Genomic DNA, 57,671 nt, shown 5'->3' on the forward strand with positions numbered 1-57,671 from the left:
CCCAGCAATCCTAACGCGAAGATGCATTTTCCTGAATTCAACCCCTAAAGCACTGACAGACAGACGCGAAATCTTCAAATATTTTTCTTTAGAGATAAAAACAGCCGAAATCATATCACCCAAAAACAAAACAACACCTATAGTATGGTACAATCACACATACATTTATAAGGAACACATGTTGGTCGAAAAAACACAAAAATAGATCTGTAAAATGACACCTCAACATGACTAACAACTAATACATAGGCTATTGCAACGACACAATACACTAACATCAGAATAGGTAATTCAAAAAACGAATATCCTTTTGAATCTATTTCATTTGTCAATAAATTTGTTGCGCTGCTATTCAAGCAGCTAAAGACACCAGAAAACCGACTTAAAACAATCTTTTACAATTAAAAACAGACCATGAATTTAAAGAATCTATTCATCGGAGCTATTTTACTGCTAATGACAACAAGCAGTTGGGCTCAAACAAATCCATTATGGATGCGATACCCAAGTATCTCTCCAAATGGAAAAACTATTGCTTTCAATTATATGGGCGATATATATAAAGTGGATGCTAAAGGTGGGGAAGCCACACGACTAACATCAAACACTGCTTACGATTATAAAGCGGTGTGGTCACCTGATGGAAGTAAAATTGCATTTGCATCGGACAGAAATGGCAATTTTGATATTTATTTGATGTCAGCTGAAGGTGGAAGATCTAAGCGAATGACAACAAATTCTGCCAAGGAAATACCATCATCCTTTACTCCTGACGGAAAGTCAATACTATTCTCAGCAACTTTGGCTGACAGTTATAAAAATGCGATGTTTCCAAAAGGGTACCTAACAGAACTGTATTCGGTGCCTGTGAATGGTGGACGTGAAACTCAAATACTAACAACACCGGCAGAAGATGCGCTTTATAATAAAGCAATGACTCAAATTATCTATACAGATAAGAAAGCTGGAGAAAATGCCTGGAGAAAACACCACACTTCTGCTGTTGCTCGAGATATTCGTTATTTTGATGTTTCAACAGGTAAACATGACTTTCTAAGCACATTCGAAGGAGAAGATCGCCAGCCTATATATAGTAATGACGAATCCTCTATATATTACTTAAGTGAAAAATCAGGTTCTTTCAATATATGGAAGATGGATACAAACAAGGGAACAAACAAAACTCAGCTTACAAAATACTCTGAGAATCCTGTTCGTTTTCTATCAGTAAGCAAAAACAACACTTTATGCTATGGTTTTAGAGGTGAAATTTACACACAAACAGAAGCTGGTAAGGCAGAAAAGCTAAATGTAAGTATCAGAATTGATCATACGGCTTACAAAAACACCTTCCTTAGTAAATCATCGGGAGCTAGCGAAATGTCAGTATCTCCGAATGGAAAAGAAATCGCATTTATTATGCGAGGTGAAGTTTTTGTTACTTCAGTAGACTACACGACAACTAAACGCATTACAAACACACCAGAACAAGAGCGAAGTGTTAGTTTTAGTCCTGATGGTAAAAATTTAGTTTATGCAGGTGAACGTGATGGAAGCTGGAACCTATATCGTACAAAAATTAAAAAAGAAACTGAAGTCGATTTCACACATTCTACATTATTAGTAGAAGATGAGATTTTAGCGAATACTGCCGAAACCTTTCGTCCCGTATATTCTCCAGATGGAAAAGAGATTGCATACTTGGCTAACAGATCCGAATTACAAGTTATTAACCTTAAAAGTAAAAAAATCAGAACAATACTTGAAGGGAAATGGAACTATTCATATACCGATGAAGACTTATATTTCGAATGGTCGCCTGATGGTAAATGGTTCTTGATGGACTATAATGCCAAAACACGATGGCCAAATTCTGATATCGGCTTAATTGATGCTCAAGGCAATGGAAACATCACAGACTTGACTAATTCAGGCTATATCGACGGAAGTGCAAAATGGGTAATGGGCGGAAAAGCTATGATTTGGGCCTCTGACCGTTTTGGTATGCGTAATCATGCAAGCTGGGGATCTCAAAATGATGTCTTTGCCATGTTTTTTACTCAAGAAGCTTTCGACAAATTCAATATGAGTAAGGAAGAAGCTGAACTTCAAGATACTCTTGATAAGGAAAAGAATAAAACTGACACTGATAAAGAGGACGAGAAGAAAAATAAAAAGGCAAAAAAAGATAAAACGACAGTTAAAGAGATTGAAATTGACTTAGACGATTATGAAGATCGTGTTTCTCGCCTGACAATCAATTCATCAAATCTTGCTGATGCTGTGATGACTCCCAAAGGAGATAAACTATATTATCTTAGTAAGTTTGAAGGTGGTCATGACCTTTGGATGCATGATTTCAAAAAGGATGAAACTAAGAAAGTTCTTAAACTATCAGGACACAGTTCGGACATGAGTATTACCAAAGATGGAAAATACATTTTTCTTCGTTCAGGTAGTCGATTTATACGCATTGCTACAGCAGGTAACAAACGTAAAAACATCAGCTATAAAGCTGAAATGAATTTGAATGAAGATGCTGAGAGAGAATATCTTTATGAGCATGCATGGAGACAAACCAAAGAAAAATTCTATAAAGTAGATATGCATGGTATCGATTGGGATGCTTATAAAATAGAATACAAGCGTTTCTTACCACACATTAACAATGCTTATGATTTTGCTGAACTTTTGAGTGAACTTCTTGGAGAACTTAACGCTTCACATACTGGATCAGGAGCTTGGGCAAGTCATCCTAATGGAGACAAAACCGCAAGCTTAGGTGTTTTCTTCGACACCAACTACAAAGGCAAAGGCTTAAGAATTGCTGAAGTTGTTGACAAATCGCCATTAAAAAAGGCAAAATCAAAAGCCACTGTAGCTTGTTTAATCGAAAAGATCGATGGTTTCGAAATTACTGAAGGAATGGACTACTACCCTCTTTTAAATCACAAAAAGGGTAAGAACACATTACTCAGCTTTTACAATCCTGCAAGCAAAAAACGTTGGGATGAAGTTATTAAACCCATTTCGAAAAGACATTTCGATGGCTTATTATATGAACGATGGATTAAACAACGCAGAGCTGAGACAGAAAGACTTTCAAACGGGCGAATTGGCTATGTTCACATTAAGGGAATGAATGATAATAGCTTTAGAACAGTCTACTCAGAAGTGATGGGCCGTTATAACAATATGGAAGCCATTGTGATTGATACTCGATATAATGGTGGTGGACATATGCACGAAGATATTGAAGTTCTATTTAGCGGGACGAAATATTTGACTCAGTTACCACGTGGACAAAAAATTGGTGAACAACCTCGTAAGAGATGGAAAAAACCTTCTATCATGCTTATGAGTGAAGGCAACTACTCCAATGCTCACGGAACACCTTGGGTTTATAAAACAATGGGACTTGGTAAGCTCGTTGGTACTGCCGTTGCGGGAACTATGACCTCAGTTTGGTGGGAAACATTAATGAGTGGTAATATGTACTTTGGTATTCCTCAAATTGGCTATGTTGATTCTGAAGGTGATTTCTTAGAGAATAAACAACTGGAGCCTGACTACAAAGTTCTTTACGATTATGATGTTGTTAGTCTAGGTAAAGATCAGCAACTTAAGAAAGCTGTAGAGGTGCTACTTGAAGAACTTGATCAAAAATAGGTCAATATAGATTTCTATTATAAAGTAAAAGCCGCAAACATTAGTTGTTTGCGGCTTTCTCCTTTCTATGAGTTACTACGAATAAATCAATTACTCAATTGAAAATTAATAGGAAAGGTATATGAAATTCTCACAAACTTCCCTTCATGCTTACCTGGTTTCCATTTAGGCATTCGCTCAACAACTCTTTTTGCCTCAGCATCAAGAAGTGGATGAACAGGTTTAACAACTTTCACATTCACAACCTTTCCTTCTTCATTTATTACAAAACCTACATACACTTTTCCTACAACACCTTCTTTTTGGGCCTTAATTGGATATCTCAAATGATGACATATCCATTTTTGACATTCCAAAACACCTCCTTTAAACTGAGGCATCTCATCTGCTACAGTAAGTACTTTAGTCGGTTTCATTTCTGTTTGATCTGAGAGATGTGCTTTATAAATTATTTCTTTTATATCGTATTCTTTTTTCTTAACATTAATAAGAAGATGCATTGTTTTACCCTCAAGAACATTTATTTTACATTTAAATCGACTATTATTTGATGTAAATATTAATTTATACTCCCCACTATAAATATCTTCCAGAACTATTGAATCCTGTTTTTTTTCACCATATAGTTTCAACTTCGGAATTCTGATTATAACATTTGATGGAATTGTTTGCACAATAAGGTTTCCCAAATGCAATTCACCCTTGTCAATATTTTCTATCAAATTTACATTTGATTGAGCAGATGATATATAGCATAAAAAATTTAAGACTAATACTAAGATCGTTTTATTCATAATTAAGATAGATGAGAATTTTGTTGATTTCAATACGCGAAATTATCATATTATCAATATGATTCAACAAGGAAGTGTGATTTAATAAATAGAAAAAGCGAGAGGTTCCCCATCTCGCTATGAATATTTTTTATTGATGATACTTAACTTCCCGTTAACAAATTCAATTTACGTTACCTATGAAGAAAAAAGTTGATCGGAAATGTGTAGGACACATTCACGGATTGTCCTCTCTGCTTTCCCGGTCTCCAAAGAGGCATCTTACTGACTACCCTAAGAGCTTCGCGATCAAGAGCAGGATCGATCGATCTTAATACTTTACATTCTTCAACTTTACCTTCTCTATTAATTACGAACCCAATATAAACTCTTCCAGTAATCCCTTTTTTTCGTGAACTCTCAGGATACTTCACATTTGATTTTATCCATTTTCTAAGTTCTAAAACCCCACCTGGAAATTCAGGCATTTCCTCTACCATCACATAAACTTGCTCTAAATCAACAGGGTCAGGTTCCGACAAGGGAGGATTGTAATCAATTATATTAGTCTCAAAGGTTTTCTCTTCTACATCAACCAATATGTGTACTGTTTTCTGATCAAGAACCTCAACAAAACACTTAAATTTGGTGTTCTTAAAACTAAAAGAAAGATCGTAAAGGCCTGTGTAAATCTCCTCCAGGATCAAAGAATCTTGATTTTTCACTTCATTCATTACCAACTTTGGAATTTCAACCATCACAGTAGAAGGAATGGTTTGAATAATCAAATTCCCATAATTAATCGTAGCTGGAATAAGAGCATCATCTTTCGCGATAGTATCAACGATAATATTTTGTGCGAAAGATTGAAACACCATAAGATTTAAAATAAATATGAAGCTAATTCTGCTCATCTACTCGTAGGATTAAGTATTCATTCACTTCTAATTAACTAGAATGAATCAAAAAATGGACTCACTTACTAAAATTATTAAAACATTCTATAAGGTAAAATACTCATTATAATTAAAGTAAAAAACTAATGAAGCTCAGAAATCCTTCTTGAGTGAAATCTCACTAACTAAATTATAAAATATTGAAGTTATATTCCCCAATATCTAGAGTAAGAGAGATATTCATAAAAAGAACAAAAAAAAAGCGAAACAGTTTCCCATCTCGCTTTAAATATATTTAAGCTCGTTTAGCTTAAGCCTTCTTCACATATTGAGTCAAAATTACAATCATCTGGTCACTTACACGACCTTCGATATGTTGAGCATTGTCGTAATCCAATGAAATATTTCGAACATGTGTACCACGTTTGGCTGTGAACCCACCACCTTTTACGTTTAGATCTTTAATCAAAACGACAGAATCACCTGATTGAAGAACCACGCCATTACTATCCTTGTGTATAACTTTATCTTCATCATCCTCACCTTCACCAGTAGCCTGAGCCCAAGCCATAGTGTCTTCATCTAAATATAGCATATCCAATAGATCCTGTGGCCATCCTTCGGCTTTTAATCTATTCAACATACGCCATGCCATTACCTGCACAGCTGGGACTTCACTCCACATGCTATCATTCAAACATCTCCAGTGGTTAGCATCTACTTTATCAGGATTCTCCAATTGCTCAGAACAAGTTGAACAAAGCAATAAGCACTTGTCACTTCCCTCTTTTGCTACTGGTGGTACTTCGTATACATTTAAATTATCAGTAGCACTACAAAGTTCGCAAACTGAACCACTTCTTGCTTGTAATTCTTTTAAAACACTCATATTCTAATTGTCTATTTAATTTTATTATTCTAATTTGCTATCTCTAACCGAAACAACACTCTTTCCTAAACTTATTCAGATTTTAGCTGCTGATCAATTGGTTTTGTAATCTCTGACACAACATCTCCAGTATGTGCAGTCACTTTATTTTCAATCAGCATTATCTGACATTCATCTGTTGAAGAAACACGATGATTGATACCTCTTTTAATAATATAGATATCACCTACGTTCATATCAAAACTATCTTCACCTTCAACTTCCATCAAAAGTGTTCCTGAAATGATATAAAAAAGCTCATCTTCATTGGTATGATTATGCCAAGGCACTTTATCGCCTTTAATCTTAGCCACTTTCACATATACATCATTTACTTCACCTATTACCTCAGGAGAGAAATAATCGCTTACGTTACTTAAATACGCTTGTAAATTCATAAGTATGTCATTTTATTAAAATGGGATAGTGATGAAAGTAATTTGCTTGAATACAAGCTCTAAATCAAGGTAAAAGTAACAAATCTATCGGAATTATTATTCTCACATATTATACCTTTAATAACATATTCCAAAGAACAAAAAAAGCGAGATAGTTTCCCATCTCGCTCTTATATTATCTAAACATAAGGGTTAAAGCCCAAATATCATTTTATCTACTAATAGAATTTGTAACGCTTATCATCAATATTTGCATTCTCTCTAAGAACTTGCATTGCTTGATAGTTTGTACGATACTGGTAGTTCTGATTCATACGAGACTTGAATACACCAATAGCATCTTCGGTAAGTGCATCTTCTTTCACGTCATTTACAAGAATCATATAAACACCTTGGTTTCCTTTAATAGGAACCGAAATCTTGCCTTTTTCAGTATTACTTGCATTTGCAATTACATTTGGCTCGATACCTGCACCAGGAATCTGGAATGACTGGAATGAAACATCTGCTGCATTCTTTACTTCTAAATTTTCTTTTTGAGCGACAGACAATAAAGACTGAGCACCTTTAGAATTTTTAGCCATAGAAGCGATCATCATTTCAGCTTTCTTATTCTTTCTAACTTCTCTTTCAACAGTTGCTTGAACATCATTTACAGAAGCAAATCCTTCTTCTTTGATATCTGAAAGGATAGCAACAACAAATTTTTCACCAAACTCGAATACTGCAGAGTTATCGTTGTTCAAAAGAACAGTTTCCGTATCATCAGTATTGTAAGCTACACGAACTAACTCTCTTGAACTCTCAAGTCCAGGAATCAATTTCGTATCCTTCTTAAGATTTGCTACACGACGAGTTAATTTTTGCTCTGAAATAGCTTTGAAGAAAGAAGCTCTATCTTGATTCTCACCAGCAAATTTACGAGCTGCAGCATAAGCTGCCTGGAATGTTTTCTGACTTGCTTCAACTTTACGGTCAAGAACAGCAACCTGTACTTTCTTAACTGCTTTACTCAATCCTACTACTTGAATAAGATGAGCTCCGAATTGAGTTTTAACAATTTTCACTTCATTTTTCTTAGAAGAAAAAGCAGCATCATTAAACTCTGGAACCATACGTCCTTGAGTAAACCAACCTAGATCACCACCATTAACAGCAGAACCTTGATCATCAGAATTAGTCTTAGCCAATTCAGCAAACTTAGCACCCTTATTTAATAGTTGCTTCAAGCTGTCAGCTTTAGCTTCAGCAGCTTTAAAATCACCATTAACTGGACGAATTAAAATATGACGAGCCTTAACAGAGTCTGACATCATCTTAACATCAGAAATCTTAGCTAATTTATAAGCATCTTTTTCATCGTAAGGTCCGAAAACATCACCTTTATTACCTGCAAACATGAAAGCATCAAGCGCTTTGTTTGAATTTTCATCCTTAGCAAAGTAGTAAGTATTAAGTTTTGTATCAGAATTTAACTCTAAGAATTGAGCTACGTTTGCTTCAGCAGTAAAATCTGCTTTCATATCAGCAATCCATTTCTCAGTATATTTGAAATCATCAGTTGATGGCTCAATATTGAAAGGAACGTATTCAATTTTTCTTGACTCACCTTGCTTGAAAAGCTCGTTGTTTTCGTTATAATAAGCCTTAATCTCTTCTGCAGTTACATTAATAGTTGAATCAGAAATAGAATTATAACTTTTCACTACATAGTCAAAGCTTACTTTCTTAGAACCATTAGCCGCCATATTTTTAGCGTATGCAGTAGGTATATAAAGACCTTTAGCAATTAAAGCATTGTACTTAGCCAATGTTCTTTGTGAGATAAGTTGCTCTTCGATATTCAACCAGTAAGCTTTTTGAGGCGTTCCTTCAGGAGCAGCGACCAATTGCTTAAGCGTTCTAACAACATTATCCTTATCAAACTGTCCATCTTCACCTGTAAACAACTGACGAATAGTTGGATCAATATTATTACCACTAACCATATCCCATAATTCCTGAGAAGTTAAGCTAATTCCTAACTCATCGTATTCACGATTCATTACGATTTCTTGAACCATTTGTTGCCAAACCTGCTCTCTAATCTTGTCCATTTGGTCAGAAGGAATTGAGTTCTGACCACTCATTAGTTTAGTCACTTCAAGATTGTGGTTGAATCTGTTTTGGAAATCACGAATATTTACAGATTCCCCTGCAATTTCAGCCATTTCATTTCGTGAGTTCGTCAAAAGAGAACCTCCAGATTTTAAGGCATCACCGGCTATAAATGCCAACAAGGCTCCACCAATGATAATTCCTATAAAAACTCCGCGGTTTCTTATTTTCTGTAATGTTGCCATCGAAAAAGATTTAATTATTCCTAAAATAGGCTACGAATATACAAAAAAATGAAGAAGAACAAGGCTTTTGCCTTAAGAGCTTTTAGGCTTTTTATAGATAAATATCGAACCAATTAACTATTAGTAAATAAGGAGAGGATTTGAAGGGTATTATTCTAATAATGAATACGAAAATTAGAACTTAAAGGAGATATTATGACAAGGTGTAAAGTCGAATTTGTGTCAATAAAATCAATTTTAGACAGAAAAAAAAGATCAATTATGAAATAAGGGTAAGTTTTACTTTATCAATACGTGTATTGGATACTTCAATTATTTGAATTTTGAATCCATCGATTCGGATCATTTCATTGATACTGGGAATACTTTCATGATTGAAAATAACAAAGCCATTCAAGGTTTCAAAGTCATCTGATTCTGGAATTTCTAGTTTATACTTATCATTCAGATAATCAATCTCGATTCTTCCAGAAAAAATAAATTCTGTTTCACTCAACTGTTCTTCAACCAAATCAATATTATCGTGTTCATCTTCAATTTCACCAAAAATCTCTTCCATAATATCCTCAATAGTCACCATACCTGAAGTGCCACCAAATTCATCTACCACAACTGCTACACTCTTTTGTTCACGAGTAAAAAGATTCAATAGCTTATGCGCTGCCATGGTTTCAGGCACAATAATCACCCTGCTCAATGCCGCCTTTATACTTTGAGGATTCCTAAAAAGGACAGAGGAATGCACATAACCAATAATATTATCTATTGACTCTTTATAAATCATGATACGAGAATAACCTGTCTCTATAAAACGCTGAGTCAATTTTTCAATCTCACCACCAATTTCCATTGCTTCAATTTCGGTTCGAGGCACAAAACACTCCCGTAACTTCACGTTAGAAAAATCCAAAGCATTTCTAAAAAGTTTCATATTGTGTTCATCCTCTTCAACAGCCTGTCCGTCCTGCCCTTCCTGAACCAAATGATCTAAATCAACTTTACCAAAAGCACGTGATTCTGCTTCTTCTGTAATATCAGTATTCAATAATCGACTAATTATGTTCTTCGAAAACATCATGGTCACCACTGTAATTGGATAGAAAATGACATAAAAAAACATGACTGGTACAGCAAAAAAATTCAGAGAGAAGTTTGGGTTTAATCTGAAAAGTGTTTTGGGTAAAAATTCAGCTGTAAAAAGAATCAAAAGCGTAGAGAAAAGAGTCTGAATCGTCATAATTAACAATTCAGAATCGACCCAAAGAGCTATCGTTGGCTCAAGAATTTTTGCCATCATGATACCATAAACAACCAAGGCAATATTATTCCCAACCAACATGGTAGAGATATAATGACTCGGATGATTCGTGAAAATATTTATGATTCGAGAGGTCGCCGTATTCTTACTCTTATCAAGTTCCATTCTCAACTTATTGGCAGCAACAAAAGCAATTTCCATACCCGAGAAAAAAGCCGAAAGAGCCAACATGGCTATAATGATAAGGAGGTTGTTCATTATTTTTTATCTTGATTTATGCCTTCTCTCGATTTTCGTAAATATCGGCGAGATCCGTACATTAAACATGCAATCATTGCAACAACATACAACATGATATTTTCTTTAAAACCAAAATTATAAGTTCTAACAATAGCAAATAGTATACTAAAAATAGCAACAAGTAACCAGATAATTTCTAAAAGGAAAGGTAATTTCTGTTTCATCGTTTTGTTTAAGCATTAAGATACTCTTTAATCAACCTTACGAAGGTACATTTAAAGATGCAGATTTTGATCTAAAATAAAAACCTCTGAACAAAAAAAAATTACTTACATCATCTGTAAGTAATTTCCTAAAGCTCATTTAAAGCTTCTATTTTTTTAAGCTCTTGTCTTCGAGAAAAACTTCTCCACTAACTCGACTCAGTAGTATTCGATTTAATTTATCATCTGCAGTAAAGCTATTTCCTTCGAGCATCTGTCCATCTTTCTTAGTAATTCGAACATATTGGTCAGAATAAATTTTTTGCTTCTTCTGATCCCAATACATGAGTTCTGTGTTTATAGTTTTGCCATCATCGCTAACAGCAACAACATCGTTTCTTAGCTCCCAAAGCTGTTCATCATCTAAGAATTTCGCATAATTAGATTTAATATTCCAAGCTTGAGATCCATCTTCGTTATAGGAAATCACACGACCACCTTTAGGAAATTCTTTATAAACTTCTTCTTCGGTTTTGATCTCCACAAATTCAATTGCATAAGCCTTATACTGAATTCGAGTTGAATCGGAAAAAATAAATTCTACATTTTCACCGTAAATTTCTGGTCGAGTTTCCTCAGCTGTAAGACTTTCAACTTCTTTGATATTGTTTTCACAAGACAAAAGCATTGTCGCCCCTATTAGGGCAACAATGCTTTTATATATGAAATCTTTTTGAATCGTATTTTTCATGTGTCTATAATTTCATGCCTTTTGCCACATGGAAGGCGCCAATTGTAATTAGATTTCATTTTACTGAAATGTATGACATGGCTCGTTTCAACTAATTAATCGTTTAGTCTAATTTTAGTTGTCTCATTGATCCAAGAACCAACTTTATAAGTTTCACCTTCTTTAAGACCTTGCATAAATGCTTCTTCTTTAGCTGGGAAATACTTCGAATAAGTATGGATCAACTTATTAGCTTCAACAGCACACTCAGGATCTACACTCTTTGCTTTCATAAATTTATCAATAGCAACCCAGTATACAGCTTGCTTCTCGTGAGCCTTTCCAGGGAAAGTTTTGATTGCTGCAACATAAGCTCTACCAATTACAATATATGGTTGTCCCCAGTTAGGCTTATTCTTGATAGCAGCATATGCATGCTTTCTTGAAGCAATTAAATCATTTTCACTGATTAAAATTATCGCCATCTTATAGTGAAGTTCTGCTTTAACTTCAGCATCTTCTTCTAGAGCAATTGATTTCTTGAAATAATCTTTACTCTTAGAATATTGCTTTTTCGTAAAGAACATTTTAGCAAGATTGTGAGCTGCATCAGCACTAGGCTCTAGCTTGTATTTTTGCTCAGCTACTTTTGCATATAAAGCACCATCTTCACACTCCTGACGGTTCAACATCTTCATGATCTTGTTGATCAAAACCATATCCGTAGGATTAGCTTCGAACTTAGGAGTAAAAATGTTACTTAAAGTTGTACAGTCAGCAACACCTGCAGCAAAGAAATCATTCTCTACATTAGCAATTGCACCTTTGATGTTTGCTGCTTTCTTAGGATACTTCTCCATTTGAGCTTTCAAAAGATCCATGAATGCTAAGTAATCGTCGATTACAAATTCAGGAGCTAATTCTCCAGCCATAACAAGCATTTTACCAGCTTCCATCGTTTTATTAACAACAGCAGCTTCACAAGCTACACCACGCAATTCGATAGACTTCTTTAAGATAGTATATGCTTCTTTAACTTTAGGCATATTTTTCTTATTGAAAGCAAATAAGTCACCACCTTTACGACCTAGAATCCATCCTGTAGGATATTTTCTATTGGTTCCAAAATATTTAACTCTTTGATCGTAAACCATCATCAAAGTATCAATATACTTCTTATCCTTGGTAGCATAATACATACCACGCATAATTTTCACTCCATTAGAATAAGTAGATTTCTGGTACTTAGGTGCATTAGTAAAAACATATCTCCAACTTGGAAGAGCTTCTGTATAATTCTTTTGCTTTACCATCTCAACATAAAGAGAAGCACTCAAAATTGTTTTCACACTATCTACTCCATGCTTTGACTCTTTGGTCTGAGCGTTTGCCCCGAACATGGTCGCAAGCATTAAGACTGCTGTAAGGATTGTAAGTCTAGTTTTCATGATACTATATTTTATAATCAAGTTAGTTATTTGTGTCAACGAAATACCTTAATATTTTTAAATATAATTAATCTCATGGCAAAGCATATACCAATTTCAATATCTAATAGTTAAAAAAGCTTAACAGAAGATAATACAACTGGAAGCCTAGAGATCTCCAAATTCTGACAAGTGCAAAACTATAAATAAATTAACAAGCTGCAAAGTCTTATGGGATAATCTCAATATTAGGAATTATTATAATTAAGAATTGCATTTAATCCACTCAATAAAAGCCCCTTACTTAAAGAAACCTCATTTTTCAAATTCGAATGAATAAATTCAGAATCCCCCCCAGTCAAGATAACTTTAGCTTTAGGATATTTTTCCTTGAGCTGACGAATATAGCTTTCAATTTCAAAAAGGAGACTATTCTGAACTCCCGAAGTAATCGCCTGAGTCGTATTCTTCCCAAATAAATCAAACGTATCTGACTTTTCAAGCAAGGGTAATTTCTTTGTAAATGTATTCAAGGCCTTAAACCTCATATTCAAGCCCGGCGAAATGGTTCCTCCAAGATATTGGTTTTCATTATTGACAAAATCGAAGGTGATAGCCGTTCCGGCATCAATCACCAAAAGGTTTACATTAGGATAAAGTGTATTAGCTCCCACACAAGCAGCTAATCGATCGTAACCAAGTGTTTCCTTCGACTCATAAAGATTCTCCAAAGGTGTTGGAGTATTCTGATCAAAAAAAATCAATTGGGGAATTTTTAAACCCAATACTTTAAGAAAATCATCGGGTTTCCCTTGAACTGAGGATACAATAGCAGCACTCAAGCTTGTATATTTCTTTTGCCATTTCTCAACCAAAGCAATATCCTGAGCTTGAGACACACAAAATTCAAGCATTTCTTCATTATGAAAGAGTGCATACTTCGTTTGTGTATTTCCTATGTCGATAATTAAATTCATATCTATCTTACAAATTTACAGGTTCTGAAAATTTTGACAAAACATCAGTTGCATGTTTAATACTTGTCACATTCTCAAAACTCAAGCTTAATCGATGTTTCGATTCCTTCATTTTACATGGCAAGGCTTGTGACTGCACAAAAGCAAGAACTTTTAAAAACTGTGGCGACTGATAATAGGCCGATTGATGATCGTTCACGAAATATAAAACCATTTTTCTCGATTTAAGAATCAATTTCTCAATACCCAAATCTAAAGCAAACCATCTTAATCGAACAACATTAAGCAATTCAATTGATGCCTCTGGAATGTCACCAAATCTATCTTTCAGCTGGGTTGTAAATATTTCAATCTCTTCATCGGTTTGAATATTATCTAACTCCCGATACAAACGAATACGTTCCGATATACTCTCTATATAGGATTCTGGGAATAGAACTTCCAAATCTGTATCAATCTGACAATCGGTAATGAATCGTTTAAATTCAGTTTCTTCCTGTACTTTCTCTTCCGCAAAAACATCCTTAAACTCCGTTTCTTTCAATTCAAGTATAGCCTCGTTCAAAATTCTCTGATAGGTTTCATATCCAATATCGGAAATAAAACCACTCTGTTCTCCTCCTAATAAATTACCAGCACCTCGGATATCTAAATCTTGCATGGCAATATTAAAACCACTTCCAAGTTCCGAAAAGCTCTCTATGGCGTTCAATCTCTGTCGAGCTTCTTGTGTCATAGATTCCATTGGTGGAGTCAGAAGATAACAGAATGCTTTTTTATTTGATCGACCAACCCGACCACGTAGCTGATGTAATTCACTCAATCCGAAATTTTGTCCATTATTGATTAAAATGGTATTCGCATTTGGAATATCAAGACCTGATTCGATGATTGTCGTTGCAATTAAGACATCGTAATCACCTCGAATAAATTCAAGCATAATTTTCTCAAGCTTAGGCCCATCCATTTGCCCATGAGCCACAATGGTTGAAATACCCGGAACAACACGATGCAACATGGCTTCCACCTCATGAATATTCTGAACTCTATTATGGATAAAAAAGACTTGACCATTTCGCTCGACCTCGTAAGTAATCGCTTCGCGAATAATATCTTCGTTGAAATTATGAATTTCAGTAGCAATAGGGTATCGATTTGGAGGAGGCGTATTTATAATGGATAAATCACGAGCTCCCATCAATGAAAACTGAAGCGTACGAGGAATAGGTGTAGCTGTTAATGTCAAAGTATCGACATTAACTTTCATTTGCTTCAACTTCTCTTTTACTGACACACCAAACTTTTGCTCTTCATCAACAATTAATAAACCCAAATCTTTAAACTGGATATCCTTTCCAATTATTCGGTGCGTTCCTATTAATATATCAATTTTACCAGCCTTTAAATCCTTAAGAGTTTCTTTCTGATCCTTCGGCTTTCTCATTCGAGAGATATAATCGATAGTACATGGAAAATCCTTTAGTCTATCACTGAAAGTTTTAAAGTGTTGAAATGCCAAAATGGTTGTTGGCACAAGAATAGCAACCTGCTTATTATCTGCTACAGCTTTAAATGCAGCCCGAATAGCAATCTCTGTTTTACCAAAGCCAACATCACCGCAAACCAATCTATCCATAGGGAAAGGGGATTCCATTCCTTCTTTCACCGATTTGGTTGCCTTTACCTGATCTGGCGTATCTTCATATATGAAAGAAGCCTCGAGCTCATCTTGCATAAAACTATCGGGACTAAATTGGAAGCCTTTTTCTGCTTTTCGTTTTGAGTAAAGCAAAATCAAATCTTTAGCAATATCCTTGATCTTGGTCTTGGTCTTGTCTTTTAGCTTTTGCCAAGCACCAGTCCCAAGTTTATATATTTTCGGCGTACTGCCATCTTTACCTTTATACTTTGATATTTTATGCAGAGAATGCAAACTCACGAAAAGAATATCATCATCCTTATACACTAAACGAATAACCTCCTGCGATTTCCCATTTGTTTCTATACGTTGCAAACCTCCAAAACGACCAATACCATGATCAGAATGCACAATAAAATCACCTGGATGAAGTCTGTTTATTTCTTTTAGGGTAACTGTTTCTTTAGCCTTATGAACCGTTGCGTTCTTTAATTTAAACTTATGATGTCTATCAAAAATCTGATGATCGGTATAACAAGCTATTCTAAGGTCAGAATCTGAGAAGCCTTGATGTAGGGTGCGGTTCACATCAGTAAAAAGAACCTCAATGCCTTTATCATCAAATATATTGTGAATACGTTCTATTTGCTTAGGGTTATCCGAAAAGATATAATTTTCAAATGCTTTGGCATTATTATTCAATAATTCTTGACCTAATAAATCAAAATTCTTATTGAAAGCTGGCTGTGGGCTTTGGTTAAATTGAATAATATTTTCAGCAGGGAAATAGAATTTCTGTCCAAACTCCAAACCAGCAAAAGCATTAATTTGATCGATAAAATCAGGACCTTGAATTAAATAATCTTGTGCCGCTATCCTATCCTCACCAAACTCGATATAAGCTTTCTTCTCTATTGTCTTTTCAAAAATAGAATTGATTCTATCTGCAATAAAAGCGACATTCTTTATCCAACAGATCGAATTCTCTGGTAAAAACTTGAAAAAAGGGATTCGTGCTTCATCATTCAAATTCTCCTGTATATTAGGAATGATATCAACTGTGTTCTTCTTCTCTTTCGACAATTGATTCTCAATATCGAATGAACGGATTGAATCGACTTCTTCTCCAAAAAAATCAATACGATAAGGGTATTCATCTGAAAAAGAGAAAATATCGATAATGGAACCACGAATGGAATATTGACCAGGTCCAACTACAAAATCAGCTCTCTCAAATTTATAATCGACCAAAACTTCTTCGATAAATTCCGGCGATAACTTCTCACCGACTTTTATCTTAAGGGTATTTTCTTCCAGCTGTGCCTGACTAATAACTTTTTCGGCTATAGCCTCTGGAAAAGTGACAATATAACTTGGATTCTGATTCGTAAGTAAGCGATTTAAGACCTCAGCACGCAGTATAATATTGGATTTATCAGTCGTTTCGTATTGGGCAGATCGCTTAAAAGATGAAGGAAAATACAGGACTTGTTTGTCATCCATCAAAGTGCAAAGGTCATTATAGAAATAAGCAGCCTCTTCTTTATCATTCAAAACAAAAACTTGAGCTTTCTTCTCATTCGGCAGAGAAGCAGCCAAGACAGCCAAAGCTGAACCTTGCAAGCCTTTAATATGAACCTTAGTTTGAGATTCTTGTTCTATAAATTTCTGGATGCTATAACGAGCGGGATGCTCATTAAATAAGTTGACAATCTGATCTAATTCCAATTTCTCTCCTTTTTTGTAATGCTCACAAATTTAGGGAAATTGTTTGGGAATAGATAATTGTATCAGATTATTGAATTCTAATTGATATTTTAATGGTTCGTTCAACAAAAAAAGCAGGACTAATTAGTCCTGCTTTAAAATATTTTATTTTCTAAAACCGGTTTAGATCTTATTGAAAAAGTCCAAAAAATCTTCAGCTTTCTTTACCATTGCTGATGAACCTGTGTAAAAAGGTACACGCTGATGAATTGATTCTGGCTTGATTTTTAAGATACGCTCAATTCCATTTGTAGCTTTACCGCCCGCTTGCTCTGCTATAAAAGCAATTGGATTACATTCGTAAAGCAAACGTAACTTACCATTACTATTTTTACTTGTATTAGGGTAAATAAAGATTCCGCCCTTGAGTAAGTTTCTATGAAAATCGGCTACCAATGATCCAATATATCGAGATGTATAAGGTCGATTGGTCTTCGTGTCTTTTTCCTGACAGTACTTAATATACTTCTTTACACCTGCAGGAAGATTAATATAATTTCCTTCGTTAATGGAATAAATATTTCCATTCTTTGGTGTCTTGATATTAGGATGTGACAAACAGAATTCTCCAATTGAAGGATCTAGCGTGAATCCATTTACACCATTACCTGTTGAATAAACAAGCATGGTTGAAGAACCATAAATCACATAGCCTGCAGCAACTTGTTTCGTTCCTTCTTGTAGGAAGTCTTCTTTGGTTGGCAACTCACCTTTTTTACTTACTCGCTGATAAATCGAAAAGATTGTTCCGATTGAAACATTCACATCAATATTTGAAGAACCATCTAATGGATCCATGCAAAAAACATATTTCCCATTACGTCCCATTTCATCATCAAAAATGATCATGTCTTCCTGCTCTTCCGAAGCAATTGCAGCACATTCGCCACTTGCTCGCATTGCACTTATGAAATGGTTATCTGCGAAAACATCTAACTTTTGTTGATCTTCACCTTGTACATTTTGATCACCATGAGCTCCTAAAACATCAACTAATCCTGCTTTATTTACAGCACGGTTAACAATTTTAGATGCAATTCCAAGGTGATGTAGTAAACGTGATAATTCTCCTGAAGCGTTTGGATATTCAGCCTGACGCTGAATAATGAATTGATTCAGAGTTTGAACGTTATTGTGTTCAGTCATTTTTTTTTGGCTTTTGGTTTGGTCTTGTTTGGTGCCATAAAGTTAATGTATTTTATTAAACCTCCTAAAGCTTATTTCAAACGTGTGCGAGCTTGTTTTCTGTTAAAAAAATACAACAAGACTTTCAGCATGAAGTTTATTTACTACTTTCATATATCGGTAGTTTTTATGATTATCGTTTTTTTTATTTTCAGATTTTAATCAGATAAAAATGGATGTTTTTAAATTTGGTGGAGCCTCGGTGAACTCAGCATTAGGTGTTCAAAACTTCTTAAAGATTGTACAATCTTATAAGAACGAGAGCCTAATTGTCGTTTCAGCTATGGGGAAAACCACTAATGCCCTCGAACAAATAGTCGATGATTTCTTTCATAAGAAAATTGATTTGGTTCAAAAGCAATTCGAAGAAGTAAAGGCATATCATTTTGAAATAATTGAGACCTTGTTTTCAAAAAAGGACACAGCTTCTTTTGAGAAAATTGAAACTTTAATTAATGAGCTAAACACTTATCTTCAAAAGCCAGCATCGCTTAATTACGAATTTGAATACGATCAGATTGTAGCCTATGGCGAGCTTTTATCAACCACTATCATTTCTGAATACCTTCGTCAAAAAGGTGTGAAAAATAAATGGCTTGATATTAGAAGATACTTAAAGACCAATGATACGTTTGGTGAAGCTAAAGTCGACTGGGAGCTCTCAAGACAATTAATCCCAAATGCTTTTACTTTCAATGATACCTTTATATACATTACTCAAGGTTTTATAGGTGGAACCACCTCCAATTTAACAACAACGCTTGGTAGAGAAGGTTCAGATTATACAGCTGCCATACTTGCTAATATTTTAGATGCTGAAGAAGTTTCAATTCTTAAGGATGTACCTGGCGTGATGAATGCTGATCCAAAATGGTTACCTGATGCTAAGCAATTAAAACGAATTTCGTACCAAGAGGCCATTGAGCTTGCCTATTTTGGTGCAAAGGTTATTCACCCTAAAACCATTCAACCACTTCGCGAGAAGAAGATTCCCATGTTTGTTCGTTCATTCATCAATTTTCATGAACAAGGTACGATGGTTAGTACGGCTCCAATTGAAAAGAATGTGAAAATCCCAATCTTTATTCAGAAAAAGGATCAAATATTGATCTCTATTCGTCCGAAAAACTATTCGTTCGTAATAGAAGAAAATCTAGGTTCAATTTTTGCGATGATAGCTAAGTATAGGCTTAAAGTAAACTTAACTCAGAATTCTGCAATCAGCTTTTCGCTATGTGTTGATAATAGCAAAAACATAGATAAGTTAATTAAAGCTCTTAAAGCAGATTACGAAGTGAGATACAATGACAGCCTTGAATTAATTACCATTCGCCATTACAATACCGATTCTATTAAGCAAATGACAGAAGGTAGAAGCATACTCTTGGAGCAGAAAAGTAGAGATACGGCTCAGTACGTTTTGGAATGCGAATCATAAAAAAAGGATAATCTCATAAATTAGAGAATATTATATTAAGGTGTTGCTACCCCTCCTATTTGGCGGTGTTACAGCACTTTTTTCTTAAGAGATATTAGAAACAACAGACATATGCTTGTTATAAACAAGTTATTAACGAGCAAAAAAGAAATTCTATACCAATCAATATGAACGAAACAGTTAGGCAAAGAATTTTAGAAATCTGTAATAGTAAGATTGAGAAAAAGGGAGAGAATGTTGGACTTTCATTTTATGCTTTCTTTGCTAATAAAAACGATAAGCCTCAATTATTAATGGAAGTAGCTGAATGGTGGATTAAGACACATAAACTTGATCACTTTGAGAAAGCTATTAAAATCAAGGAGATGATTAAAGGCGGATTATAATAATTGATGAGAATATTATTAAAAATCAGATGATTGAAAGAGCTGCGCTTATTCTACCAATTAAGGTATGTATAGCGCACTTTTCAGTTCTATATTTTTAAAATATATGCACAATTGCACCTATCAACAAGTTGTGCGTCGTGCGAAAAAGCCAATGGAAAAAGAATCGAATGATAATATTAAACTACATTTGACTCATTATTTAATATAGATAACAAAGACCATGGCAAAATTAACATCAAAACCATCACCAGAAGCGAAAGCACTTTCACTTTTTTTAATGGCTTTTAAAACGACAAACCCAATTTACAAGGAAAAATCTAAGCGTATTAATAAACGATGGGATTTAGTGTTGAAAGATGAAATAACAAGAGCTGAGTACAATGCAGAGGTGCAAGAAATGCTAACAGCCGATGGTGGTTATGACGAAGTTGTAGAGAAAACAGTTAAGTTTTATATCGAAAAAACTGGCGAGTGGACTCTAAAGGGTAATGACAAATATTGCCAAGATGCTCAAGTAGTTGCTGATAAAATCTTAAAAAAGTAGACACACTAAGGGCATATTTTGCCTTCTAGAATATAAAGCCCAATCTCCCACAAGAGTTTGGGCTTTTTTTATGCCCTGCCCTACTTCAAGATTGTAGGTGTTGAAAAAGACTTTTCGTATGAGATTGAGGGAATTGCCTACCTAAAGATTCAAGAAATTTTCAATCTTTGTCCTGTTCAAAAAATATGAATTGAAAATTGACAGAATAAACGAGTCAATCCAAAACCAAATAGAATGAAATTAAGCACAGTTCTTGGTCAGCTACGTATCCTTGCTATTATAGAAGGAATCTCTTACCTCTTATTGATCCCAACCATTATTCTTAAGTATGGGTTTGAGATGGGGCTACCCAATAAGATCGTTGGCAGCATTCACGGTATATTATTCATCTTATATTGCGTTTGGGTGGTCTATTATGCCATAAAAAAGAAGTGGAATCTCATGAAAACACTCATTTGTTTGGCTGCATCTTTATTTCCCATTGCTACATTCATAGTAGATCAAAGAATTCTTAAAATGGAAACTGAGGATGAATTATTAACCGCTACGAACAAAGAGTCATATTAAAGGTAATAGAGCAACAATACGTTAACACTCATTTCAAAATACCTCACTAAACTAAAGCGGCAAGTTTTGCCTTTTAGAATATACAGCTCATACTAGAAGCATGCGATTGTACAACCTACCTTTCTTTTAAATCAAAATCTTGCGGTAGCAGAGGCAAAACATATTTATTAAAAAAACACCCTCTTGCTTAGCTAGCAAGATGGCGTTTATTTTAATTAATGTCTATTTATGATTCTAGCTTTAGTTTTTCTGATGACTCGAAACTACATCTGCCCCAACCATAGCTTCCATCACCTGTCCTTTTATGCCAATATCAGAGGTCATGAAAATGACATTCTTATTCTTCTCACCCATGCTGATTAAGGTATCCTGATCAATAAGTTTCATTACTAAATCAGTAGCATCTTTAACCTCCATATTGGTTCCAACCGTTAAATCTTTAATCGCTTTTTCACGACCTTTCAAAACAGCCATTTGTTGTAAAGCGACACCTTCACCTTGTAATTTCTTACTTTCTTTTTCAGCTTCAGCCGCTTTAATAATTAAGATTTTATCAGCTTCTCCTTTTTCTTCGGCAGCTTGTCTAAGTCTTTTCTGCTCGTTAATGGCATTCATGGCACCTACAACTTTAGCGTCAGGTAAAATATCTACGACTAAAGTTTTCTTAATATCAAATCCGTAATTGGATAATAAAGAGTTAAGACCTTCCATTACGGTGTTGGCAATATGATCTTTGTTTTCGTAAACCATATCCAATTCCATCTTAGGCACTTCAGCTCTAACGGCATCAAAAACAAAGGATTCAATCTGAGCAGTAGAGTCTGCAAGCTCGTAAAAAGAGTTCTGAATACTATCCACATCTGCCTTAATAAGGTACTGAATAGCCACTTCAATTTTCAAAGTCACTTTATCTTTCGTAATGGTTTCTACTGGAACACGTAATTCTTGAATTTGTAAATTCTGAATCCCTGCGACTTGATCGATAAGTGGAATTCTAAAGCTGACACCCGCTCTACGTACAGAATGAAACTTACCTAAGCGTTGCATAATTTTGGCTTCCTTCTGATTGACGATGATCATCGAAAAGACGAAAAATAATATCGCGATTACGAGAAAGATAATAATTGTTACAATTTCCATTTTAAAGTTTTATTAAGTGATTAATACTTTGGTTAAATTTTACTATTAAACTATGTTGGGTTAATTATTACTCATATTTTCAATACTTAATTGTCATGTTAAAAATCCATATCCATAGAGAAGGCGTTATAGTTGTCCTTATCATCTGAATTATCTGAGTAGCCTAAAAAGTTGGCAGTAATGGTCCAGGATGCATGTCCTAGTATTTTTGATATCCACTTTTTGGCATCGGTCGAAAAGTCTTTCGATTCTAAATATTTAATACAAAAGGTCTTTAAAAAACTGTCAGACGAAAGGTTCTGATAAGGTATTTCGTACTTAGTAAATAGCAATTTAACTTGCTTATTGACATATTGTGAGGACAAAACCTGCTTGCCACTGTTGTTTAAAAATATGTATTGATCCAGTTCTGCTGATCCCAATTTTATATGAATTCTATTGATCAGGTTTCGAATGTCGTCTATAATAAAGATGGTCCTTAGTTTGTTCTTATCTTCAATTTCGAAAGACTCTTTATTTAGAACATCCTCCCAACGAATGGTTAATATGCTCTTTAATCTGAGGCCGAAAAAACATCCAAAAGCTACAATCAGAGCTATTTTATATTTCTTATCGAGTTCTAATTTCTGAATCGTAATTGGTATATATTTCCAATCGATATGTTCAGATTTTGATATGTCTCCCTTTAGTGTCATTTTTTTTTCTTAGTTGTAAGCATTCTTGCCATAATTAGTGGGCGATTTAAAACCGTTGCCTCATCGGACCACCAAAGATGCAAGTCAATCAAATTTAGCTTTTGTTATCGACATTAATTCCATTTTCTTCTATGGCAATCAATTTTTGATTCACTCCCCTCTTTAAAGCTATAATCAATACAAGCCCAATAGAAAGCATTATTGCAAATACAGTAAAAGCCATTGAGTTGTTTTTTTCATAAAGTAAAGCCCCCAAAAACAATAGACTATTTGTTATTCCCATTACAAAATACGTGACGCCTTGAAAAAGTCCTTTGTATTTTACGGGTGAGCTTCGGTAAATCGAATACATTATTGCTGGAGAAATAAGCGTCTCGGCTATTATTAGGAATATATATGACTGAACGAATAAACTCTTTCCATCAATCATTTGAGATAAGGATGTAAAACTTGCAATTAAAACGAATGCTACAATTGAAAAACCTAGACCAATCATTATTAGATTAAAAATCTTTCCCCAATTTAACTTCTTCATTCGAATCACAATTACTGAAAATACAAGTAAGAAAATTATCGAAATATACACTTCGATACTGTTTAGAGTTTGACTTAAGTCCACACTACTCCCTAAATAATCCCTTACTGCAAAGGTGAAAGTCAAGCCCTTTTGATTCAATGCAAACCTAATTAATACGGCAATTGAAAACATTGAAACCAATATTAATGTATTTAGTTTCTTAGTTGTAACACTTCCTAAATTAGTTTTCTGTTCAGCAATTAAGTTGAGCTTATTATATTGATTTTTGAATTTTAGAAAAAGAATTAGTGATATCAAGGCAAAAACAAATGCAACAAAAAATATTGAATTATAGCCAAAATTATCTTTTAGAAAAACGGAAAGGAGTGGTGCTATAAATGCACCTATATTTATAGCAATTGAAAGAAAAATAAACCCCGGCAAACCGATTACTTCATTTTCTTTCTCATTATAAATATTACCAAGAAAGACCGTAATATTGGGTGATATGAGCCCTACTCCAAGTCCTAATAGAATGATTGAAATGACAGTTACAATACTTACACTTGGCAGAAAAATAAATGCTAGATACATTACGGACAAAAGAATAAAGCCGATCTTAACAATCTTAGTTCTGTCTCGTAGGTCGCCTAATAGTCCAGAAAATAGTGATGTAAATCCTATCACTCCATAAAAAATAGCATAATAAATTCCTGCTTTATCTAATTCCAGATTTAAAGAATCCGTCATATATTGAATAAGTATTGCCATAATTAAATAGAAGGCCAACCTTTCAAGTGCCTTTGATGATAGCAATAATAGAATACCTGATTTCTGCTCTTTATTCAATACGTTTCTCATTTTCTATGTTTAATTATCAATTAGTGTATTGTAAATCTATATAAAATAGTTTCAATAAACAATTATTTATATTAAAAGTGAAACCTTTTTATTTATACATAGATCAAAAAATACTAATTTAAGCCTGGGATATCATGCTCTGACTATAGGCGTGATGTGCATGTCAGGGTATGATTATTGAGAGCCTCACCAAACAGTGAGACCCTCAAAAAGCTTGTTAGGAGGTTAGATTTTGCGTTAAGGGGTGTAGCGGATAGCCCACAGCTTATTGAGCTTGATCGGGAAATGAGTTTCGTATTCGGGAAGGGATATTAGTTGCATGTGGCTTGCTTGCGAGTTCTATGAGCGGAAAACCTGCCTTTCAACGCGACTCTAGGAGCGAAAGAACGCCCTCTTGCTTAGCTAGCAAGAGGGCGTTAGTTTTATTTACGGTACGAAGTTTTTTATCAATTCAGTTTTGAAACCAACTGAAATTTAAGATTGAATTTATCGTGAATCATTTTATCACCCAATCCATCGAAAAAGGATCCTGATCCATACTTGATATCCCATTTCGTTCTATCTACCGATAGGGTAGCATCGATTTGGAGTATATCATTCTTGATCTCTAGTTTAGCAGGAAAACTAATCTCATGGCTAACACCTTTAATACTCAACATACCTTTAACGGTATAATTTGCTTCGCCAGATTTCGCTCCTGAGATAGCATCAAACTGTGTTGCCTGAAAATTTGATTCTGGGAACTTAGCTACAGAGAAAAAATCATCTGATTTTAAATGCCCAACAAGTTTCTGATTATAATCTGCATTTGTAATATCAGTACAAATAATAGATGACATATCGATGTTAATTTTTGCACCTACAAACTTGTCGCCATCTAAAACGATTTCTCCATTATTAAGAGAAATAACACCTACGTGCTCACCTGAAAGTTTTTTTCCAGTCCAGAATACTTTACTTTCTGATACTTGAACTTTAAATTCTTTTACATTTTTTGCTGGTCCCTCAGCATCTACATTATTAATGAATAATAAACCCATCAATATAAATAATCCTATTTTTTTCATATCTCTATATTTTTATTGTTTTGACATGACAAACATACGAGAGGTGACTATCGAAAAAAATAAACTAGTTTAATAAAAAAAGACACACTTATCTTTTTCTTGCTCGCTTCGCCATTATCTGACTAAGAAAAACAGGAGTAACACCCAAATAAGATGAAATATGATACTGTGGCAAACGCTTTACCAAATCGGGGTATTCGGTAATTAGATCTTCATAATTTTCTTCAGCTGTTTTCGATAGAATTGAAATGTAACGCTTTTGAAGAAAAATATAAGAGCGCTTTATAGTTGCTACTATTTTTGAAAAATCACTCGTTAAATCTCGCAACTGATCATCCTCAATAGAGAATGCACTACTTTCTTCTATCGTTTCTAAAAAAAATGAAGTCGGGAGCGGTGTAGCCAAATCACCAATCATTTGGCCTTCCTTGGCAAATAAAACATTAAATTCTTTACCTGACGGATCAATTATATATAAACGTAGAAGGCCTTTTGTAACGAAGTAATGTTTGGTATTGGCTTCTCCATTTGAAAAAACAAGTTGCTTTTTCTTAAAGGTCTCAAGTTTGAACGAATTCAAAATAGATGCTTCCTCATCTATTGTAAGATTACGCTCATATATTCTTTCGAAATATTTCGTCAGGATGCTTTCCATCATTAAATCATTTCAGTTCAAAATAAATTATTCCATCTCCTTAAGTGCCGAACAAGCAAATACCAATGGATACATATCTTCGTAATACCAGAGAGATGCGAAATATAAGCCAATTGGTGTCGCTTTTATATCGTCCAAATTCTCAGGAATAATTTCAAGCAAACACTCTACTGCTCTTTGAGCTAAACTGTCCTTACCACAAGCTGCCATTGCACGAAGAGCCAAAGAGGTCTCCTCTATACTTGGTGGCAAATCTTTATCGCCTCCCCAGCCTCCACGATGGTGTTGCGTCATAGACAAAAAACGAATCGCTTTCGCCATCATCGCATCGAGTCCTAAATAGCCTGCTTTTTTAAGTTCGGAAAGACCATATAGAACAATTGACGTTCCGTAAACCGGATTTTGATGATGTTCTGCCAACTCATTCCCAAACCAGAGTGGCATAAATGAACCATTTTGATATTGCGATTTCTCTAAATACTGAATAGCACGCTTAATTCTCTTATCTATTTTCTTCTGAAATTTCTTATCGTATTTTTCTTTCCAGACTACGAATGATTTTATGGCATGAGCAGTAATATCAGGACAAGAACAATCAAAAGGTAACTTTCCCCATCCCTTACAAAAAGTCGGGAATCCACCATCACTATTCTGCATGTGCATCAGCCATAGAATACCATTCTTCACACTGTCTAAAGATATCGTCTCATCCTTATTAAGATGATGTAAAGCAATTAATGCGCCAGATGTATCATCGGTATCAGGAACGCCTCCTTGCAGATTAGTCCAAGCCCAACCTCCAGGTTTAGTCTGAGTAAAAGGATGAACTACCTTATATTGTTGCTCCAACAAGTTGGATTTAACTTCAGATTGCTTATCGAGTTTTGATAGGGACTCAGGACTCAAGGCATTTAATGACAAACTACTTACCCAAGTGGATAAGTTCGTATCAATAGGCCAACTTCCATCTTCTCGAATAGACTTAGCCAGAAATTGACTGGCTTTATCACAAACTTCAAGCTCTTTATAATTGGCCTTAACCATACTCATCAAAACGAAAGCCGTTAAGGGGGTTGCCTCCAAAAAGCCACCATTATCAGGCTGCTTAGCTTTAAGTACATTCAAAACTCTTTTACGGCAGATAGCTCGAATCATTCGCCTTAATATTCCTTTTCGCGAATTTTGACTTTTCACAAGGCCAATAGCAATAAGAGCTGGTATAGCGTAACTCACTACCGATAGTTTAAGCCAGCGGAACATCCAATTCGGGAATATCGCTAAATGATAAGGTAGTTGCGGTACTAATTTCCATCCTTTCTCACCTAATCGGCCCGAAATGGCACACATGGCTAATATTGGAACTGAAAAGGTTTGATCACTATTATAATGATCCAATATGGCTTCACTGATTCTTTCTGGTTCAAGATTGCCAAGCTTTTTTTTCAACCATGCCTCAGCATCCTGAATCGGTTCTTGATATGTCTCTTCTCCCTCGACTATAGAAAAAGCAGCCCAAGTTAATAGTGTTGTACTTAAATTACTTTGGCTTCTAATTGTATCGCCCCAGCCGCCATCAACATTTCTATTAGCTATAAGCCACGATAAGCCTTGACTTATTTCATTGCGATACTTTTCTTTATCGAATTGACACAAAGCAAAAATAGCAAGAGCTGTTGACAAAGCACTGCTGGACAATCGTCCAGTCCATAATCCATCCTCATTTCTTAATGAAATAATTTTTTGCTCTAAGCTTTGAAAAAGTTGTTTCCTCTTTTCGTCCATAAATTCAGTAGAATTATAATAAGATCCCAATTCCTAAAAGGGCATAATAAGTATACTCAACATCACAGGTCATATCAGCAATACTGCCAAAGAAACCTCCCGACTCATCCCAATGCAAATTAATAAAATCAATAGACTTATCGGACAGGCTTTGTAAATTTTCACCAGCCATATAAATTGCTAGTAGTGCCGTACTTGTGGAAAGTGTATCGGCAATAGGTAGATTTTGCGCAGCCTTAAAGCCACCTCTCGGCGTATAACTATGCATCAGGTAGTCAATAACTCCTTGCTTAGTGGCATTATGGTCGAGTGTCATAATTAGGCCTGCAGCAGTTGCAGAAGTCACCCCTGTTGATGAAGAACTATCATTGGCAAATGAATGATCGGAACATTTTAAATTGGAAATTGGATGACTTATCTCATTCAAACAGTTTTTATCCTCATCCAAATCTTGAAAGAGTGTCCAAACTAAAAAAGATGCATACACAGTTGCCTGATCAGCAGCTTGCCTATTGTGATTGTATCCACCATCTTTTGATTTATAGGTATTGATCTGTTCAAACTGAACTTGACATTTTTTCTTGGCTTTTTTTATCAGGTTTTTCATTGCCATCTTAGCAAGGAATCCTTCTGAATCGAGCACATCAAGCTTAAGACCAAACTTCTGCTTTTGCTGAATAACTTGAAGTAATAAATAACATCGGATATAACAGACTGCATGCACCAAATCAAAATCGTGCTCATTATTCCATGTCTTAAGGAATTCTTGCTCTTGTTCAATATCCAGGTTAATATCGTAAGCTAATGCTAATGTGTAAGCAAACACCGAATAGTAAATATCAGGCTTTCCAGCTCTATCTTTAAAACCACCTGTTCCAAAATGTTGGGAACGTACAAAAGATCTGATTTCATGCAAAGCCTCATCGCTCAACAAATCCTTTGTCTTAAAAAGAGCCTTTAATATCTCCTGATTGCAATTTCTCATCCATTCAGAATTTTATTCAAAAGACGGGTCAGTAATATTTTCAAAGCAGGATTTTTCAGATCTTTAATGCTAGTTAAAGCCATCAGCTTGTAATCTTCTAACATCTTCTCTGCTTCTTTTATGCCTTCGCGAATTTCGGTTTGCTTCCAAATCTCTTTTTTACTTAGGTCGTCTCCATTTTGAAAGTCTTTAAACCACACTCCCATCTTATGAGGATGATCGCGATTAATAATAGCAGTTACCAAAGAAGGTTGAATGGTATTAAACGTATTGTCGATATTCTCTAGGTTGAAATCTTCCAAATCATCTTTAATCTGATAAGCTATCCCTAAAGAAGAGCTGTATGCAGATAAAACATTTATCACCTCATCGCTAGCATCCGATATAATAGCCCCAAACTGAAGCGCAGTTTCAAAAGCAGGTGAGGTTTTCAAACTAAATATCTTAATGATTTTCTCAACAGACAAAAGTTCCTTATTTCGTCGCCAAAGCAATTCTTCACCTTGCCCAATAGCCAAATCTCTATGCCCATGAGCAGCAACTTTCAAAAGTTTCCGTATATGTTTTGCGCCCGACTCCGAGATGAGTTGATAGCCGTAGCCTAAAATTAGATCGCCAATATTAATGGCAACTGAAGTATCGTATTGCTTATGTAGTGTAGGCTTTCCGTAACGTTCATCATCATCATCAACTATATCGTCGTGAACCAATGATGCCTTATGAAAACTCTCAATTGAAACGGCTAATTTCTGAATACATTCATCCAAGTTGACTTCTGTTCCCATCAGAGCTTTATAAACGGCCACCATAATTAATGGACGCCAACGCTTCCCTCCTTCAGCCAACCAATCTCTGGAAATCTGTGAACTTTTATCATCACCATCCAGTATATTCTCTAATTGCTCTTTCTCAAACCATGAATCAACTTCCGACCTTAGAGCATCAATATTAATCCATCCTCGCCAATTGCTTTCTTTTCGGATAGGCAAAACTTCATTCAACCAAATTTCATCAACTTTAGAATCCTTACAGTTGTTATTGTACAAGGGGATGGCAATTGATGGAACCGCTTCCTTTATAGCAAGAGGGAATGATCGTTCGAAAGAATGTAAACAACCGACTCCTATTACACATTCAACCTTTCCAGAGGTTAGTAAAGTTGTAACTGTTGTTGTTCCCTCACTCACTAGTGTGTGATAACCTAATTCATCAGCTTGAGTCAGTATATCTGAAATATCGCATTTCCCACACTGCTCACAAAGTAGACCCAGTTCGTCGAATTGAGCTGGACATTCAGTAGAATGAGCAATACACTTAGGTAGAAGTAAAATTCGTCTGTTAAAAGGAATACCTGATACAATATCGCGCCATGAATGGTTGTTAATCATGACAGCCAATAGCTTTTGATACAAGAAAAGCTCAGGATGTTTCTTAATCAATTCTCCAGAATGAAAAATAACCTCTTCCTCCTGCAAAGGGGGAACTAATTCTCTTTCCGCTGCATAATCGCGAATAAGGTCTCGAATTTGCTTCAGTTTTTCAGGCGTCTGAGGCAAGCTATTACCTAAATTCCCTGAAGGCTTATCTTTTCTTAATATCATTTTACAAATAGCTAAATTGTACGATTCTTAAACATTTCCTCTCATTAACACATTTCGGTTCCACTTCGGCTCCGCTCAGTGAACACAATCAATGTGCGTTTATCCGTATGCTCCAAATCCAAAAAAGGAATATTTCTTGGCAAATCGGTAAACGAAACTCTTCTCAGGAATTTCTTTCCCAGGCATATGATGCCCTGCACATGGTCGCATTTTACTCAACTCCTTAAAACCTGCATTTCTATTCGATGAATCATAGGCTCCAGAGTCCTGCAATATTGAATTTAGATATTCTGGATCGTCAAGTAGAATACAGCCTTGAGTCTTATCATTAATTCGAGTTCGCATGCTCTTTAGGAAATCAGAATTCTCAATCACAGAATCTAAATCTTTTCCATTGCCAATATTCTCTTTAGCAAATTGTATAGGAGGACAAAATTCAATATCTCCAAATGGGTTAATATGATGACTCAAACCAATAGCACCTGGACAGATCGCTTTACCTTCTCCATCCCAATAGGTATCAATAATCATCAGTGGTGCTTTAACACGAATATCAACCATAAACTGTCTCAGTTCAAGAATCTCTTCTTCAGACAAAGCCAATTCTGTTGTTGGGCGTGCTCCCACTGGTCTATAAATATAGTACCACAGGTAATGAACACCCTTTTCGATGCAAGCATTTATAAAGTCTTCGCTAACCAATTCCTTAAAGTTCGATTTGCAAACCGAAGTGGCAACACCCGTAAAAAGTTTACTATTTACAGATGCTTCAATTCCCTTCATGGTTCTACCATAAACATCATTCGCTCCACGGCGAACATCACTCACATCCTTTAAGCCTTCAACACTTATCAATGGTGATACATTTCCCAACTGACGCATACGCTGAGCATATTCGTCGGATAAAAGTGTGCCATTCGTAAAGAGTTGAAAATAACAGTCAGAATGCTTCTCCATCACTTCAAATAAGTGAGGATACATTAGTGGTTCTCCTCCTAAGAGTCCAAAGAAATACGATCCTTTCTTCTTTCCGGATTCAATCACGTTATTAAGTGTATCAACATCCATACCCTTGGATTTATTGTCAATACTCACCCAACAACCCTGACAATTCAGGTTGCAGTTATCCGTTAATGAAATCATTAAAAAAGCAGGGAATAACTCACCCTTCTTCAATCGTTTCTTATGCTTTGCCACGGTGCGCATACCTTTCCAACCGAGGTTGTAAGCTATCTTCCAAAGTAATCGGAAGTCGACCTGACGCATTATTCTATTCCCTAACTTAAAAATCATATTCAAATTTCTTATTAGCAGCCACAATTCTTTTCCGATCCCTCATCCTTGCAATCACAATCTGGCTCAATTTCCTTTTTGCAATTACATTCGCAGGCCTTTACTTCAGGTTCTTCTTTCGTACTACAATGTATTCTTTCTTCCTCAGCCCTTTTAATTTGCTCCTTTTTCAAAAGAGAAACCTTAAAGTTACTTCTACGTGCACTTAATACAGAATACACATCATCGTTCTGAATTTGTTCCAATACATTATCTCCCGAGAAGATTTCACCCTCTCCACCATCGATAGGACTCTCGGCATGTTTAGGGAAAATAATAGCATTTTGCGGACAAACACGGGCACAAGCAGGACACATATCCTTGCAATTGGCCGAAGCAGAAACTACAACAGTTCCATCATCTTCAACTGAATAAACACTAAACAAGCAAAAGTTAAGGCATTTTCTACAACCGTTACAACGCTCGTAATCGATAACTGGATACCAAGGTTTCCATTCATCGGCATATTTTATTTTAAGAGCTTTTGTATTATCAGTTTTTACTGATTCTACAAGCTTATTGCCATCCTCATCATCTATATGATAATACTCTGTTTTATTCTCTTGTGATTTTTTTCCGCTATTGTCTATTAGGTTCTGCATGGCGCGAGACTGACATCCAAAAACAAGAGCATCCTCTGCAGTAAATAAGCTATCCAAAGCTTCAGGCGTTTTAAGCACACTTCCACAAAGATCTTCGATATACGTATAACCGATATTCTTTTCCTCCAGACTATGAATCAATCTTTCTACAGATTTCTTCTCAATCTTCCCATCTTTCTCACAACCACAAATAAATATTTTCTTCGTCATCTTCAATAATTTGAATAATTAGAAATGAGATGTGAGACCAAAATCTCACACCTTATAACTTAGATTTATCCTTGAGCTTTTATATCGTATGCCAATAGAACATTGCCATGACGGATGTACAAGATACCATTATTAATCACGGGTTGAGCAAAATGCTCCTTCGTTCCTTTCTTAACTCTAAACTGGCTTATGATCTCCATCTTAGGCTCAGTTTTAACCAAGGCTACTTTTCCTTGCTCATTATAACAATACAAAAGACCATTAGCTGCAATTGTTGCTCCACGACCAAATTTTAAACTATCAACCATCTCGCCTGAAGTGGCGTCAATAGCTTTCCATTTCTTTTTACGGTGTCCCGATGCAAAAATCTTACCATTCACTTTTACAGCTCCACCCATAATATTATCGAGCTTCTTATTTCTCCAAACCTCTGTAATCTCACTTCCATCCTTAGAGATTTCAAGTTTAACCGTTCCATTTCCACATCCCGCCACATAATAAAGGTGACCATTTTCGTAGATAGGCGTATTACCATGAATATCGCAAAGTGTGTCTTGCATATGAGACCAAAGCAATTTACCTGTTGTCGATTCTAAGCCAAAAAGTGCGTTATCAGAGAAAGTAACCAAAACATTACGAGTAGGAAACTCTAATATAGTAGGCGAACAGTATGCAGGAACCTCACCAAAAGCTTTATTAGTCCATTTTGTTTCACCTGTAAATCGATCAAGGGCAACAATATTAACATCCTCGCCACCTGGAGCGCAATACACCAAGTCACCATCAATTTCAAGAGATTGTGAATAGCCAAAACGAGTATTCTTACCCTTAAATTTCTCTATCATATTTAAACTCCATTTTTTCTCACCTGTTTCCGTATCAATACAAGCCACATCACCCATACTCGATGCAACATATACCAAGCCATCAACAATGGTTGGAGCAGAACGACTACCAATAAAATTCTTCATCCAATCTTTACCGAACTCAGTTTTCCAAAGCATTGTACCCTTTAGGTCGAAAGCAATAAGATAAGCCAAACTGTCGATTTCTCCATTGATAAAAAGCTTCTCATCAGTAATCACAGGCGAGCCATATCCATTACCAACTCCTTCGTTCTCCCATAATAAGGCAGGACCATCTGCTGGCCATTCTGTCAAAAGGTTAGCTTCATCGTAAATTCCAGTTCGGTTTTCACCGCGCCATTGACTGACTTCTTTCTTTTTTGAGGTACATGAGAAAAATAGTACCAAACAGATTAATAAGCTTAAATTTTTCATTGTTCTTTCAGTTAGTTATTGATTCGGGTCGGTTATTCTTTGATTGCTATGCTATATATATTTGGTGTATTATATTCTTAATCATTTTTCAAACTCTCTATCAAATTCTGTTTCATAGCCAGTTTTGCTGGAATGTAAATCGATATCAAAGCAAAAACTAGAATAGCAATTGTTACTTGTAATACAAAACCTACAGGTATTGAAAAAGCATCGGAAAATAAGGATGGTAACATACCTACCAAAGCAGCTAAAGCTCCACTTAATAAGCCTACGATCAATAAAAATAGATTTTCAATCATGACTAATCTAAAGATGCTTTTCTGCTCAAAGCCCAATGCCTTTAAAAGAGCCAGCTCTTTTTTGCGCTCAAGCATGTTTCTAAGCAAAACGATACCTAAACCTAAGGTTCCAATCATAACACCTAGCGCTCCCAGTAGCATAAACATATTCAGGTAAGTATTCTCAACAGAATAGAAAGCCGCCAATCGTTCATTGGCTTTTTGAATCTGTGGTCCATAATCTTGTAACTGGTCTTCAATCGTATTGATGAAAACTTCATTTTTACTATCAGCTAAAATAAGTTTAGAACCGCTTACCGATGGATAATGCGCTTGGAAATTTTGATCCGAAATCAGGATATTCCCCTGAAAGATAGAATTGTTCAAACCTCCTATCAGAAGCAACTTGATCGTCTTTCCAAATTCGTTTTTATATTGTAGCGTATCGCCAACCGCTTTTTTAAGTCCCCAAACAATCACTGTTTGGTCAGCATAGGCAGGAATTACATCAGTTCCAAAGTCTTGATTTAGGGCTAACCAAGGATGATCTTGATCAACAGCTTGGTGTAATTTTGCAAATGAGAAAGCTTTTCGCTCGTCAAACTTATCAGCTTGAAAGCCTAATACCCTAGGTCGATTTACTTGATTAAGATTTAAACAAGATGCATCGTCACCAGCCAGACTTCGGAATTGCACAAAATCAACAGCATCAATAATTGAATCTCCAGCCAGACCAAGTTTTTCTTTTCCCTCATCCGTATTAATATCATTCAAGACAGGCAAAGTGGTTTCTATCCAATATTTATAGGCTCCAGTTCCCGATTGAGCAGAATTTTCAGCATCAACAAATGTTTTACGATTGGCTCCGGTAATCATGACAGAAAAACATCCAAGAGCCAAAAGCACAATAGTCGTCAAACTTCGCCCCCTATTTCTCGCAGCATTTTTAATTGCCAATTCCATTATGGATGGCACATGTTTACCGTTTGTTTCGTCCTTGACAATCAGAAAGTAATAAAAGGCCGCAAAACAAGCTATCATCAACAAACCACCAGACGACATCAGTAATTCAGCATTAAGAATCTCTGAACTTGCAAAAGCATAGGCTGTAATTAGAAGTGAGATCACGAATGTAAATCCTGCAATTAAAAGTGAAAGACGCTTCTTCTTAGCTGTATTAGAAATCGCTTGAGTATTCTGAATCAAGCCTATTACTGATTTCTTCAAATTCTTTTTACTCACCCAATAAACCGATAGCAAAGCGATAATCATTCCAATGAAAGCGCCTGTTATTAAAGTTTGCAATTGTACATCTAGCTGAATCATATTGGTACGAACCACATCCTGCCAAACAGAATTCAATCCCCAAATTATGGCTTGATTGTATGCTATTCCAATTAAACTACCTAGAATTCCACCGAGAATTACTGTAGGTAAAGACTCAAGGAAACGAATTTTCAATATTTTTCTATCATTAAAACCTAGCCCTTTTAGTATTCCAGTTTCCTGATTTCTACTTTCAAGGTTTAAGGCATAAATCAATAAAGTAAGTAGAATACCAGCAGCAATAATAAAGAAACTTAAACTCAGAAATAGCTCACCAAAGTCAACCATATTATTGGCAGCATTCTCTCCCTGATTTCGAACCGATATAAAACTGAGGTTAAGCATTGAAGGGTGTAACCTCTCCAAAATATCCTTTTCTAAACTTATAAGGGTGTTGTCTTCTTTATAGAATCGGAAAGCCGTGTATTGTCCGTATTTATTGCTCCACATATTCAAAGCACTGGACATACCTATCATTGCCTTAGGCGTTCCCTTGTATTTTTTCCAATAAGCCTCATCCTTATCTCGGATCTTTGTAAAATCGATAGGAATACCTGCATCCCAATCGTTACAAGAACCTGCATTTGATAATCCCGGGAATGAAGGCATCATAGCCTTATCTAATTTCTTAGTCTTTTCAGAGAATATGCCCGAAACGAGAAATTTCCTACTCTCTTCTTCCAGTGAACGTAAAGCGCCAATCACAAAATAATTCATGCTAAGACTATCACCAATCTTCAATTTTAAATCCTTTGCCAACCACGAACTAATATGAATTCGATCCGTTCGGATATCAGAAAACATATCTTCCTTCTCTATGGCTGTGACAAATGAATAGGGCGTTTTACCTGTTTTCGATTCCAAGCCATTCACAAAATAAGTAAGCAAGGCATCCTTTGGCAAACACATCTTCTGAATTTCGTTGGCAATTGGTTCATCAATAAAAATACGATCAGAACTCAACTCAAAAACCGACTGCTCTTTAAGCTCTTTTAGATTTAAACCCGCATCAGCAACTTGCCATTTCTTAGCTAGAATCTCATTTAAGTTTAAGACGGAAATTTGTTCTTTACCCTTACTACTAGCCAATAAAAGGTTAGCCTTTCCCATCAATTCCATTTCTTCAGCAAGAAATTCTCTTGAGATGAATATATTATAAGGAGCCACCTGATTACTTCTCAAACTAAAACGTCCAAGTTGTTTATCATCAAGTATCGCTTTCACGCTTAATCGTAGGGCTAAAGATTGATCTTCATCGGAAACAAAAGGTGCATTTACAGGCACTAAATTTGCTTTTTCGACCCTTAGTAAGAATTCATCCTCTTTAACCAAACCTAGCTTTTCTGCAAGATTTCGGCTTATAGCCACTTCATCCTTTTTCAATTCAGGCATACCTTCTTCCGACAATTCTGAGAAGGAATTATCGATACCATAAACCTGTACGCCATTTAGTCGAGTTTGAGTTTCTGACTCAATAGCCAAACCTTTCACACTTAAAACAGCTTGAACCTTAATGTCGAGTTCCTGAGATAAATCTTTTGCCAAATCAGAACGCACAAATCGATCGCCAGTTGGCATAGCATATTCAATTTCACCCAATCGCATATTTAGCAACTGATGCAAACTATACTTTACGGAATCGCCAATGATTAAAGCCCCTGTCAAAACAGCCGTACTTATTAAAGTTCCCAACAAGACTGCTAAATGCTGCTTCCTGAAAAACCAAAGACTTCGTGATATGTATTGATATAAATTCATCTTCTAAATTCGCTATTCTTTAATTTTACCATCTTCAATACGGCAAATACGATTCATATGTTGAGCCAAATCCTGTGAGTGAGTTACGACCACCATGGTGACAGCTTGCTCTTCGTTGATTCTCACAAATAGTTTTGCTAGTTGATCAGCACTTTCCTTATCAAGAGAGCCAGTTGGCTCATCGGCTAAGATTAGCTTAGGCTCGTGAATTAAAGCTCTAACAACTGCTGCACGCTGACACTCGCCACCAGACATTTGCCCTGGTCGTTGATGAATTTGATTAGACAATCCCACAAATTCCAATAGTTCCAATGCTCTTTGCTCTGCTTCTTTTTTAACAGTCTTATCTTTTTCTGGTAGGTAAGGCAACAAAACATTCTCAAGCAAACTCAATTGAGGCAATAAATGATGTGATTGAAAAACAAAACCAATTTTCTTATTTCGAAACTGAGCTAGTTGATCTGAATTTAAAGATGAAATTTCATCTCCATCAATTCGCACAGTTCCAGAATTAGGAACATCTAGAGAACTCATCACATTTAGCAAAGTACTTTTTCCAGAACCAGATGGTCCTAAAATCGCAATTCGATCTCCTTTGTTAATTTCAAGAGAAAGCTCATCTAAAACCGTTCTTCGAATAGTGGTTTCAGGAACTTCGTAATATTTTGTGATTTTATCGAGTTTAAGCATCTCTTCTTTTTTATTATTCTATTTCTTTCCAAAAGCATAAATTCTACCATCCATGGCAGTCACAACAATTAAATTATTGACTACGGCTGGCGTAGAAACAATGGCCCTTCCTATTTCATAAGACCAAATCTTCATACCCGTTTCCAAGTTTAACTGATAGATTCGTCCATCGCCCGAGGCTATTAATACAGCCTTTTTTGTAATCACGGGCGAACCCTCAATTTTACCTTTGGTTTTATATTTCCAAATGAGTTCTCCTGTATTCTTGTTATAACAATACACGACTCGGTTCTCAGCGCCAATTATCACCTTGTCTTTATTTACTGCTGGAGAACCTAAGAAAGAAATCCCACCTTCCTTTTGCCAAAGGATTCTTTTAGCCTTCAGATCGGCACAATAAAATAGCCCATCGTAATTTCCAAAATAAGCTTTACCCTCATCAAGAGCTGTGGATGATGCAATATAGGAACCTGCATTCAAGGTATCTTTTACTCGTCCAGTCTTTACATCAACTTGATGGATAAAACCATCACAACCACCAAAAACGGCGACCTTTCCGTCACAGGCAGGAGCACCGTTGATATAATTATTGGACTCATATTTCCAAAGGCCTTTCCCTGATTTAGCATCAACACAATGCAGGAAGTAATCGTAGCTACCAAAAATCAATCGTTTCTTTTTTTCTTCCGAAGAATAAAACCATGAAGCTGAACCGGATATTTGCCCCTCAGTAATGTACTCCCATTTCAACTCGCCTGAACTAGCATTCAAGCAAAAGAATTTTCCCTCAAGGGAACCGAAGTAAATGTTTCCATCCAAATATAAAGGCGCTGCTTCCACGGAAGTTTTAGCATCAAAAGTCCATTTAAGCTCACCATCTTTAGAAATGGCATACAGCTTCCCATCATTTGATCCTACGAAAATAGTCCCATTGCTAATAATGGGCGATGACTTAATAGCATCTCCAGTTTTATAAGTCCACAGCAATTTGGGTGCTTTAGGAACTTCAGCATTCGTACAGCCACTCAATTTCGAGTTACCCCGAAAAGATAACCAGTTAGACTGATTTTGAGCCTTTCCAGATAAAGCAAAAACTAAAAGTAAAACTGATGCTAAAAACAATCTCATATATAAATATCCCTTTAATTTTATTCGAAACTCTCTTTTAGGGATTATAAATCCCTAGCTCTAGACCTGCTGATTACAAATCAGCAGGAGCCGTTTTTCACTTCAAAGCCAAGGCACCCGTTGGGCAAGCTTCTACACATTTTTGCGCAGTCTGTGTTAGAGCCTTATTTATATTCTGATTAAAAGGAACGGCCATCTCCATATCGAAACCTCGACCAATAAATGTCACTCCTGTTAATTCATTATTCTTCTCAGCAATTTCAACACACAAGCCACATTTTATGCACTTTTCAGGTTCATAAACGATACTTTCGTGTTTAAAATGCTTCTTCAGAGACTCTCTATCTCCCAATAAAAACTTTCTTCGATCAACCTGATAGGTTTCTGCGCAATCACGAAGCTTACAATTATCCATCTTCCTACAATCACAATGCAAACATCTTGCTGCCTCTGCAATTGCATCGTCAGTAGTCTTTATATCTTTGCGATTACCCTCAACAGCTTCTTTAAGGTATTCCAAGGCTTCAGTTTGGCGAAGCACACCAAAGCGAGAATTGAACTTTCGTTTAGTTAGTTCAAGCTCTTTTCCCACTAAAAATAAATTAACTGCCTGAGCAGTCTCTTTTCCTTGAGCCAAGGCTTTTACAGCCATCTTTTGAATTCGCAGTAGGCTTCCACAAGCAAATACATCTGGCAAGTTGGTGCTGAATGCTTCCTTTTCTCCCTTAAAATCGAGATTCAAGTTAGCTATTTCATCAGAATTCTGTCCACTTGCAATAATCACAGCATCATAATCCTTGCGAATAGATTCAAAATTATCAGTATTTATAAGTGAATTTAATTTTATCTCTAAACCTAGTTTTTGCAGAATTGCAATCTCCGAGTCCAACACATTCTGAGGCATCTCTCCTTTGTTGATTGCTGTTTGCAAAGTTCCTCCTACAACAGACTCCCTTTCGAAAAGACTACAAGCGTGTCCTTCCTTTAATATATGAAAGCTCGCTGCTAAACCTGCAGTTCCAGAGCCTATAACAGCAACTTTTTTCCCACTTAAAGGTTTCATCTTAGGCAAAAAGCTATTTTCGGCTTTTTCAGCTACGGTTCGCTTCAAAACGCAAATTGAAACCGCTTCATCCACATCTTTACGACGACAAACTTTCTCGCAAGGAGCAGAACAGATGTAACCCAAAATATGTGGCAAGGCAATCTCTTCCTTAACAACTTCAATCGCCTCATCGAATTTACCTTGTACAATAAAACGATTCATTTTGGGGATATCCATGAAAGCAGGACAAGCCACTCGACATGGCGCTTCACAATCACCTACATGATCACTTAATAGAAGTTCTACTGCCGCTTTCCTAGCATCAAAAACTTCAACATCCTCACTGGCTAAATTCATACCATCAACAACCTTAGTCGCACAAGATGGCATCATTTTACCCGAATTATTATCCTTCACCATACAAACCATACAAGTTGGATGATTTGAACAACCATCCAAATAACACATGGAAGGAATGTGAATACCTACAGATTCCGCGGCTTTTAAAACCGTAGTCCCTACAGATACTTCTATATCTTTATTGTCAATTTTTAGTTTTACCATAATCTACTTCTATCAGATTACTGATTTTAAATTGAACATCTATTATCTTATAACAACCGCATCTACAGGACAAATTTGTCTGCAAATGTCACATTTAATGCAAAGCTCATTATCCACTTTATGCAACTCGTAAGGTTTAGCCTGAATTGCATCAACTGGGCAACGCTGAGCACACTTAGTACAACCCGTACAGTCTTCCTCTATCTCATAAGAAATCAATTCTTCACATTTTCCTGAAGGACAAGTTCCGTTTATATGAGCTTCGTATTCGTGTCTAAAATATTTTAAAGTTGACAGAACTGGATTTGGAGCTGTTTGTCCCAAACCACAAATACTACCTTTTTTCGTATTGATAGCCAATTTCTCAAGTAAATCGAGATCTTCAAGCTTTCCTTTTCCCGATTTAATCTTATCTAGAATTTCGAGCATGCGTCGCGTTCCAATTCTACAGAAAGTGCAGCGCCCACAAGATTCGTCCTGAGTAAATGATAAGAAGTAACGAGCAATATCCACCATACAATCCGATTCGTCAAGAACAATTAGTCCTCCCGAACCCATCATGGCTCCTACTTCTTTTAAAGAATCAAAATCAATTGTAGTATCTGCCATCGAAGCAGGAATACATCCTCCTGAAGGCCCACCAATTTGAACGGCTTTAAATTCTTTTCCATCAGCAATACCGCCACCAATTTCTTCAACAATTTGACGAATCGAAATACCCATAGGAACCTCTATCAGTCCACCACGCTTAATTTTACCTGCTAAGGCAAAAACCTTAGTTCCTTTACTTTTCTCAGTTCCTATCTCACTAAACTTATCTGAGCCATTCCTCATAATCCAAGGAACAAGTGAGAAGGTCTCCGTATTATTTATAAGTGTAGGTTGATTCCAAAGTCCTTTTTCTGCTGGATATGGAGGACGCAATTGCGGAATTCCTCTTTTTCCTTCGATGGAAGCAATTAATGCTGTCTCTTCACCACAAACAAAAGCACCTGCTCCCTCAAAAATTTCCATATCGAAAGAGAAATCTGATCCCAATATATTTTCACCTAGAATGCCTTTCTCTCTACAGATCTTTATGCCTTCACGAATTCGCTCTACTGCTAAAGGGTACTCTGCACGTATGTATAAACGTCCTTCGGTCGCACCAACGGCATAAGCTCCAATAATAATCCCTTCGATGACGCGGAATGGATAGGATTCTAAAAGCATTCTATCCATAAATGCTCCTGGATCACCTTCGTCGCCATTGCAAATAATATATTTTTTATCTGATTGTGCTTGCTGAACCATTCGCCATTTAATGAAAGATGGGAATCCTGCTCCACCTCTCCCTTTCAAGCCACTCGCTTCAATTTCTTCAATAATTTGATCAGGACTGAGTTCTTTCAAGCATTTTTCCAGTGCCGAAAACCCGTCTTTACTTTTATATTCTTCAAAATCTGAAGGTCGAATTTCACCTCTGTATTCAGTAGCAATATTGATTTGTCCTTTAAGGAATTCTGCAATTGGTGTATTTTCCTCGCTAACATTATAATGTGCCGATGAATGAGGCATATCGGTAAAGGTTAAATTTTCAGCATAGTTATAGAATTTGCTTTTGAAGCGATTCATAAAACTATCTGCCTTAAAATGTTTTTGAATGATATCACCAACATCTTCCGACTTCAGCTTGGTATAATAAACGGCATCCTCTCCTAACTTATGGATTTCCATCATGGGCACTTGATTACAAACACCAACACAACCAACTTGTTTCACATCCACATTTATACCACTACTATCCAAAGTCTCTTCTAAGGCTTCTTTTACTCCTGAGCTACCACTAGCAATACAACACGATCCTAATCCAATACGAATTTCACCTTGAGGCAAACCCTTTTCTGAAAGCGTTCTCACCTTTTCCTTACTTCCTGTTCCCTCTTTTAAGAGAAAATCTTCCATAACGTCTTTAACTGTTCCCGTCTCGACATGACCGTAGGTTACATCGTCGATCTGAACAACTGGTGCCAAGGTGCAACAACCCAAACAAGCTACTTCTTCAAGAGTAAACTTCTTTTCTTCATCAGTAGAAGCACCATCAGCCAATTTCAATTCTCTTCGAAAAGCATCGTAAACCTGGCCAGCCCCTTTTACATGACAAGCTGTTCCAACACACACGCGAACAATATGCTCACCTACTGGTTGATGACGGAATTGAGAATAAAAAGTTGAAATACCTGAAATCTGTGCCTGCGTAATATCTGTGATTTCACAAACACGCTTCAAGGCCTCTTCGGGTAAATAATTCAGCTCTCCTTGAATCGCTTGAAGAATTGGAATAACCTTTTCGGTTGTCTTCCCTTTTTCCAAAACAATTCTATCGACGATATCCTTTATATTATTCATTATTTCTTTTCAAGTATCAAGTTTTAATAAAGCTTCAAGCATTAGGATAACAAATTTTTCATCATCACATTAACACATCTTCACATCAACTTACTTTCCTATACAATATAGATTCTTACCCGCACGGATATAAATATGTCCATCTGCAAATGCAGGTGTTGAGTCTGATTTTTCACCTAGGCTTGAAGTCGCAACAGAAACAAACTCCTTATCAGCTTTAAAAATGTGCATACTTCCAGCTCTGTCTAGCAGATATATCTTTTCATCAACCAAAATTGGTGAAGCATAAAAACCGTTATCAAACTCATGCTCCCAATACAATTCTCCCGATTGAGCATCGTAACAAGCCACAAGTCCGTATGATGTCACGACGAATAAATATTTATCCGTTGCTATTGGACTTGGTACATCTGATAAATAATCATAGGCTTCCCAAAGAACTTCAGGATTAGCACCTGTTTTAATCGCAACTAAGCTGGCATATTCGTTAAGAGCAAACACAATTCCATTGGCATAAGCCACAGATGGTCCAACTTCACCAGTAATACAATCAAGTTTCCACAATTCTTCACCAGTTAATGCATCGTAAGAAGCCACGCAAGGATCAGCAGCTAATATCACTTCTGCCCTGTCGCCGTTCTGAACAACTACTGGAGATGCCCACGATACTTTTACCTTTCTATCTGTACTCCATACCTCATCACCTGTTTTAGTTGAAAGAGCCATTACTTTGCCAGATTTTTTATGATCGTATTGTACAATCAGCTTATCTTCAAAAACAACTAAGGAAGATGAATGTCCATAATGATTATCAGGTACACCTAAATTCTTAGACCAAACAGGTTTTCCATTCATATCTAAAGCGACTAGATCACCATTAGAGAAAATGGAAAAAACAAAAGTTCCATCAGTACTTACAGTTGCTGCAGCATGTCCAGTATCAGGAGTCACCTCAGGAGAAGCTAAAGATCCAGCAACATTATTAATATCAGCTGTCCAGAGTAACTTCCCAGAAGTTCGATTGTAGCAATAAACCTGTTTTTTATTTGCATCTGCTCCTGACAAGAATAGTTTATCACCCCAAATTACTGGCGAATTATAGGCATGTAGTTCTGGCGTAACTTTCCACTTTATATTCTTACCAGTAGCCCCATCCCATTCTGTAGGTACATTTTTGTGATAAGCAATTCCATTACCACCCGGCCCTCTGAAAGAAGGAAAGTTTGACATCATTGCCTTACTTGGGTATTGCCCTGTATATTTTTTAGCAGCAGGTTTCTTCTTAGCTTCTACTATTTTTTCAACTGATTTAGGTTTTGATATCTCCTCTACAGTTGTCTCGACAGCTTTTTTAGCTTCAACTTTTTCAGCACTTGCTTCCTCAACGATAGCTTTTTTCTCAATGTCTATTGGTTTCTCAGTAGCAGTAACAACTGGTGCTTCATTAGCCTTAGTTTCAGCTTTAGCAATTTTTGCAGCATCAGTAAATCGTGTACCTATATCTTTATGCGTAACAAAAGCTAATATCAGAGTTACAACAACTAAAACAGATCCTCCAATACTAAGCCATTTTCTAGCATTTTGCTGATAGCTGATTATATTTTGACTGTACGCCTCATCGACTGAAGGCAATATTTTTTTGCCCATTCTCATAATCTGCATTGCAATTATCATCACAATAAGTGAAAGCAATAAAAGATAAGCTCCTGTTCTTACTTCCCACTGATTGGTGAAAAAAGCTTTACGAACCAACAAGTCCATTTCTCTGATTTGCTCTCGAAGTTGCACATCATTTGGATTATCGTTCAATCGTTCCACCAAAGAATTAATCACTTCGGTATTGACAGGATCAACCTTATTAATTTGCATATAGTTGACAATAACCATAGCACAAATTAAGATTGCAAAAATGCCCGATACAATAGCAACACCTCGCCAAAGGGGAAGATTGATTGTTTTATTTGAAAATTTTGTGTTCATATATTTTTAAAATATTAGTACCATAATATTTTGTTCACCCCTTTCGGAGATGATATTATTTTTTCATCATACGACCCTCTTCAAGGGTCGTTATTCATCGTTTAGCCACTTCGTGGCATCTCTATTTCCATTAAACATGTGACAGAATCAAACCAAAAGTTTCTTTAATGTCTACGATATTGCAAAATCTATCATTAATTCTTCAAAAAGGAGGGTTTCAATTATCATTCTCCTGAATACATTCAGGACTCCCTTTCTTTATTCTTTCATTTCCCCGATCTATTTCGGGGTTCCCTTGGACGATTTCGCTGCTCCCTCGGTTAATTTCAGCGTTCCCTTTATCGTTTTTCTGATTCCCCTGATCGTTTTCCACATTCCCTTTGGGTATTTCAGCTTTCCCCCAAACGTTTTCCACATTCCCTTAGCTTATAACTCAATCAATCAAAACTACAAAATAAGTCACAAGACATTCCTTTTTTAAACTACTCACTAACACTTCGGCTCCGCTCAGTGTCCTTCTTAGAAGACACACATGATCACTTCATTACATCAATAAATTTTCATATCATCCTTTCATTTCTCAACAGGACAATATTTTAAACAGCGAGCACAGCTCACACATTCACCTTTATCAGGCGTATAATCCTCTCGGTATTTGAATACGGACAAGCTTGACAAAGTCAATCCGAAAACTAAACCTAAAAAGCCTCCCAAAATCCAAGCTCCTATATAAAACTGCTCTACAATAACTGCTGCCTCGGAATACAATTCTTCAAGCGGGGTTCCTGCTGTTTTAAAAGCTTCTATTTCTACAGATGGTAACATCATCGCATCTGGTTTGAATAACATCAGTTCATTTGCCAAGCTGACTTTAGTATTTACTTTAGCAAGATTTTCATGAAAGTTAGAAAGTGTCCATCCTCCCAAAATCATTAATAAAGGTATGATCAAGCTTAATCGAATAAATCGTTTGGTTGCTGATGGTCTACCTTCCATGACCTTAACAGGAACAGGCTTATTAATGGCTCCTAATGGGCATGAATCTTCACACAAACGACATTGAATACATTTGTTTGGCGTAATGGTAAGATGATGCTTAGAGAAGCGACTCATCCAATTTAGAAGAACACCATAAGGGCAAAAGAAACGACAATAAGGTCGAGCCACAAATGCACTCAGCAACAAGAAAATTGCACCTATAGCAAACATGAAAAAAGTTGCATCGAATCGATAAATGCCTATAAAAGGATCGTATCTACATATAATAAAATCGGTAGCCGTAGCTGCGTATAGAACTGATAAACCCAAATAGATATAGGGAATTAAACCCAGAACTTTCTGCAACCATGTTTTCATCGTAACTGGACGCAATAATAAGACATCTTGAATGGCTCCTAAGGGGCAAACGCCTGCACAAAATGTTCGTCCAAAAAATAAGGTGTACACAAGAGGAATGACAAAAAATGCCAATGCTGATATCGGAATGCTATACTCAGGTTGGAAAAGCGCTAAAGTCACATTCTGTAATGATCCCACGGAACAAACACAGCCTTCTCGAAAAAAACCGAAATAAAGAATAGAGAATACTGACACAGCCAGCACACCTCGCCTTGAACGCTTCTTTAAAATCAGCCAAGTGATTAATGAAAGAGCCAAAATAAGAATAAAGACATCGAAAAGAGCAAAGAAATCTGAGCGGGCGTCAGGCATTGAAGTCACAGGTTGTGTATAACCTGACTCAAACTCTGGTTTCGGGAATCGCTGCTGTTGTGCAAAAAGAGGAACACCTGAAGTCATTAATAAAATGAACATAGATAGCATGGTGACAAGCTTCTTTATATTCCAGGTTTGTGTTAAGTATTTTAAAATTTCTGACATTAAGAAATCTGTTTAAGGTATTGAAATAGGTTAGCCTTTCTTTTCTTTTTTATAGCCTGAAAACTTATACGGCTCATCAGCTGGCACACGAGAAAATGCGTCGGAAGGACAATCACGAGCAATGGCACATTGATTGCAATTCACACATACATCGTGACTTACCTGCAACTGAAGTGATCCATTTCCAAAAGCTCCACAACCTTTCACACATTTGCCACAGCCAATACACAAATCTTCAATTATTTCGTATTCAAAGAATGGATCTTCGATATACTTTCTTTTAATTGCGCCAGTTGGGCAAAGTTGATTTTCAGCACCCGTTGTAATATTCTTCACATTAGGACGAAGGTAGCCACCACATAAATCGCAATAGCCACACATATCGTAAACGTGAATACATTTCACTGCAGATGGAGTCACCACGCAAGAGGTTGCACATCGTCCACATTGCGTACACTTTGTGGTATCAATTTGCCAAAGCGTATTTCCCGATACGGTTTTATGTGCCAAAACACCAGTCACCCCAACTAAGCTTGCTCCTGCCGCAAAGCGAAAACACGTGTTGATAAAATCTCTTCTATTTTTTTCTTTCTCAGCCATTCTACTACAAATTATTGTATCGAATTTTTCTTTCTATAATCAATCCCATCAGGCAAAGTACAGCCTTTATTTTTTTTACAATTACGACATACAAAATCGAAATCACAGCTTTCTCCATCTGAGTTTAGATTTCTATAAATCATCGTTCCTGAAAAAACTGCCAATGCACTTAAAATTGTTCCTCGTCCTATATGGTGTAAAAATGCTCTTCTATCCATCTTATTATATTCTGTCTCATTAAATCCGAGATAGTTTAAATTCGTTTTGTTTATTCTTTCAACTCAAAAATTCGAACCATTTTTCTTGATGGATCTAAAACAATGATTCTATCATTAGAATCTACTGCTAAATCCAAACCTGCGGTTCCAGCATCGAATTGATTGGGAGCTGCAACAACCGATTTAAAATCGCCTGATGGTAAATGAATCTTTATTCTTTCTAATCCTTTTTCACTTGTCACAAATGAACCATCAGATAACATGGCCACATGACTAGGGTTGCAACAACCTCCAAAACCATCGATTTGCATTGATGTTCGTTCCCAGGTCGATATCAAATCTCCATTTTCATTATAAGCCTCCAGAGCATGTCGCCCTGGGTTAACAACCCAAAGCTCACCTTGACGACCAAACATGAGATCAAAATAGGGGCTCGGAATCACAAAACCTCTAATCCCTTTTTCAAGATTCTTGGCTCCAATAAGATTCATCTTCTTTCCATCTATTGTATACTGATGAACGATTTTCTGTCCCGCATCGGCTATATAAACAACACCATCCTTTTCAGCTATACTGCTGATATAGGCTTTTGCTCCTTTAATTTGAAAACTGTTATTTAATCCACCCTTTGGCTTACGAACATCGACCCGATTTCCAACACCTAAGAGAATATTTCCTGATTCAGAAATACTGACAGCATGAGCATCTCCCCGCACCTTCATACTTGATTGCTCTTGCCCTTTTGAATCAAAGATCCAAAGCTTATCAGTTCCACTCACATAGATTCTATCTTCTGCATCTAATGCAAGTCCAAAAACAGATTCTGAATTAATTTTAAAAGATGAAACTTCCTTATAAGCAATCAATGAAGAATCGACCTTCCTCAATTCTTTAAGATCGTATTCATAGATATTTTGTTGAGATTTTGGTTTCTCAAAAAACAAGTCACTTGCAATTAAACCTACCAATAAAAGAAGGAGTACAATCGAAAATATTAATGTTAGCTTGTTCTTCATATTGTCGTTTTTTCAAATTCTAATTTGCACGCAGATCGATACAAAGCATGTGCTTTGAATCTCGCATCAGCAATCGACCATCTGTAATAACCATAGGTCCCCAAGCATCATGACCATCTATAAGCTTCACTTTATCCAGCAATTCAAATTTCTCAGTCGAAGCTCGGGCAATGGTTAATTCACCATTATCTTTTAGGATAAAGAATTTACCATCGGCTACTAAATAAGGGCCTAAACCGAAACGATCAGTCTTACCACTTGTCCATAATATTTTGGTACAATCGTTAGGATCGCAACATACAAATTGATTACGCATTGCTCCAGCATCCTTCGGTAGAATAGTAAACATGCGCCCTTTATATAAAAGTGGCGTCTGTTGTTCTGATGCCATCCCATCTTTAGGTTTATATTTCTGTAAGGTTTCAACCTGATATGTTTCACCCGCTTTCTTCACTTGAAAAAGAGCGCCACCGGCACCATATCCTGCAGTCATATATACTTTACCATCACCATAAATCAACGGAGATGGAGCAACTACTGAAGGAGAAAAATCTTTTGTCTTCCATAGAATTTGCCCAAGATCGTCGCCTTCGGCTGATACACCACAAATTCCACCTACCGCAGCATAAACCCACATTTTCTTTCCATCAAGAACCATTGGCATTATAGAAGAGTGCGACATTTTCCATCCGTCAGGATTAGGTGTTTCCCACAAAACCTTACCTGTAGCACAATCAACACCAATAAGCAGAGCTTTACCTCCAGGTGCAATTATGGCAACATTGTTATCGATAATTGGACATTGCCCGGTATACCAAAAAGGAATTTCGGATTGATATTCTTTGACCAAATCCAATCCCCACAAGAAATCTCCTGATTCAGGATTCACACACATCACATGGCAACGTGGCCCCATACTTACAATATACTTATCGTTTATTGCAGGAATGGTTCTCGACATACCATGATTTCTCTTCACATGAACCTTATAAGATCGTTTCCAAATTTCTTCACCACTCTCCAAAGAGAAGCATCGAAGCGCATCTGCCTTTTTCACCTCATCATAGTCAAGCAAATAAACCTTACCATTATAAACGACAGGAGCAGCATGTCCTTCACCTAAATCTTGTTTCCACAAAATCTTTGGCTCAGGTCCAATCTTATCTACAAGCTTGATTTTTTCTTTCGAAACATTATCAAAATCTGCACCTCTAAACTGAGTCCATTTACCTGTTAAACTTGAAGTGTACTCAGTATAGGATATAAATTTCTCACCAATATTTACCACATCGACAGCTTCGGTTCCAGCTTTAGGACGATTATCCAAGCCAGGCACACTTGCTGAGAAATCCTGAACTGGATCGTATCTCAACCAAGAAACAAATATTGAAATGGCTATAACAACAGCCAAAGTCAGGGAAAGAATATTTAAGGATTTTTTATTCATGGAAATGCAGACTATGCTTTAATATTATAAGCCATCAAGGCATCTTCGTGACGCACATATAGAATACCATCTTTTATAACTAAATGTGACCAGTGTGGACCTTTTCCTAGCGGTACTTTAAAAGTACTAACCACTTTGAAACCTTCAGGACTTGCTTTTGATAAAGCTATATTTCCACCTTTCTCATCGTAACAATACAACATACCTTCAGCAGAAATGATAGAACCTTTATTTTCCCACTCAGTTTCGTACATTGGCTTTCCTGTTTCCCACTCAAGGCAAACCCATTTACCCATACGGTTGTGTTCCCAATTAGATCCATATACGTAATCACCTAAACGAACCGCTCCTCCATGATGCACATCTAATAGAGAGTCAACATAAACCAGTTTTACTGAAGATGCATCTTCACTTAGATCAAGCATTACAGAATTGTGATCGTAACCGTTAGTTACAAAGATTTTCCCGTTGTAATAAAGAGGTGTGTTAGTTTGAATATTTGCTTTCCATTCTCCACCAGCATATTTTGCGTAATCAAAAGTCCAGATAATCTCACCACTTTCAGGATTAACGCCAATAATATTATTTTCCGTTACGGTAACAATCAGTTTCGTTCCATTGAGATCAACCATTAAAGGTGACACATAAGCTGGCTTATCATTTAAACTCTTCGATTGCCAAACAAGTTCGCCCGTGTTTTTATTCAAGGCAATCATAGTTGTTTTAGGTCCACAAGGTGTGTAATAAACGTAATCGTTGTGTAATAAAAGAGATTCAGCAATTCCCCACTGACCGTAGGCTCCTTCAAATTCCTCGCTCGCTTTCATTTGCCAGAAGATATCTCCTGTTAGAGCATTTAAACAAGCTAAATCACCTTTCCCACTAGAAAGATAAATTCTATCATTCTCAATAGTTGGTGTACAACGACTATCCGGGAATGAGCTATCCCAACAACGACCATAAGACACTTGCCATTTAAGTTGACCTTTCATATCAATAGCCATTAAAACATCCATTGAATCTTTAATCCCAGTTAGGTAAACTAGATCGTTCATTACTGCAACTGAAGAATACCCTTTAGGGATATCAACCAATGACCATAACATTTCTGGTCCTTCTTTCGGCCATTCTTTCAACAAGCCTGTTTCATTATAAACTCCAGTTCTGTTTGGCCCTCGCCATTCACTTTTGGGTTTCGGAGAATTACATTGCGTAAAAACAGTTATGGCTACCAAGCCAAATAAAAGCAATCGTTTCATTTGTATATTTTTTAAACTTCTTAATTATCAGAATGAAATCTTAACCTTATAAATATTAGTGACTCAAATCTATCAATTTTACAAGTAATCTTAACAAATAACAAACTCGTTAACATTCGATTAACAAGAGCTTATCCTTAATTAAACCAAAGAAAAATAATATCAAGATCGAGTCTTATTAAGACAGTGGATTGAATCGTATTTAAATCTAAATTTCGTAAACCATAAATGCACCACCATGACGCACGTACATTCTGTTTTTATGAATCACCAAATGAGCCCAATGTTGTTTTGTTCCCATAGGTACACGGAAAAAGCTAACCTTATTAAATGAATCTCCTTTAATATCAATCAAGCCGATTTCGCCATTATCGCCATAGCAATACAACATACCATCAGCAAAAATCACATTCCCTTTAGCAATTGCTTTAGATGAATAAATTTCTTTACCAGTTTCCCAATCAATACAATACCACATGCGGTTCTTATGTCCTGACACATAAATTTCACCATCGACTAAAACGGCTCCACCCATCTGGCTATCCACAAATGTATTTCGCCACAACTCCTTAACAGATGCTCCATCTTCGGATAACTGAAGCATGACACCACCTTTACCATAACCACTAAAACAAAACAGTTGACCATCTTTATACAATGGTGTATTGGGGTGAATATTGTACTGATTCTTATGCTCGAAATTCCAAAGCATCTCACCATTTTTAGTATCAATTCCAATAATAGATCCACCAGTATGCGTTACCAGTAACGAACGCTTTCCAAGCTTAACTAAAAGAGGAGAACAATAAGCTGACTTCTCACCCATCGCTTTCGTTTTCCAAATTAGCTCCCCCGTTTTCTTATTTACGGCAATTACATTAGTCTCTTCACCCCCTGGAGTACAGAACAATTTATCACCTTCAATCAAAAGATTTTCTGTCATACCAAAGCGAAGGTTTCTACCACCATATTCAGTCAACATATTTTTAGACCAAACTTTCTCTCCATTTTCTGCAGACATCGCCACCAATTCACCATGTCCACTCATGATATACAAAAGACCATCATTCAACAATGGCGTACCTCTTACACCATCGTAATTATCCATCCACTCTTTGGCGTAGTTCTTTTTCCACAACTGATTTCCTGAATGATCAAAAGCGATAATAAAACCTTGATCACCATCAACACCTCCAGTATACACTCTCGAATCTGTTACCGTAGCTGATGCATGTCCATCACCCAAAGAATCGTAATGCCAAACAAGCTTTGGTCCTGCTTCTGGCCATTTCTTCAACAAATCGCTTGCTTCATATTTCCCATCACGGTCTACGCCACGCCATTGCGACATATCCTGAGAATGAGATTGAAAGACAAACATCAAACTAGTAACTAACAAAAAAAGAGATTTCATATTTTAAAATTTTGGATTCAAAATCATTGTATACAATTACAGGATTCTAAAGATAAGACCTATCCGCATCAAATTTCTATGAGAAACCCCCATAATAGTAAATCCATCATAAGTCTAAATAAGCTCAAGCAATTCATTCTTTGAATAGACCCTAATCGGAACAAAAACAAAGGGCTAACTGAAATTATCAGCTAGCCCTTAAATATGCTCTTAAGAAGTATATTAATATTTACATTCTTATAAAATCATTTAGATGTTTTGACAAAAAGGACGACATTCGAATTCACAAAAATCAGTCCCACCTTCCATTTGTTTGCCAAGAATTTAAAACTTTGCTCCGAAAAAAAGCAAACATGAGTTAAATCCCTTTTGTAATACCAAGTCGGAAATTCATCTTCTGATGGCAAAAATTGAGTTTTTACAGCCAAAACCCCATTAGGCTTCAACAAATTAAACAAACGGTCGAGCTCCATTTGTGGTTTATGAAAATGCTCAACCACCTCACAAGTTGTGATAAAGTCGTAAGTTTTATGAAAAACCTTCTCATTGGGGGCGTAATAGGCATCATAAATATCAGTTTGAAACCCTCGGGATTCAAACATCTTTGATAAAGTTGGACCAGGACCACTTCCAAAATCCAAACCAGATGCACCTTCTGATATTCTATCAAGAACGGGGTTCATAATTTGTTTCAAATAGTCTTGATAAACCAAATCATCAGGCAAATTCTCATGTTGATCATACTTAAGCTTCTCAGCTTCATACGTAATGAAAAACACTTGTGGTACGAAAACAAGCCCGCAATCTATGCAAGAATAGTATTCACGAGATTCCCCTTCATAATAGAACGACGTATTTTCAGAACAACACAGAGGACATTTTTCCACAATAAAGGTTTAGGTGAGAACAAAGCTTATTTTTATTTCCACAAAGTACTAATTCTCCTTAAACAATTTAACCTGCCTTAAACCTAAAACAAACAAAGCACTTACTTTTAAGACTTCCATTACAATATAAGTCATATGAACTGAGCTTTTCGCAGGTTGCATACCTTGCATAATCAACTGAGCGTTTTCATCCAACTCAGGCAATAAATAACCTGACTGAGCAACAATAAACGTAAATATCAAAACACCTGCTCCTACGACAACTTTATCGGTATATCGATAAAAAACAACAATCAATAAAAATACCGAAAAAATACGTTCAACAACATTTAAGGCGCCAAAAACATGTCGCCCCACATCAAGAGCAGTAGGCAAATCGAGACTCTCAGCCCTAAACTTCACCCAAGCTTCCATAAAACTGATAGACAGTATAAAACCTATCCATATAAAACTCACTACAAACCCATAATTCACTAGTTTTTTCATGCCATATATTTTTATATTTTTGCAGCCAATCTAAAAATTGTCACTGCCTAAGCTTATTTTGAATGAGTAAAAATAACAAAAATAAAATCTAATCCTTATCCAAAATCGAATAAAGGTTTCGATCACTAAACAATTATCAAAAACAAGCACGGAGCCCATACACGTAAGCAAAACTAAGTTTTAGAAAACCAAAGCTATAGCACACTATTGAGTCTCTTTAGATAGATTGGGAAAACAACAAAATAAAAAGTTTTCAACAATCTAATTAAAGTGGTTGAAAGTGGTTGAAAGTGGTTTGAAAATTTCTTACTTTTACATTTATAAACCATTTTAGCCAATGCTAACATTCATAGGTGATTACCCATGCAAACTAGACGCAAAGGGACGAGTTCTTCTCCCCTCTGCATTTCGAAAGTTGCTAGCAGCCTCTTCCGAAGATAGATTTGTTATGCGGAAAAATCTGTATGAAGACTGTCTTGACCTGTTCCCTACTTCGGAATGGAACAAACAATTAGCAATCATTCGGAGTCAATTGAATCCATTCAATCGTAAGCACGCAACTTTCTTAAGAGAGTTTTACAGAGGAACGGCCGAAATCCAAATTGATGGTAATGGCCGAATTTTAATCCCTAAGAAATTTTTCGATAACACGAATCTATCCAATGGACTAACTTTAGTTGGGCAAGATGGTAAAATCGAAATATGGGATACCGAAAAATACAATAACTCCGGAATGAACCAAGAGGAATTCAACCAATTGGCAAATGACATTTTGGGAGACAGTATGGCTTTATAAGCCAAAATACCAATTAGAATCTATTTTCAAATATTGTAATATCATCTGGCATGACATCATATCACGTACCTGTACTTTTAAACGAAAGCATTGAAGCTTTAGACATCAAACCAGATGGAATATATGTCGATCTCACCTTTGGTGGAGGAGGCCATTCAAGAGAAATCATCAAGCACCTAACGACTGGTAAACTAATTGGGTTCGACCAGGATGTTGATGCAGAAAGAAACATCATAGACGATGAACGATTTATTTTCATTCGTCACAACTTCAGGTACTTCAAAAATTTCCTAAAATACATTGGGCACGAAAAAGTTGACGGTATCCTTGCTGACTTAGGTGTATCATCTCACGAATTTGATGTTGCAGAACGAGGATTTTCATTCCGTTTTGATGGCGACTTGGACATGAGAATGAACCAAAGTGCCAACTTTGATGCAGCTGATCTTTTGAACACGTATTCATCTGATGAATTATTTAGAGTGTTCAAATATTATGGCGAAGTTAAAAACCCTGGCAAACTCGTTCGAGTGATTCTTGCGCATCGTGCCGACAATGAATTCAAAACCATACAGCAACTTAAAGAAGTTATTCTGCCATGTACTCCAAAATTTAAGGAGCATAAATATTGGGCTCAAGTTTTCCAAGCTTTACGTATCGAAGTTAATGCTGAGATGGAAGCTCTGAAAGACATGCTTGAACAAATTCCTGAGGCATTGAAACCTGATGGAAGACTTGTAGTTATTACATACCATTCACTTGAAGATAGATTGGTGAAGAATTTTATTAGAGATGGAAAATTTGCTGGTGGAGCCGAAAAAGATTTCTATGGCAGAACCAATGCACCACTCGAAGCTGTAAACAGAAAAATCATTCTTCCTAGCGAAGAGGAATTAGAACTTAATAACAGATCGAGAAGTGCAAAGCTGAGAATAGCACAACCAAGAACAAATTAGAACCATTCAAATTGAAATAGAATGTTTGGATTCAAACGAAAATATAAGGACTTCATAAACCCTAAAGAAGAAATTAAAGAGACCCCCTCGGGTTCTTTTAAAGATATCATTTCGGGTAGCGTCTTGTCTAAGGATGTGGTTGTATACCATCTTCCATTCATACTTTTCATTGCTATCCTGTGTATCTATTACATCAGTAACCGATATCATTCTGAACGTGTTTATCGTGATATGATAAGCCTTGAAAAAGAGTTAAAAGAACTTCGTTTTGAGTCTATAACAACTGCATCAGATTTGATGTACATGAGTAAACAGTCAGAAGTTGTAAAAAGAGTAGAAAAAGAGGGCCTTGATTTAATTGAATCAACAGAACCTCCAGTAAAAATCTATTTAGAAAAATAAACTGTGCAAATAAAAAACGACATCATGTGGCGAGTGGGCGTCTGTTACACTCTAATTGTACTTTTCGCATTCTGTGTGGTTAGCCGAGTTGTTTACCTGCAAGTTTTCGAAGGAGATGAATGGAGAGGCCGTGCACAATCTATCAGCAAAAAAGATATTACTGTTTATGCAAACAGAGGTGATATCTGTGCAGCTGACGGTCGTCTTTTAGCTAGCTCTATCCCATACTATGAGTTGCGAATGGATTTCCAGGCTCCTGGTTTAACGAATGATATTTTCAAGAAAAATGTAGATTCTTTAGCGCTTTGTTTATCTAAATTTTTCAAAGATAAAAGTCGTTCAGCTTATCATCGCCAGCTATGGGATGCCAAATTCCATTCCAAAAGAAATCGATACGTACTCGTTAACCACAGAAAGGTTAATTACAATGAGCTCAAACAAATTAAAACCTTTCCTCTCTTCAGATTATCATCCAATAAAGGTGGCTTAATCTGCTTACAAGAAAGCAAACGCGTTCAACCACATAAAAACCTTGCTAGTCGTACAATTGGTTATTTGAATAAAGGAAATGGCAACGAACTTATAGGTAAAGTCGGGCTTGAAGGTTTATTTGAAAATGAACTAAAAGGAATCGACGGCATTTCCATGATGCAAAAAATGTCAGGCAAATGGCTACCTGTTAATCAAGCTGATCCTAAAGATGGTAACGATATCATCACAACTATTGATGTCAACTTTCAGGATGTTGCACAAACAGCCCTTTTACAACAGTTACAAGCTTATCATGCTGATCATGGAACAGCAATACTGATGGAGGTTGAAACGGGAGCAATAAAAGCAATAGCCAATTTAGGATTTGATAGAAAGAAAAACCGCTATCTAGAAATTTACAATTATGCTGTTGGCGAAGCGACAGAACCCGGCTCAACATTCAAGTTAGCATCTATGATGGCTTTGCTTGAAGATGGCTATGTTGAACCTACAGATTCAATCGACACAGGCAATGGTGTTCATCGCTTTTATAGAGATAAAATGCGTGATTCACACATTGGTGGCTA

At 36.2% G+C, this 57,671-nt stretch carries 48 protein-coding genes (1 of these 48 running past the window's edge); 9 read left to right on the top strand and 39 right to left on the bottom strand.

Going from position 1 to position 57,671, the window contains the following annotated elements:
* Positions 1–414 precede the first annotated feature (414 nt).
* Positions 415–3,669 (top strand): S41 family peptidase, encoded by a 3,255-nt coding sequence (locus ACXR6G_RS15770; RefSeq protein WP_458362405.1) that lies wholly within the window; start codon positions 415–417, stop codon positions 3,667–3,669.
* 86 nt (positions 3,670–3,755) lie between these two features.
* On the opposite strand, the gene ACXR6G_RS15775 is transcribed toward ACXR6G_RS15770, so the two are convergent.
* The 12 genes from ACXR6G_RS15775 to fbp form a co-directional block, all read right to left on the bottom strand.
* Positions 3,756–4,391, bottom strand: coding sequence for an energy transducer TonB (locus ACXR6G_RS15775; protein WP_458362406.1), 636 nt, complete (start codon positions 4,389–4,391; stop codon positions 3,756–3,758).
* Positions 4,392–4,636: 245 nt separating this feature from the next.
* Positions 4,637–5,356: an energy transducer TonB gene (locus ACXR6G_RS15780; protein ID WP_458362407.1), complete on the bottom strand. Its 720-nt coding sequence runs from the start codon at positions 5,354–5,356 to the stop codon at positions 4,637–4,639.
* 292 nt (positions 5,357–5,648) lie between these two features.
* On the bottom strand, positions 5,649–6,227 hold the full coding sequence (locus tag ACXR6G_RS15785) for a PhnA domain-containing protein (RefSeq protein ID WP_458362408.1): 579 nt from the start codon (positions 6,225–6,227) through the stop codon (positions 5,649–5,651).
* A 71-nt stretch (positions 6,228–6,298) separates the two neighbouring features.
* Positions 6,299–6,664 (bottom strand): cupin domain-containing protein, encoded by a 366-nt coding sequence (locus ACXR6G_RS15790; protein ID WP_458362409.1) that lies wholly within the window; start codon positions 6,662–6,664, stop codon positions 6,299–6,301.
* A gap of 218 nt (positions 6,665–6,882) precedes the next feature.
* Positions 6,883–9,006 carry a peptidylprolyl isomerase gene (locus tag ACXR6G_RS15795; protein WP_458362410.1) on the bottom strand — a complete coding sequence of 708 codons (2,124 nt, stop codon included), beginning with the start codon at positions 9,004–9,006 and terminating at the stop codon, positions 6,883–6,885.
* A gap of 259 nt (positions 9,007–9,265) precedes the next feature.
* Positions 9,266–10,522, bottom strand: a complete 1,257-nt coding sequence (locus ACXR6G_RS15800) for a hemolysin family protein (protein WP_458362411.1) — start codon at positions 10,520–10,522, stop codon at positions 9,266–9,268.
* Positions 10,522–10,728 carry a hypothetical protein gene (locus tag ACXR6G_RS15805; RefSeq protein WP_458362412.1) on the bottom strand — a complete coding sequence of 69 codons (207 nt, stop codon included), beginning with the start codon at positions 10,726–10,728 and terminating at the stop codon, positions 10,522–10,524. Before ACXR6G_RS15805 ends, ACXR6G_RS15800 begins: the two co-directional genes overlap by 1 nt.
* A gap of 148 nt (positions 10,729–10,876) precedes the next feature.
* Positions 10,877–11,458 (bottom strand): LPS export ABC transporter periplasmic protein LptC, encoded by a 582-nt coding sequence (lptC, locus tag ACXR6G_RS15810; protein ID WP_458362413.1) that lies wholly within the window; start codon positions 11,456–11,458, stop codon positions 10,877–10,879.
* Positions 11,459–11,553: 95 nt separating this feature from the next.
* Positions 11,554–12,885 carry a hypothetical protein gene (locus ACXR6G_RS15815; protein ID WP_458362414.1) on the bottom strand — a complete coding sequence of 444 codons (1,332 nt, stop codon included), beginning with the start codon at positions 12,883–12,885 and terminating at the stop codon, positions 11,554–11,556.
* A 227-nt stretch (positions 12,886–13,112) separates the two neighbouring features.
* The gene (locus ACXR6G_RS15820; RefSeq protein WP_458362415.1) at positions 13,113–13,841 is read right to left on the bottom strand and encodes a type III pantothenate kinase; all 729 of its coding nucleotides are present in this window, start codon (positions 13,839–13,841) and stop codon (positions 13,113–13,115) included.
* A gap of 7 nt (positions 13,842–13,848) precedes the next feature.
* Positions 13,849–17,208 carry a transcription-repair coupling factor gene (gene mfd / locus ACXR6G_RS15825; protein WP_458362416.1) on the bottom strand — a complete coding sequence of 1,120 codons (3,360 nt, stop codon included), beginning with the start codon at positions 17,206–17,208 and terminating at the stop codon, positions 13,849–13,851.
* A gap of 162 nt (positions 17,209–17,370) precedes the next feature.
* Positions 17,371–18,393 carry a class 1 fructose-bisphosphatase gene (gene fbp, locus ACXR6G_RS15830; protein WP_458362417.1) on the bottom strand — a complete coding sequence of 341 codons (1,023 nt, stop codon included), beginning with the start codon at positions 18,391–18,393 and terminating at the stop codon, positions 17,371–17,373.
* A 211-nt stretch (positions 18,394–18,604) separates the two neighbouring features.
* On the opposite strand from fbp, the gene ACXR6G_RS15835 reads away from it, so the two are divergent.
* The 4 genes from ACXR6G_RS15835 (at position 18,605) to ACXR6G_RS15850 (ending at position 21,370) form a co-directional block, all read left to right on the top strand.
* Positions 18,605–19,870, top strand: a complete 1,266-nt coding sequence (locus ACXR6G_RS15835; RefSeq protein WP_458362418.1) for an aspartate kinase — start codon at positions 18,605–18,607, stop codon at positions 19,868–19,870.
* Positions 19,871–20,037: 167 nt separating this feature from the next.
* Positions 20,038–20,256, top strand: a complete 219-nt coding sequence (locus ACXR6G_RS15840) for a DUF6500 family protein (protein WP_458362419.1) — start codon at positions 20,038–20,040, stop codon at positions 20,254–20,256.
* Positions 20,257–20,479: 223 nt separating this feature from the next.
* The gene (locus tag ACXR6G_RS15845) at positions 20,480–20,803 is read left to right on the top strand and encodes a hypothetical protein (RefSeq protein ID WP_458362420.1); all 324 of its coding nucleotides are present in this window, start codon (positions 20,480–20,482) and stop codon (positions 20,801–20,803) included.
* A 234-nt stretch (positions 20,804–21,037) separates the two neighbouring features.
* Positions 21,038–21,370, top strand: coding sequence for a DUF3817 domain-containing protein (locus tag ACXR6G_RS15850; RefSeq protein WP_458362421.1), 333 nt, complete (start codon positions 21,038–21,040; stop codon positions 21,368–21,370).
* 240 nt (positions 21,371–21,610) lie between these two features.
* Here ACXR6G_RS15850 and ACXR6G_RS15855 read toward each other — a convergent pair whose 3' ends face one another.
* From ACXR6G_RS15855 to ACXR6G_RS15985, 27 genes are all read right to left on the bottom strand, one after another.
* Positions 21,611–22,510 (bottom strand): SPFH domain-containing protein, encoded by a 900-nt coding sequence (locus ACXR6G_RS15855; RefSeq protein WP_458362422.1) that lies wholly within the window; start codon positions 22,508–22,510, stop codon positions 21,611–21,613.
* Between the two features lie 98 nt (positions 22,511–22,608).
* Positions 22,609–23,205 carry a tyrosine-type recombinase/integrase gene (locus tag ACXR6G_RS15860; RefSeq protein ID WP_458362423.1) on the bottom strand — a complete coding sequence of 199 codons (597 nt, stop codon included), beginning with the start codon at positions 23,203–23,205 and terminating at the stop codon, positions 22,609–22,611.
* A gap of 94 nt (positions 23,206–23,299) precedes the next feature.
* Complete coding sequence (locus ACXR6G_RS15865; protein WP_458362424.1) at positions 23,300–24,583, bottom strand: MFS transporter; 1,284 nt, start codon at positions 24,581–24,583, stop codon at positions 23,300–23,302.
* A gap of 446 nt (positions 24,584–25,029) precedes the next feature.
* On the bottom strand, positions 25,030–25,650 hold the full coding sequence (locus tag ACXR6G_RS15870) for a YceI family protein (RefSeq protein ID WP_458362425.1): 621 nt from the start codon (positions 25,648–25,650) through the stop codon (positions 25,030–25,032).
* Between the two features lie 88 nt (positions 25,651–25,738).
* The gene (locus tag ACXR6G_RS15875; RefSeq protein ID WP_458362426.1) at positions 25,739–26,308 is read right to left on the bottom strand and encodes a Crp/Fnr family transcriptional regulator; all 570 of its coding nucleotides are present in this window, start codon (positions 26,306–26,308) and stop codon (positions 25,739–25,741) included.
* Positions 26,309–26,332: 24 nt separating this feature from the next.
* Complete coding sequence (locus ACXR6G_RS15880; protein ID WP_458362427.1) at positions 26,333–28,087, bottom strand: prenyltransferase/squalene oxidase repeat-containing protein; 1,755 nt, start codon at positions 28,085–28,087, stop codon at positions 26,333–26,335.
* 13 nt (positions 28,088–28,100) lie between these two features.
* Positions 28,101–29,072 (bottom strand): prenyltransferase/squalene oxidase repeat-containing protein, encoded by a 972-nt coding sequence (locus tag ACXR6G_RS15885; protein WP_458362428.1) that lies wholly within the window; start codon positions 29,070–29,072, stop codon positions 28,101–28,103.
* Positions 29,069–30,673 carry a polyprenyl synthetase family protein gene (locus tag ACXR6G_RS15890; RefSeq protein WP_458362429.1) on the bottom strand — a complete coding sequence of 535 codons (1,605 nt, stop codon included), beginning with the start codon at positions 30,671–30,673 and terminating at the stop codon, positions 29,069–29,071. The genes ACXR6G_RS15885 and ACXR6G_RS15890 overlap by 4 nt, the downstream gene beginning before the upstream one ends.
* 99 nt (positions 30,674–30,772) lie before the next feature.
* Positions 30,773–31,966 (bottom strand): radical SAM/SPASM domain-containing protein, encoded by a 1,194-nt coding sequence (locus ACXR6G_RS15895; RefSeq protein ID WP_458362430.1) that lies wholly within the window; start codon positions 31,964–31,966, stop codon positions 30,773–30,775.
* 14 nt (positions 31,967–31,980) lie between these two features.
* Positions 31,981–32,817, bottom strand: coding sequence for an ATP-binding protein (locus ACXR6G_RS15900; protein WP_458362431.1), 837 nt, complete (start codon positions 32,815–32,817; stop codon positions 31,981–31,983).
* 65 nt (positions 32,818–32,882) lie between these two features.
* Complete coding sequence (locus ACXR6G_RS15905; protein WP_458362432.1) at positions 32,883–34,097, bottom strand: PQQ-binding-like beta-propeller repeat protein; 1,215 nt, start codon at positions 34,095–34,097, stop codon at positions 32,883–32,885.
* A gap of 77 nt (positions 34,098–34,174) precedes the next feature.
* Entirely contained in the window at positions 34,175–37,459 is a 3,285-nt protein-coding gene (locus tag ACXR6G_RS15910; protein ID WP_458362433.1) for an FtsX-like permease family protein, read from the bottom strand.
* Positions 37,460–37,471: 12 nt separating this feature from the next.
* Positions 37,472–38,149, bottom strand: a complete 678-nt coding sequence (locus ACXR6G_RS15915) for an ABC transporter ATP-binding protein (RefSeq protein ID WP_458362434.1) — start codon at positions 38,147–38,149, stop codon at positions 37,472–37,474.
* Positions 38,150–38,167: 18 nt separating this feature from the next.
* Positions 38,168–39,277: a beta-alanine-activating enzyme beta-propeller domain-containing protein gene (locus tag ACXR6G_RS15920; protein WP_458362435.1), complete on the bottom strand. Its 1,110-nt coding sequence runs from the start codon at positions 39,275–39,277 to the stop codon at positions 38,168–38,170.
* 97 nt (positions 39,278–39,374) lie between these two features.
* Entirely contained in the window at positions 39,375–40,886 is a 1,512-nt protein-coding gene (locus tag ACXR6G_RS15925; protein ID WP_458362436.1) for a 2Fe-2S iron-sulfur cluster-binding protein, read from the bottom strand.
* Between the two features lie 42 nt (positions 40,887–40,928).
* Entirely contained in the window at positions 40,929–43,274 is a 2,346-nt protein-coding gene (locus ACXR6G_RS15930) for an NAD(P)H-dependent oxidoreductase subunit E (protein WP_458362437.1), read from the bottom strand.
* Between the two features lie 90 nt (positions 43,275–43,364).
* Positions 43,365–45,254 carry an outer membrane protein assembly factor BamB family protein gene (locus ACXR6G_RS15935; protein ID WP_458362438.1) on the bottom strand — a complete coding sequence of 630 codons (1,890 nt, stop codon included), beginning with the start codon at positions 45,252–45,254 and terminating at the stop codon, positions 43,365–43,367.
* 217 nt (positions 45,255–45,471) lie between these two features.
* Positions 45,472–45,669, bottom strand: a complete 198-nt coding sequence (locus ACXR6G_RS15940; protein ID WP_458362439.1) for a hypothetical protein — start codon at positions 45,667–45,669, stop codon at positions 45,472–45,474.
* 158 nt (positions 45,670–45,827) lie between these two features.
* On the bottom strand, positions 45,828–47,132 hold the full coding sequence (locus tag ACXR6G_RS15945) for a 4Fe-4S binding protein (RefSeq protein WP_458362440.1): 1,305 nt from the start codon (positions 47,130–47,132) through the stop codon (positions 45,828–45,830).
* A gap of 30 nt (positions 47,133–47,162) precedes the next feature.
* Positions 47,163–47,732: a hypothetical protein gene (locus tag ACXR6G_RS15950; protein ID WP_458362441.1), complete on the bottom strand. Its 570-nt coding sequence runs from the start codon at positions 47,730–47,732 to the stop codon at positions 47,163–47,165.
* 11 nt (positions 47,733–47,743) lie between these two features.
* On the bottom strand, positions 47,744–47,950 hold the full coding sequence (locus tag ACXR6G_RS15955; protein WP_458362442.1) for a hypothetical protein: 207 nt from the start codon (positions 47,948–47,950) through the stop codon (positions 47,744–47,746).
* 50 nt (positions 47,951–48,000) lie between these two features.
* Positions 48,001–48,966, bottom strand: coding sequence for a hypothetical protein (locus ACXR6G_RS15960; protein ID WP_458362443.1), 966 nt, complete (start codon positions 48,964–48,966; stop codon positions 48,001–48,003).
* Positions 48,967–48,985: 19 nt separating this feature from the next.
* Positions 48,986–50,413, bottom strand: coding sequence for an outer membrane protein assembly factor BamB family protein (locus tag ACXR6G_RS15965; RefSeq protein WP_458362444.1), 1,428 nt, complete (start codon positions 50,411–50,413; stop codon positions 48,986–48,988).
* 11 nt (positions 50,414–50,424) lie between these two features.
* Positions 50,425–51,672, bottom strand: a complete 1,248-nt coding sequence (locus ACXR6G_RS15970; RefSeq protein ID WP_458362445.1) for an outer membrane protein assembly factor BamB family protein — start codon at positions 51,670–51,672, stop codon at positions 50,425–50,427.
* Between the two features lie 208 nt (positions 51,673–51,880).
* Positions 51,881–53,086 carry an outer membrane protein assembly factor BamB family protein gene (locus ACXR6G_RS15975; RefSeq protein WP_458362446.1) on the bottom strand — a complete coding sequence of 402 codons (1,206 nt, stop codon included), beginning with the start codon at positions 53,084–53,086 and terminating at the stop codon, positions 51,881–51,883.
* A gap of 245 nt (positions 53,087–53,331) precedes the next feature.
* A complete protein-coding gene (locus ACXR6G_RS15980) occupies positions 53,332–53,973 on the bottom strand; it encodes a class I SAM-dependent methyltransferase (protein WP_458362447.1) in 642 nt (213 codons plus the stop codon).
* A gap of 48 nt (positions 53,974–54,021) precedes the next feature.
* The gene (locus ACXR6G_RS15985; RefSeq protein WP_458362448.1) at positions 54,022–54,459 is read right to left on the bottom strand and encodes a hypothetical protein; all 438 of its coding nucleotides are present in this window, start codon (positions 54,457–54,459) and stop codon (positions 54,022–54,024) included.
* A 337-nt stretch (positions 54,460–54,796) separates the two neighbouring features.
* On the opposite strand from ACXR6G_RS15985, the gene ACXR6G_RS15990 reads away from it, so the two are divergent.
* The 4 genes in view from ACXR6G_RS15990 to ACXR6G_RS16005 are tightly spaced (at most 50 nt apart) and all read left to right on the top strand, a layout consistent with a single transcriptional unit that may run on beyond the window.
* Positions 54,797–55,255: a division/cell wall cluster transcriptional repressor MraZ gene (locus ACXR6G_RS15990; protein ID WP_458362449.1), complete on the top strand. Its 459-nt coding sequence runs from the start codon at positions 54,797–54,799 to the stop codon at positions 55,253–55,255.
* Between the two features lie 50 nt (positions 55,256–55,305).
* Positions 55,306–56,211 carry a 16S rRNA (cytosine(1402)-N(4))-methyltransferase RsmH gene (gene rsmH, locus ACXR6G_RS15995; RefSeq protein ID WP_458362450.1) on the top strand — a complete coding sequence of 302 codons (906 nt, stop codon included), beginning with the start codon at positions 55,306–55,308 and terminating at the stop codon, positions 56,209–56,211.
* A 21-nt stretch (positions 56,212–56,232) separates the two neighbouring features.
* Positions 56,233–56,613, top strand: a complete 381-nt coding sequence (locus ACXR6G_RS16000) for an FtsL-like putative cell division protein (protein WP_458362451.1) — start codon at positions 56,233–56,235, stop codon at positions 56,611–56,613.
* A 3-nt stretch (positions 56,614–56,616) separates the two neighbouring features.
* Positions 56,617–57,671, top strand: partial view of a penicillin-binding transpeptidase domain-containing protein gene (locus tag ACXR6G_RS16005; protein WP_458362452.1) — the beginning only. Its footprint extends 1,063 nt past the window's final position; 1,055 of the gene's 2,118 nt are visible here — the first part of the coding sequence; the start codon lies at positions 56,617–56,619; the stop codon falls past the right edge of the window.

The sequence above is a fragment of the Ancylomarina sp. YFZ004 genome (assembly GCF_054254355.1).

What these genes read in the sequence shown, in the direction of transcription:
- ACXR6G_RS15860 (WP_458362423.1), bottom strand. Translation starts at nt 23,205, where the DNA reads ATGACACTAAAGGGAGACATATCAAAATCTGAACATATCGATTGGAAA.
- ACXR6G_RS15835 (WP_458362418.1), top strand. Translation starts at nt 18,605, where the DNA reads ATGGATGTTTTTAAATTTGGTGGAGCCTCGGTGAACTCAGCATTAGGT.
- ACXR6G_RS15965 (WP_458362444.1), bottom strand. Translation starts at nt 50,413, where the DNA reads ATGAATAAAAAATCCTTAAATATTCTTTCCCTGACTTTGGCTGTTGTT.
- ACXR6G_RS15905 (WP_458362432.1), bottom strand. Translation starts at nt 34,097, where the DNA reads ATGAAAAATTTAAGCTTATTAATCTGTTTGGTACTATTTTTCTCATGT.
- ACXR6G_RS15875 (WP_458362426.1), bottom strand. Translation starts at nt 26,308, where the DNA reads ATGATGGAAAGCATCCTGACGAAATATTTCGAAAGAATATATGAGCGT.
- ACXR6G_RS15950 (WP_458362441.1), bottom strand. Translation starts at nt 47,732, where the DNA reads ATGGCTGAGAAAGAAAAAAATAGAAGAGATTTTATCAACACGTGTTTT.
- ACXR6G_RS15805 (WP_458362412.1), bottom strand. Translation starts at nt 10,728, where the DNA reads ATGAAACAGAAATTACCTTTCCTTTTAGAAATTATCTGGTTACTTGTT.
- ACXR6G_RS15895 (WP_458362430.1), bottom strand. Translation starts at nt 31,966, where the DNA reads ATGATTTTTAAGTTAGGGAATAGAATAATGCGTCAGGTCGACTTCCGA.
- ACXR6G_RS15880 (WP_458362427.1), bottom strand. Translation starts at nt 28,087, where the DNA reads ATGGACGAAAAGAGGAAACAACTTTTTCAAAGCTTAGAGCAAAAAATT.
- ACXR6G_RS15970 (WP_458362445.1), bottom strand. Translation starts at nt 51,672, where the DNA reads ATGAAACGATTGCTTTTATTTGGCTTGGTAGCCATAACTGTTTTTACG.
- ACXR6G_RS15910 (WP_458362433.1), bottom strand. Translation starts at nt 37,459, where the DNA reads ATGAATTTATATCAATACATATCACGAAGTCTTTGGTTTTTCAGGAAG.
- ACXR6G_RS15790 (WP_458362409.1), bottom strand. Translation starts at nt 6,664, where the DNA reads ATGAATTTACAAGCGTATTTAAGTAACGTAAGCGATTATTTCTCTCCT.
- ACXR6G_RS16000 (WP_458362451.1), top strand. Translation starts at nt 56,233, where the DNA reads ATGTTTGGATTCAAACGAAAATATAAGGACTTCATAAACCCTAAAGAA.
- ACXR6G_RS15990 (WP_458362449.1), top strand. Translation starts at nt 54,797, where the DNA reads ATGCTAACATTCATAGGTGATTACCCATGCAAACTAGACGCAAAGGGA.
- ACXR6G_RS15865 (WP_458362424.1), bottom strand. Translation starts at nt 24,583, where the DNA reads ATGAGAAACGTATTGAATAAAGAGCAGAAATCAGGTATTCTATTATTG.
- ACXR6G_RS15840 (WP_458362419.1), top strand. Translation starts at nt 20,038, where the DNA reads ATGAACGAAACAGTTAGGCAAAGAATTTTAGAAATCTGTAATAGTAAG.
- ACXR6G_RS15820 (WP_458362415.1), bottom strand. Translation starts at nt 13,841, where the DNA reads ATGAATTTAATTATCGACATAGGAAATACACAAACGAAGTATGCACTC.
- ACXR6G_RS15815 (WP_458362414.1), bottom strand. Translation starts at nt 12,885, where the DNA reads ATGAAAACTAGACTTACAATCCTTACAGCAGTCTTAATGCTTGCGACC.
- ACXR6G_RS15795 (WP_458362410.1), bottom strand. Translation starts at nt 9,006, where the DNA reads ATGGCAACATTACAGAAAATAAGAAACCGCGGAGTTTTTATAGGAATT.
- ACXR6G_RS15945 (WP_458362440.1), bottom strand. Translation starts at nt 47,132, where the DNA reads ATGTCAGAAATTTTAAAATACTTAACACAAACCTGGAATATAAAGAAG.
- ACXR6G_RS15920 (WP_458362435.1), bottom strand. Translation starts at nt 39,277, where the DNA reads ATGAGATTGTTTTTAGCATCAGTTTTACTTTTAGTTTTTGCTTTATCT.
- ACXR6G_RS15780 (WP_458362407.1), bottom strand. Translation starts at nt 5,356, where the DNA reads ATGAGCAGAATTAGCTTCATATTTATTTTAAATCTTATGGTGTTTCAA.
- ACXR6G_RS15975 (WP_458362446.1), bottom strand. Translation starts at nt 53,086, where the DNA reads ATGAAATCTCTTTTTTTGTTAGTTACTAGTTTGATGTTTGTCTTTCAA.
- ACXR6G_RS15850 (WP_458362421.1), top strand. Translation starts at nt 21,038, where the DNA reads ATGAAATTAAGCACAGTTCTTGGTCAGCTACGTATCCTTGCTATTATA.
- ACXR6G_RS15855 (WP_458362422.1), bottom strand. Translation starts at nt 22,510, where the DNA reads ATGGAAATTGTAACAATTATTATCTTTCTCGTAATCGCGATATTATTT.
- ACXR6G_RS15785 (WP_458362408.1), bottom strand. Translation starts at nt 6,227, where the DNA reads ATGAGTGTTTTAAAAGAATTACAAGCAAGAAGTGGTTCAGTTTGCGAA.
- ACXR6G_RS15885 (WP_458362428.1), bottom strand. Translation starts at nt 29,072, where the DNA reads ATGAGAAATTGCAATCAGGAGATATTAAAGGCTCTTTTTAAGACAAAG.
- lptC (WP_458362413.1), bottom strand. Translation starts at nt 11,458, where the DNA reads ATGAAAAATACGATTCAAAAAGATTTCATATATAAAAGCATTGTTGCC.
- ACXR6G_RS15845 (WP_458362420.1), top strand. Translation starts at nt 20,480, where the DNA reads ATGGCAAAATTAACATCAAAACCATCACCAGAAGCGAAAGCACTTTCA.
- rsmH (WP_458362450.1), top strand. Translation starts at nt 55,306, where the DNA reads ATGACATCATATCACGTACCTGTACTTTTAAACGAAAGCATTGAAGCT.
- ACXR6G_RS15915 (WP_458362434.1), bottom strand. Translation starts at nt 38,149, where the DNA reads ATGCTTAAACTCGATAAAATCACAAAATATTACGAAGTTCCTGAAACC.
- ACXR6G_RS15900 (WP_458362431.1), bottom strand. Translation starts at nt 32,817, where the DNA reads ATGACGAAGAAAATATTTATTTGTGGTTGTGAGAAAGATGGGAAGATT.
- ACXR6G_RS15800 (WP_458362411.1), bottom strand. Translation starts at nt 10,522, where the DNA reads ATGAACAACCTCCTTATCATTATAGCCATGTTGGCTCTTTCGGCTTTT.
- ACXR6G_RS15770 (WP_458362405.1), top strand. Translation starts at nt 415, where the DNA reads ATGAATTTAAAGAATCTATTCATCGGAGCTATTTTACTGCTAATGACA.
- ACXR6G_RS15955 (WP_458362442.1), bottom strand. Translation starts at nt 47,950, where the DNA reads ATGGATAGAAGAGCATTTTTACACCATATAGGACGAGGAACAATTTTA.
- ACXR6G_RS15960 (WP_458362443.1), bottom strand. Translation starts at nt 48,966, where the DNA reads ATGAAGAACAAGCTAACATTAATATTTTCGATTGTACTCCTTCTTTTA.
- ACXR6G_RS15985 (WP_458362448.1), bottom strand. Translation starts at nt 54,459, where the DNA reads ATGAAAAAACTAGTGAATTATGGGTTTGTAGTGAGTTTTATATGGATA.
- ACXR6G_RS15890 (WP_458362429.1), bottom strand. Translation starts at nt 30,673, where the DNA reads ATGATATTAAGAAAAGATAAGCCTTCAGGGAATTTAGGTAATAGCTTG.
- ACXR6G_RS15925 (WP_458362436.1), bottom strand. Translation starts at nt 40,886, where the DNA reads ATGGTAAAACTAAAAATTGACAATAAAGATATAGAAGTATCTGTAGGG.
- ACXR6G_RS15935 (WP_458362438.1), bottom strand. Translation starts at nt 45,254, where the DNA reads ATGAACACAAAATTTTCAAATAAAACAATCAATCTTCCCCTTTGGCGA.
- ACXR6G_RS15930 (WP_458362437.1), bottom strand. Translation starts at nt 43,274, where the DNA reads ATGAATAATATAAAGGATATCGTCGATAGAATTGTTTTGGAAAAAGGG.
- fbp (WP_458362417.1), bottom strand. Translation starts at nt 18,393, where the DNA reads ATGACTGAACACAATAACGTTCAAACTCTGAATCAATTCATTATTCAG.
- ACXR6G_RS15870 (WP_458362425.1), bottom strand. Translation starts at nt 25,650, where the DNA reads ATGAAAAAAATAGGATTATTTATATTGATGGGTTTATTATTCATTAAT.